Raw genomic sequence first — 55,175 nt, 5'->3', positions numbered from 1 at the left:
TTGATCAGCTTGCAGAACACCGCCGCGCCGAGCGCCTCGCCCGGATTGCAGACGCGGTCCTGGCGGGCGTAGGGCACGTAGGGCAGGTCCAGGTGCACGGGCGCGGCCGGGTTCAGGCGGCGCAAGGCGTCGGTCAGCAGCAGCAACTGCATGACGTCGTCGGCCGATTTCAGCAGGGCGTGGATGCGGAATTCGCTGGCCGCGTCGGCGCGGGCCTGCAAGGCAGCGGGCACGGTGACCTGGCTTTCGCCGCCGGGGAATACGAACGCGCTGGGCGTATCGGTGTGGCGTTGTCCTGCTACTACCGCGGTGAGGGTGAACATGATTTGGCCTTAGTGGCAAATTAAAACTAAGTGAGGCAAGTATAAGCCTACTTATTGTTTGTTTGCAACTAAGTGGAGTTCGGCGCGAGGTCAGCCGACGCTGCGGTCGAACAGGGCGAAGTCTTTCAGGCGGTACAGGCGGGCGGGACGCTGCGCGCCGAGCGCGTAGTCGTCGGTGGCTTCGAGCACATCCCAGGCTTCCATCTTGCGGCGGAAGTTCGATTTCTCGAGGGTGGTCTGGAGGATGGCTTCGTAGGTGCGCTGCAGCTCGGTCAGGGTGAAGCGTTCGGGCAGCAGGAAGAACGGCAGGGTGGAGTAGCTGGATTTGCCACGCAGGCGGGCCACGGCGGCGGCGACGATGTCGGCGTGGTCGAAGGCCAGCGGCGGCAGCGCGTCCACGCTGACGAAGCGGAAGCCCGCCGGGGCCGCCTCCAGTTCGGCGGCCGGCACCAGCGCCACGTAGGACACCGACAGCGACCACTTGCGCGGGTCGCGGTCGGGGCCGGAGAACACCTGCAACTGCTCCAGGTAGCGCGGCTCGAAGCCGGTCTTCTCGCGCAGCACGCGGCGGATGCTGGCTTCGGTGCTGGCGTCTTCATCCACGTGCACCACGCCGCCGGGCAAGGCCATGGCGCCCTTGAACGGCGCGCGGTCGCGCGGGTGCAGGGCGATTTCCAGGCCGGTCTCGCGCAGGGTGAGCAGGACGGCGTCGACGGTGACGAGGGGCTGTGGGTGGTCCAAGTGGGGTTCCGGGCGTGGCACTTCGGGGTAAGGTGCCACTATGCGGCGGATTGGTCAACCGCGCCCATTGAACTAGCCCGCGGCGCCGATCCCGTCCAGTTCGGCCACGGCCCGCGGCGGCAGCGCCAGGCTGGCCGCGGCGGCGTTCTGCCGCAGGTGTTCGATCGACGAGGTGCCCGGGATCAGCAGGATGTTGGGCGAGCGTTGCAGCAGCCAGGCCAGCGCGGTCTGCATCGGCGTGGCCTGGCAGTCGGCGGCCACGCGCTCCAGCGTGGCCGATTGCAGCGGCGAGAAGCCGCCCAGCGGGAAGAACGGCACGTAGGCGATGCCATCTTGCGCAAGCTGCCCGATCAGCGCGTCGTCGGCGCGGTGGGCGATGTTGTACTGGTTCTGCACGCAGACGATGTCGGCGATGCCGCGCGCCTGCGCCACTTGGCGCGCGGTGGCGTTGCTCAGGCCCAGGTGGCGTATCAGGCCCTTGCGCTGCAATTCGGCCAGGGTGGTGAAGGACTGTTCGATGTCGCCTTCGGCGGGGCCGGCCACGTCGAACATGAGGCGCAGGTTGACCACGTCCAGCACGTCCAGGCCCAGGTTGCGCAGGTTGTCGTGCACGGCCGATTCGAGTTCGGCGGGGGAATTGGCCAGCAGCCACGAGGCATCGTCGCCCCGGCGCGCGCCGACCTTGGTGACGATGACCAGGTCGTCGCGGTAGGGGTGCAGCGCTTCTCGGATCAGTTGGTTGGTGATGTGCGGGCCGTAGAAGTCGCTGGTGTCGATGTGGTTGATGCCGAGTTCGAGCGCTTCGCGCAGCACCGCCAGGGCTTGCGCCTTGTCCTTGGGCGGTCCGAATACGTGCGGGCCGGCCAGTTGCATGGCGCCGTAGCCCAGGCGGTTGACGGTCAGGTCGCCCAGCGCATAGGCGCGGGCTTGTTGAATCGAGGTCATGACGTGCTCCAGGGAGGGAATGACAGCGAGTCTAGGGCGGCGCGGGGCGTGCGACAATCCCTGGTAATCGCACAGCTTGTGCGGAATAGCGAACAATTGGGGCTTGCCGTGTCCAACCTTCAAGACATCAGCGCCTTTGTCGCGGTGGCCACGCATGGGGGCTTTCGTGGCGCGGCGCGCCAGACAGGGACCAGCGCGTCGCAGTTGAGCGAGGCGGTGCGCCGGCTGGAAGCCCGGCTGGGCCTGCGGCTGCTGAACCGCACCACGCGCAGCGTGGCGACCACGGCGGCCGGGCAGCGCCTGCTGGAGCAACTGGCGCCCGCGCTGGACGCGGTCGAGTCGGCACTGGACGTGGCCAACAGTTTCCGTGACCGGCCGGCGGGCCGGCTGCGGCTGAATGTGCCGCTGGCGGCGTCCCGGCTGGTGCTGCCGCGCATCGTGCCGCCGTTTCTGGCGCAGTATCCGGAGATCCGGCTGGAGGTCATCGTCGACGATCGTTTTGTCGAGCTGCTGCAGTCGGGCTGCGACGCGGGCATCCGCTACGAGGAAAGCATGGACCAGGACATGGTGGCCGTCCCGATCGGGCCGCGGCGCCAGCGGATGGCGGCGGCGGCCGCGCCGGGGTATCTGGCCCGGCATGGACGGCCGCAACATCCGCAAGACCTGCGCCAGCACCTGTGCCTGCGCGGCCGTTTCACCAGCGGCGCGATGCCGGCGTGGGCGTTTGAACGCGACGGCCAGTCCGTCACGGTGGAGGTGGATGGTCCGCTGATCGTCAGCCTGGGGGCGGCGGTGGACCTGGCGGTCGATGCGGCGGTGGCGGGCGCCGGAGTGGTCTATCTGTTCGAGGACTGGCTGCAGCCGTACCTGGATCGGGGCGAACTGGAGCCGGTGCTGGCGGACTGGTGGCCCAGCTTCACCGGCCCCTTGCTGTATTTTCCGGGCCGGCACTATCTGCCGGCGCCGTTGCGCGCCTTCGTGGATTTCGTCCAGGCGGCGCGCTGGTAGCGCGGTCGCGGCTGCGACTGTCACCGCGACGGCGACCGAGACCTCGACCTCGACCTCGACCGCGGCCTTGACCGCGACGACGACCTCGACCGTAACCGCGTCGGCGTCCGTGTCCGCGGACGCCGACGCCGCTTAGCGCGCCGCCGTCAATGCGCCCATGGCCTGGCGCATGAAAGCCAGCGTGGCGTCATCGGCCCAGGTGCCGGCGGTCAGTTCGGGCTCGGTCATCAGGGCGTGGCGGAATTTCGCGTGGGTCGCGGGATCGTTGCCGGCGTAGCTGCAAAACAGTTCCAGCCATTGCCGCGCGAGTTCGCGGCCGGCGGCCGAGTCGGGCGCCTGCCCGGCATCGATCGCGTCGCGCACCCGCGCCATCAGGGCCGGCCATTCGCCGGCGCGGTCGTGATAATGCGCCCGCATGAACCGGGCCTCGTCCGGCGTCAGGTGTTTTTCGTAGAGCCGCAGCTTGCTTTCGGAGAAGGCGCGCACCACGTAGTCGCGCATGGCCGGCGAGATACCGATGTGTTCCTGCATGGCCGGTTCCCGTTCGTGCATCTGGTTGAGCTTCACGAGCAGGCGCGGATCGCCGTTGGTGTCGCGCAGCAGCAGCGTCATCCAGCGCAGGGCCAGCGCCTGCGAACGCGGGTCCTCGGGCGGGGCGCCGTCGTCCATCTGCCGGCGCACGTCGGCGATCAGCGCAAGCCAGCCGGCGTCGTCGTTCGGGCCTCGGCGGTACATGGGCAGACGCGCCAGTTCTTCCTGGGAGAAATATTTGTCGTACATGTTCATCAGTTCCAGAGTGGTCAGCCAATCGGCCAGTTCCGGCTCCGTTCCCATCGCCAACTGGCCTTGCAACTGCGCGAGGCGTTCGCGCAGCCGGGTGGCGTGTTGGATCTGGCTGTCGAGCATCGCGATCTGTCTGGCGATGATCTCGTCCAGCGGCGTGCCGGGCTGGTCCAGGTAGGCGCCGATCTCGGCCAGCGGCAATCCGAAGCGACGCAATGCCTGTATCTGGTGCAGTCGGGCGATGTCGTCGCGGCCGTAGAGCCGGTAGCCGTTGTCGGCGCGCGCCGAAGGCGTCAGCAGGCCGATCGCGTGATAGTGGTGCAGCGTGCGGACGGTCAGTCCGCTGCGCTTGGCCAGTTCTCCTACTTTCAGTCGCATGGGGTTCCTTCGTGAATGGCGCAGGCCGAACTTTTGGGCATGACGTTACGTAAGGGTCAAGCGTTGGCGGATCGATTTGTGGATCGATTCGTGGGCCGGGCGTGCAGGGGGGCGGTCGCGCCGGCAAGCTTGCTGGCGCGCCGGCCCGGCCTGTGGGGCTGGCCGGTCATTCGCTTGGGGATGGTTGTCCGCGGGCGGCGCGGCTCCGGGGGAGATGTCCATGGACAACGCGGGCCGCCGCGCCGTCTGGAAGAAGCGGGCGCGGGCGAGTGTGCCCGTTGCGCCCGTCTTGCCGTGAATGCCGGGACGTCAGCCGCAGCGGATCGCCGTCATCACGTCCTTGTCGTCGACGATCAGGTTCAGGCGGGTGTCGTTGTATTCCATGGTGACCAATTGGCCCGGGCGCAGGATGCGGGCGGTGGCGGCGCCGCTGCGGGTGCGCAGGTCTTCCAGGACGGACTGGGTGGCTTTCTGGCCGATCTGCGATTGCAGCGCGGCGGCGTCGCAGGTCTTGCGGGCGCCGGCCTGGGCGGAGGGTGATCCGTACGATGCGCCGGAGGAGCTGTCGGACGCGGCGGGCGAGCTGGCGGAACTGGAGGCGGCGGATGAGGATGAGGAACGCGGGGCTCCGGTGTTGGCGCAGGCGCTCAGCGTGGCAACCAGCAGAACGGGAATCAGCTTGCGGATCATGATCACTCCTGAAATAGAAAACGTCTCCACGGCGCGGCCGGCGCGGGGCGGGCGGGCGGCGCGGAAAATCCATCATAGACCAGCCGCCCGCGCGGCGCTTGGCCGTGGCGTCCGGTCGATTCCCGGAGCGTCGCCGGCCGCCGCGCACTGCCGTCAGTGGAAATTGCGGCTGGGCGTGCTCAGGCCGCCCAGCAGCTCGGACAGGTCCACCAGCCGCTGCGCGATCAGGTGGCGCACGCCGTCCACGCTCTGCCACGAGCCATACACGCCCAGCAGGGTGGCGCCGAGCAGCTCGCGGCGCTGGCGTTCGATCAGTTCGGGGCGCACCACCACGTTGACCGGGCCGGTTTCGTCTTCCAGCGTGACGAAGATCACGCCCTTGGAGGTCTGCGGCCGCTGGCGCACGGTGACGATGCCGCAGGCGCGGGCCACGCGCTTGTCGGGGTAGCCGTTGAGCACGCTGGCCGGCTGGAAGTTGCGCGCCGCCAGTTGCGGCCGCAGCAGCTCGACGGGGTGGCGCCGCAGGGTCAGGCCGACGCTGCGATAGTCGGCCGCCACGGTCTGGTTTTCAGTCGGCGCGGTCAGTTGCGGCATCTCGGTTTCGTGGATGTCGGCGTCGCGCAGCAGGTCGCGGCTGTGGACGCTGGCGGCGGCTTCCCAACTGGCCTGGCGGCGGTGGCCGGCCAGGGTGCGCAGGGCGTCGCCGGCGGCCAGGGCGTTCAGGTCGTGGCGCGTCAGGGCGGCGCGGCGGGCCAGGTCGCCGGTGCTGGTGAAGGGGGCCTCGGCGCGGGCGGCCTCGATGCGGCGGGCGCTGTCTTGGTGCAGGCCCTGGATCAGGCTCAGGCCGAGGCGCACGGCGGGGCGGATTTCGTCCGGCGAGGGCGCGTGAGGATGCGGCCGGCGCGGCGGCGCGTCGGCGGGCGCGGTTTCCAGCGCCGCGTCCCAGCCGCTGACGGTCACGTCCACCGGCAGCACCCGCACGCCGTGGCGGCGCGCGTCCTGCACCAGTTGCGCCGGCGCGTAAAAGCCCATGGGCTGGGAGTTGAGCAGCGCGGCCAGAAAGGCCTCGGGTTCGTGGCGCTTGAGCCAGGAACTGGCGTAGGCCAGCAGCGCGAAGCTGGCGGCGTGGCTTTCGGGAAAGCCGTATTCGCCAAAGCCCTCGATCTGGCGGAATAGCGCCTGCGCGAAGTCCAGCGTGTAGCCGTGCGCCAGCAGGCCGCCCACCAGCTTGACGCGGTATTTGTCGACGCCGCCCTTGCGCCGCCAGGCGGCCATGGAGCGCCGCAACTGGTCGGCATCGCCGGGCGAGAAACCGGCCGCGACCACCGCGATCTGCATCACCTGTTCCTGGAAGATCGGCACGCCCATGGTGCGGCTGAGCACGCCGCGCACTTTCTCGCTGGGGTAGCTTTCCTTTTCCTTGCCCTGGCGGCGGCGCAGGTACGGATGCACCATGCCGCCCTGGATCGGGCCGGGCCGCACGATCGCCACCTGCACCACCAGGTCGTAGTATTCGCGCGGCCGCAGGCGCGGCAGCATGGTCATCTGGGCGCGCGATTCGATCTGGAACACGCCGATGGTGTCGGCCTCGCAAATCATGTCGTAGGTGGGGGCGTCGCCTTCGGGAATGTCCTGCAACCGCAGCGGCTGGCCGCGGCGCTGGCCGGCCAGTTCCAGGGTGCGGCGCAGCGCCGACAGCATGCCCAGCGCCAGCACGTCGACCTTGAGCAGCTTGAGCGCGTCCAGGTCGTCCTTGTCCCACTGCACCACGCTGCGGTCGGCCATGGCGGCGTTTTCGATCGGCACCAGCCGCGACAGCTTGCCGCGCGAGATGACGAAGCCGCCGGGGTGCTGCGACAGATGGCGCGGAAAGCCCATCAGCGTCTGGGCCAGCGCGGCCCACTGCCGCGCCACCTGCGATTCCGGGTCCAGGCCGCAGGCGCCCAGCGTGCGCAGCATTTCCTGCTTGCTGTCCCACCACTGGTGGGCGCGCGCTACCGCGTCGATCACGCCCGGGTCCACGCCCAGCGCGCGGCCGGTGTCGCGCAGCACGCTGCGCGGGCGGTACGAGATCACCACGGCGGTCAGGGCGGCGCGCTGGCGGCCGTACTTGCGGTAGATGTACTGGATCACTTCCTCGCGCCGCTGGTGTTCGAAGTCGACGTCGATGTCGGGCGGCTCGTTGCGTTCCTTGCTGATGAAGCGCTCGAACAGGTTGTTGCCGCGGCGCGGATCGACCTCGGTGATGCCCAGGCAGTAGCACACCGCCGAGTTGGCGGCCGAGCCGCGCCCCTGGCACAGGATGCCGTGGTCGCGGGCGTACTGCACGATGTCGTAGACCGTGAGGAAGTAGGCCTCGTATTGCAGGTCGGCGATCAGCGCCAGTTCCTTTTCGATCTGCTCGCTGACGTAGTCCGGCGTCCCGCCCGGAAAGCGCCGCGCGGCGCCGGCCAGGGTTTCCTGGCGCAGGTAGGTGGCGGGGGTGTGGCCACGCGGGATGATCTCGTCGGGATATTCGTAGCGCAGTTCGTCCAGCGAGAAGGCGCAGCGCCGCGCCACCACCAGCGTCTGCGCCAGCGCCTCGGGCGGATAGAGGTTGGCCAGCCGCATGCGGGTGCGCAGGTGCTGCTCGGCGTTGCCCGCCAGCGCGTAGCCGCATTGCGACACGCACTGGTGGGTGCGGATGCCGGTCAGGGTGTCGTGCAGCGGCTTGCGCGAGCGCACGTGCATCTGCACCTGGCCCAGCGCCACCACCGGCAGTTCGGCGGCGCGCGCGGCGCGGTCGACGGCGGCGCGGTGCAGGTCGTCGCGCGAGCGGTACAGCAGGGTCAGGCCGACCCAGGCGCGGCGCGGGAAGGTGGCGGCCAGCCAGCGCGCCTGCTGCGCCATGCGGTCGGGGTCGTCGCCGTAGACCGGCGACAGGATCGCCAGGCATTCGGGCAGGTGGCGCAGGTGTTCGTAGCCCGGCGGCGGGGCGGTGAAGTCCTCGGGCGCCAGCCGGTATTCGCCCTTGGGGGCGCGGGTGCGGGCCAGGGTGATGAGCTCGGACAGGTTGCCGTAGCCCTCGCGGGTCTGCGCCAGCAGGGTCAGGTCCAGCGGCGCGGCCTCGGGGCCGGCGCGCAGCCGGAAGGTGGCGCCGATGATGAGCGGCAGCTTCTGGGTCTTGGCCTCGACGTGGGCGCGCACCACGCCGGCCAGGCTGCATTCGTCGGTGATGGCCAGGGCGGCATAGCCCAGTTCGGCGGCGCGGGCGGTCAGTTCCTCGGGGTGCGAGGCGCCCTGCAGGAACGAGAAGTTCGACTGGCATTGCAGTTCGGCGTAGCCGGGCAGTCCGGCAGGCGGACCGGGGGCGTCGTCATGGGGATCGTCGGGCGCGTGCATGGCGGGGTCAGGCGTACAGCCCGTGCAGGTACCAGCGCGCGTGCGCGTCGTCGCGCTCGCGGTAGATCCAGTAGCGCGCGCTGGCGGCGTCCTCGGCCACGAAGTAGTCGCGCACGGTCAGGACCGGATCCCACCAGCCGCTTTCGATGCGCTCGGGGCCGCGCATCAGCCGCAGCGCCTGGCCGGCGTATTGCGGGCGGTGGCCGGCAAGCTTGAGCGGCAGCGGCGGATCGAGCAGCCAGAAGGGGCGGTCCAGGGGCTCGGGCAGCGGTTCGGGGCGTTGCGGCGGTTCCAGCGCGTCGCCCCAGGCGTTGGCGGCCTCGGGCCGGTGGTCGGGGAGGGGACAGGCGTGGCGCACCTGCTCGCGGCCCAGCCGCGCGGTCAGCAGGTCCAGCAGGCGGGCGTGGTCGGCGGCGGTGCCGCCGGGTTCGGGGAACAGCGTGGTGCTGGCGGCGGGCTGTTCGGTGGTGTCGGGCGCCAGCAGCGTCACCGCGATCACCGGCGCTTCGAGCGTCAGGCGGCCGAGTTTTTCGCGCAGCAGGTTGAGGATCTGCGGGGCCTGCCAGACGGGCTGGGCCAGCGCCAGTTCCAGCTCGGTGGGCGGGCGTGCGTGGCGGCCGCGCTCGTGGTCCAGGCGCAGCAGCACGCGCCGCACCGCCAGTTGCCGCGCCGCCAGCCAGCCGCCCAGTTGCTCGGCCAGGCGCCGCGCCACGGCCAGCACCGCGTCGGTGTGTTCGAGGTATTCCATCAGCTCGATGCGGCGCTCGAAGCGCGGCGGCGGCTCGATCCAGCGATGCAGTTCGGGCGACTGGCCGTAGGCCGCGTCCAGCGCTTGCAGCAGGTCGGGCGCGCTGCGCCGTTGCAGGCCGGCGCGCGGCAGGGCGCGCAGGTCGGCCAGGGTGTGGCAGCCGATGTCGTTGAGCCAGTCCAGGCGCGGCCGGGCCTGGGGCAGCAGGGCCACGGGCAGGGCGTCGAGCCGGCGCGCCAGGGTGCGCGGGGTGAGCACCCGGCGCGGCGGCCGGCGTCCGCCGCGATGCGCCAGCAGCCAGGCGCCGGCGGCGGTGGGCGCCATGCCCAGCGACACGCGCAGGTCCAGCGCGGCCAGCGTGGCGGCCACGCGCCGGTGCAGCGCGCGCGGCCCGCGGAAGAACAGCAGGCTGGCGCCGACGTTGAGCAGCACGGTGTCTGCGTCCGCCAGCGCGACCTCGGGGGTGTATTGCAGCAGCGCCAGCGCCGCGCCCTGCAGGGTGTCGGCCTCGGCCACCGGGTCGCGCGCCAGCAGTTCGACCTCGGGCGCGATGGCGGCCGCGCCGCCCCGACGCATGCCCGCGCGCACGCCGGCCTGGCGCGCGGCGGGCGTGAGGGCGGCGACGCGTTCCTGGTCGAGGACCGCGTAGGCCTGCGCCTCAAGCGGCCAGTGCGGGCGCAGTGCGTCCAGCGGCAGGCAGCGCAGGCAGGCGGCGATCCAGAGGCGCATGGCGGGTGGGCGCCAGGACGCCGGGCTCCAGGCCCACGTACAGCGGGGCCTCGCAGACCGGTCCGCGGCGCTTGAGGATATGGACGGACAGCCCGCCCGGCGCGGGCGCGAGCGCCAGGCGCAAGGGGGCGGGGGTGGCGTGCTGCGCGGCGCTGGCCGGGCGCAGGGCGACGAACAGCAGGTCGCTGGCCTGGGCCGCCAGGTGCAGCCGGCGCAGCGATTCGGGGCGCACGTGCGGCAGCCAGCAGAGCAGGGCGCCGCAACTGCCGTTCTTCAGGATCTGCTCGGCGGCCCAGAGGGCGTCCAGCGGTTTTTCGGGGGCGACCCAGAGCAGTTGGCGCGGGTCGAGCCGCCAGCTCATCCAACTGGCGATGTGCGGCGCGTGCGGCGGCTGCACCAGGGCGATGGCGCGGCGCGTCTCGAGTTGCGCCAGGGCCGGGCGCAGCAGGCGGATTTCACCGATGCCGGGTTGCGGCGCCAGCAGCTCGATCAGCGAGCCCAGCGGCCAGCCGCCGTCCGGCAGCTCGGCCGACAGGGCGGCGTGGCCGGTGGGCAGGCTGCGGGCGGCGCCGCGCGCCAACTGGGTGGCGCGCCACAACGCGGGATGGATCTGTTCTGGCGACGGCATGGCGGGCGGACGACCCGGTTTTCCTGGGTGAAGATTCGGTGGGTGGCGGCACGGCCGGGCGGAGAGGCGCCTGGCCGGAATCGCTTATTGCTGTATGAATATACAGTATTTTACCCGACCCGGAAGGCACCGGATGTATCTGTCGCTTGCACCGCATTGGTGCGCGCCGCAAGGCCCGCTTCGAGGCGCGATGCGCCGTCGCCATCCCCGCCACGCCCCTGGAAGGTGCCGGTCGTTAACCCGTGCAGGGCTTGGCACGCTTCCTGCTTCTGTCCCCAAGTCACCGTCTCCTCACGCAACAACGTCCAACAAAAGGAGTGCTGAACATGGCCCATCAACCGGAACGCATCGTCGAACTGTCGCGCCGCGTCGAGCGCATTTCGAACGAGAAGATCGAGAGCATCGTCGACATCAACCAGCAGGCCAAGTACCTGTCGCTGAACGCGCGCATCGAGGCCGCGCGCTCGGGCGAGGCGGGACGCGGGTTCGCGGTGGTGGCCAACCAGGTGCAGTACGTGTCCGAGCAGATCACCGGCATCGCCGACGCGCTCAAGGAAGAGTTGGCCGGGTCCATCGCCGACCTGATCCGCATCGGCGAAAACACCCTGCACGAGATCCGCGGCTACGAGGGCCGCCGCCTGGGCGATCTGGCGCTGAACATGATCGAGACCATGGACCGCAACCTGTACGAGCGTTCCTGCGACGTGCGCTGGTGGGCGACGGATTCCTCGGTGGTGCGCGCCTTGCAGGAACCCGGCGCCGACAGCGCCCGCCACGCTAGCGGGCGGCTGGGCGTGATCCTGGACAGCTACACGGTCTACCTGGACCTGTGGGTGGCCGACGCGCAGGGCCGGGTGGTGGCCAATGGCCGCCCGGACCGCTATCCGCAGGCGCGCGGCGCCAACGTCAGCCAGGCCGAGTGGTTCCGGCGCGGGATGGCCACGGCCGACGGCGGCGAGTACGTGGCGATGGACATCGACAGCGAGCGCCTGCTGGAGGGCGCCCACGTCGCCACCTACGCCACCGCGATCCGGCGCGACGCCGACAAGCAGGGCGAACCGCTGGGCGTGCTGGGGGTGTTCTTCGACTGGAGCCAGCAGGCCGACAGCATCGTCAGGTCGGTGGGATTGTCGGAAGAGGAGTGGGCGCGCACCCGCTGCCTGCTGGTCGACAGCCGCCAGCGCGTCATCGCCGCCTCGGACGGCGCGGTGTCGCTGAAGGAGCGCTACGTGCTGCGCCACGACGAGCGGCCGCGCGGCTACTACGAAAACGCCGATCGCGGCCTGGTGGGGTTCGCGCTGACGCCGGGCTATGAAACCTATGCCGGCCTGGGCTGGTACGGCGTCATCACGCAGCGTCCGCGCGACAGCTTCGAATAGGCGCGGCGCGGGCCGGGCGGCGTACGGGCGCGTGGTCCAGGATGCCTCCCGGCCCGCACGCGGCTCAGGTCCGCGCGGCCTGGCTGGCGGCTACCGGTTCGTCCTGCGGCACGCCCGCCGCGCGGTCGGCCTCGAAGCCGTAGAACTGCATGTCTTCGTAGCGGATCCAGCGCGACTTCTTCACCAGCCGGTGGCCGATCCAGAACGCCAGGAACAGCGGGATCGCCAGGTAGGTCGAGACCACGCCGATCCAGTCGATGCGCTCGTCCAGGAAGGCCTGGTAGTTCTGGCCCAGCGTGACGAGCAGGCACAGCACGAAGGCCAGCAGCGGTCCGAACGGGAACAGCCCGGCCTTGTAGGGCAGGTTGGCGGTGTCGTAGCCGTGCTTGATATAGCCCTGGCGGAAGCGGTAGTGGCTGACGGCGATGCTGAGCCAGACGATGAACTCGGTCATGCCGGCGAAATTCAGCAGCCAGATGTAGACCGCCTTGGGGCTGTAGACCACGCTGAACATGCACAGGCAGGCCAGCGCGGTGGTGGCCAGCAGCGCGCACAGCGGCACGCCGTTGCCGGTCAGGCGCTTGAACACGGCCGGGGCCTGGCCCTCGACCGCCATGTTGAACAGCATCCGCGTGGCGGCATACATGCCCGAATTGCCGGCCGACAGCACCGAGGTCAGGATCACCGCGTTCATCACGGTGGCCGCCGACAGCAGCCCGGCGTGCTGGAACACCAGCGTGAACGGGCTGACGGCGATGTCCTCGACCTCGTTGCGCAGCAGTTGCGGGTCGGTATAGGGGATCAGCAGGCCGATGATCAGGATCGCCAGCACGTAGAACAGCAGGATGCGCCAGAACACGTGGTTGATGGCGCGCGGCACGTTGCGGCGCGGGTTCTCTGATTCGCCGGCGGCCACGCCCACCAGTTCGGTGCCCTGGAACGAATAGGCCACCACCATGGCCACCCCGACCCAGGTGGCGGCGTTGCCGACGAACGGCGCGTCGCCCACGGTCCAGTTGCGCACGCCGACCGGCGCGTCGCTGTGGATGATGCCCACCAGCATCGCCAGGCCCAGCACGATGAAGCACAGCACGGCCACCACCTTGATGATGGCGAACCAGTACTCGGCCTCGCCAAAGCTGCGCGCCGAGAAGGCGTTCAGGCCGAAGGTCAGCGCCAGGAAGGCGACGCTCCAGATCCAGCCGGGGGTATCGGGGAACCAGTACGCCATCACCAGTTGGGCGGCCACCACGTCCACCGCCACCACCGTGGCCCAGCTCAGCCAGAAGTTCCAGCCCAGCGCGAAGCCGAAGCCGCCGTCCACGTAGCGCGAGGCGTAGGTGCAGAAGGAACCCGAGACGGGCATGAAGGTGGCCAGTTCGCCCAGGCTGGTCATGATGAAATAGACCATCAGGCCGATCAGCAGGTAGACCGTGAGCGCGCCGCCCGGGCCGGCCTGGGCGATGGCCGCGCCCGAGGCGATGAACAGGCCGGTGCCGATGGCGCCGCCCAGGGCGATCATGGTCAGGTGGCGCGCCTTGAGCACGCGATGCAACTGGTTCTTGCCGGCCGGCGGGGTTCCCGAGTCTGTCGTCGGTGTTTTCATGGAATGCACAGGTTGATGCAAAGCCCCGCGCCGACCGCGCACGCCCCTGGGCGCCTTGTGGACACCGGGGGCACGAGCCGGCCCGGGGGGCGCTTTGCCTAGGATTGCGTATGACGGGCATTTTACAATGGGGCCATCCAGTGCCTGTCCGGAGCCGTAGCATGGCCACTTCTTCCCCCGCGTCCCCCCACGAAATCGAATTCCTGCCCGAGCCCGGCACCGAGGTGCGGCAGCTTTTCATCCTGCTGCACGGCGTCGGCGGCGCGCCCGACAACCTGCTGCCGCTGGCCCAGGCCGTGCGCGCCGCGTTCCCCGCGGCGGCGATCCTGATCCCCGAGGGCTTCGAGCCCTTCGATGGCGGCGGCGCCGGCCGGCAATGGTTCTCGGTGCGCGGCGTCACCGAGGAAAACCGCCCCGAACGCGTGGCCCGGGCCCTGCCGCCGCTGGAGGCCTACGTGCAGCGGGCCCAGGCCCGCTTCGGCCTGTTGCAGTCCGACACCGCGCTGGCGGGTTTCTCGCAGGGCGCCATCATGGCGCTGGAGCTGGTGCAGGCGCATGACGGCATGGCCGGCCGCGTGATTGCCTTTTCGGGCCGCTATGCGCAATTGCCCAAGGCCGCGCCGCAGTACACCACGCTGCATCTCTTGCACGGCGCGGCCGACGCCGTCATGCCGGTGGCGCACATCCAGGCGGCGCAGGCGCGGCTGGACGAGCTGCATGGCGACGCCACCATCGACGTGGCCTCGCAGGTCGGCCACGAGCTGCATCCGGCGCTGATCCAGCGCGCCATCGAGCGGCTGCAGACCTGCGTGCCGCTGCGCAGTTGGGAAGCGGCGCTGGGCCTGAACCAGTCGCCGCCCGACGGCACCACGGTGCATTGAAGGCGCGCCGGTGAGCCCCGCCAAATCCTCCGCCGCCGCGCGCGACGCCGATCCGGTCGGCGGCGCGCAGAGCATCTTCCGCGTGCTGCGCATCCTCAAGTACGTGGGCGCCGCGCCCGCGCGCGGGGTCGGCCTGACCGACGTGGCGCGCGACCTGGGCCTGACGCCGCCCACCGCGCACCGCATGCTGTCGGCCCTGCTGCAAGAGGGCTTCCTGGCGCTCAATCCCAAGCTCAAGACCTACAGCCTGGGCCGCGAGTCGTACATCCTGGGCCTGGCGGCGGAAAGCCGCCACGGCATCAAGGCGATCGCCGAATCGGCGGTGCTGCGGCTGGCGCAATCGACCGGCGACACCAGCTTCCTGTCGGTGCGGTCGGGCCACGAGGCGGTCTGCGTCGACCGCAAGACGGGCGATTTTCCCATCAAGATCCTGACGCTTGAGGTCGGCCACCGCCGGCCGCTGGGCGTGGGGGCGGGCAGCCTGGCGCTGCTGGCGTTCCTGCCCAACGACGACATCGAGCGGGTGCTGGCGCGCTACGACGCCTCGGCCGCGCCCGACCTGCCGTCCACTGCGATGCTGCGCGAGGACATCGCCGCGGCCCGCAAGAATGGCTATGCGCTGAACCCGGGGCGCATCATCCCGGACATGCTGGGGGTGGGCGTGCCGGTGTACGACCGCGAGCAGCACGTGGTGGCCGCGCTCAGCGTGGCCGCGATCCGCTCGCGGCTGTCGGGGGCGCGGCTGCAGGAAGTGGTGGCGGCGCTGCGGCGCGCCGCCACGGAACTGGGCGCCGAGCTGGCGCCGCGCCCGGCCTGAAGCGCGGCACAGGCCGGCCCGCGCCGCCGGCTATCGCCCCGCGCAGGACTTGCCGCCGTCCACCGGCAGGCACACGCCGCTGATGTACTTCGCTTCATCGCTGGCCAGGAACAGCGCCGCGTGCGCCACGTCCCAGGCGTCGCCCATGCGGCCCATGGGGCTGGCGGCGTGGCGGCGCCGGCGCATTTCCTCCACGTCCTCGAACTGGCCCGCGATCTGGGTGTAGATCAGCGGCGTGTCCATCACGCCCGGCAGCACCGCGTTGACGCGGATGTTGTCGGGCGCGTAGCGCACCGCCAGGGCGCGGGTCAGATGGTTCAAGCCGGCCTTGGCGGCGTAGTACGAGGTGTACGGGTAGGTGTTGACCTGGATCGAGGCCAGCGACGAGATGTTGACGATGCTGCCGCCGCCCTGGGCCAGCATCACCGGCAGCACGTGCTTGCAGGTCAGGAACACGCCGGTCAGGTTGGTGTCCATGACGCGGTGCCAGCTCTCCTCGCTGGCTTCGATCGGGTCGCCCATCTCGGTGATGCCGACGTTGTTGTGCAGCACGTCGATGCGGCCAGCCTCGGCCAGCATGGCCCGCACCGCCGCCAGGATCTGCGCGCTGTCGGTCACGTCGGCCGCCAGCGCGGTGCAGCGGCCGCCTTCCTCGGCGATGATGCGGCGGGTTTCCTCGGCGGAATCGGCGCGCAGGTCGACCGCGAACACGTGGGCGCCTTCGCGGGCGTAGAGCGCGGCGGCGGCGCGGCCGTTGCTCCAGCCCGGGCCGGAAGAACCCGCGCCGAACACCAGCGCGGTCTTGCCTTGCATGCGCTGGCCCATGTCAGTCCACCGAGATGTGCGCGAACTCGGCCACCTTCTTCCACTTGGCCACGTCTTCCTTGATCATCGCGGCGAAGGCCTCCGGCTTGTCCGCCACCACGTAGGCGCCCACGCCGGCGTACTTGGCCTGCACCTCGGGGTCGGCCAGCGCGCGGCGCGAGGCCTCGCCCAGCTTGGCCAGGATCGGCGCGGGCAGCCCGGCCGGGGCCAGCAGGCCGTTCCACATTTCGGCGTCATACGTCGGCAGGCCGACCTCGGCGAAGGTGGGCACGTCGGGCAGTTGCGGCAGGCGCTTGCGCGCGGCCACCACGATGGCGCGCAGGCTGCCGGACTGGATGTGCGCCATCGACGAGGCCGCCGTGTCCCACAGGATCGGCACCTGGCCGGCGATGACGTCGTTGAGCGCCGGGCCGGTGCCGCGATACGGCACGTGCATCATGTCCAGCCCCGACAGCGATTTGTAGTATTCCATCGCCATGTGGGTGGCGCCGCCGTTGCCCGACGAGGCATACGAGTACTTGCCCGGCGCGCCCTTGATCAGCGCCACGAACGAGGCGTAGTCCTTGGCCGGGAAGTCCTTGTTGACCACGATCACGCCCGGCACGCGGATGATCTGCGTGACCGGGGTGAAGTCCTTGACCGCGTCGTACGGCAGGTTCTTGTAGACCGCCGAGTTGGTGCCGTTGGTGCTGGAGGTGCCCAGCAGCAGCGTGTAGCCGTCGGCCGGCGCGCTGGCCACCGCGCGCGAGCCGACCGTGCCGCCGGCGCCGCCGCGGTTTTCCACCACCACGGGCTGGCCGATCTGCTTGCCCAGCGCCTCGGCGAAGATGCGGCCGACCACGTCCGAGGTGCCGCCGGGCGGGAAGGGCACGATCAGGCGGATCGGACGGTCGGGATAGTTGCTCTGGGCGCCGGCGGACGGCGCCAGCACGGTGGCCAGGGCGGCGGCCGCCACGGTCAGCCAGGTACGGATCTTCATGGGTTGTCTCCTCGCTTGGGATGTCTGTGTTGTTATTCAGGCTCAGGCGATGCGGTCGCCCGGCTTGATCTTGGCGGCGCGGCTGTCCACGCCGGGCAGCATGTGCGCGGGGTCGCGCGTCACCACCACGTCCAGCACGGTGGGGCGGTCCTTGCAGGCGTAGGCGGCGGCCAGCGCGGCGGGAATCTCGGCCGGGTCCTCCACCCGGATGCCGTTGCAGCCCAGCGCCCGCGCCACGTTGGCGTAGTTGGTCTCGGCCAGGTCGGACGACTGGTAGCTGCCGCTGCCGTACATCAGGTGCTGCAAGGCCTTGATATAGCCCGAGGCGGCATTGTTGACCACCACCAGGGTGAAGGCCAGGCCCATGCGCACGGCGGTTTCCAGCTCGCCCAGCGACATGTTGCAGCCGCCGTCGCCGGTCAGGCTCACCACCTGCCGTCCGGGCGCGGCGGCGGCCGCGCCGATGGCGCCGGGGATGCCGTAGCCGATCGACGCGAAGCCCCGGTCCGGCACGAAGCCGCGCCCGGCGCGCTTGGTGTCGAACAGCAGGCCGCCCCAGTGCGCGGCGAAGCCGCCGTCGGCCACCAGCACGCCGTCTTCGGGCAGGCTGGCGTTGATCTCGTGCATCAGGCGCGCCATGCCGATGGGCCGGTCGGCCGAGGTCAGCTTGGCGCGCACCGATTCGCGCCAGGTGTGCATCGCCTGGCCGACTTCGGCGGCGTAGCCTTCCCGGCGGGCGCCGCCGTTGTCGGGCTGGGCGGCCAGGGCCTGGTCCAGCTCGGCCAGCGTGGCGCGGGCGTCGCCCCACAGCCGCAGCGCCGGCGTGGTGGTGCGGTCGAATTCCTCGGCCACGATGTCCAGGTGGATGATGGGCGCGCCGGTGGCCAGCAGGTCATAGCGGCGCGTGGCCACTTCGCCCAGCTTGCAGCCGACTACGAACAGGCAGTCGGACTTGGCGATCAGGTCGTTGGCGATGCGGCTGTAGCGGCCGAACAGGCCCGCGTTCAGCGGATCGTCGCAGGCGATGGCGCCCTTGCCGCTCATGGTGTGGGCGACCGGAATGTTGTAGCGCCGCGCGAAATCCTGCACCGCCTCGGCGGCCTCGCTGATGTGCACGCCGCCGCCGCACAGCATCAGCGGGCGGTCGGCGCCGGCCAGCATGGCGGCGGCCTGCGCCAGGGCGTCGGCATCCGGGCGGCAGCGCAGCGCGGGCGCGCGGCGGTAGGTCTCGCTGGCGTGGAAGGCGGCGGCGTCGAAGGCGTGGACTTCATGCGCGATGTCCTCGGGCACGTCCAGCACCACCGGGCCGGGCCGGCCGCTGGTGGCGACCGCGAAGGCGCGCCGCACCAGTTCGGGAATGCGCTCGATCTTCTCGACCCGCAGCACGTCCTTGACCACCGGGCGCAGCACTTCCAGTTGGCGCGCCTCCTGCGTCATGTTCTTCCACGAATGCATGCGGTGCGAGTCGCCCACCAGCGCCACCATGGCGGTGCCGGCGTTGTAGGCCTCGGCCAGACCGGTGACCAGGTTGGTGGCGCCGGGGCCGAGCGTGGCGTCGCACACGGCGGGACGGCCGCTGACCTTGGTGTAGGCGTCGGCGGCGAACACCGCGCAGCGTTCGTCGTTGATCAGGTTGTGGTTCAGCTTCAGGCGCCGCACGGCGTCGTAGAACGGCAGTAGCTGGAAGCCGCCCATGCCGAACATCAGGCCGACGTCATGCGCGGCGAACATGCGGGCGATGGCTTCGCCGCCGGTGATTTCAAGGGTTTCCGACATGCGGGGAATGCTCCAGGTGGGTTGCGCGCCCGGCCAGCAGGGCGTCAATAAAGGATTTCAGGGGGGCGCCGATGCGGCAGCCGAGTTCGCGGGCGCGGGCGTTGGCGCACGAGACCACGCCGTCCTCGTAGCAGGAGCGCGCGTCGCCGATGCGGGCGCTGTGGGCCGACACGGTCAGCGCGGCGATGCCGCGCTGCTGCAACAGGGGCAGGCGGCCGATGCCGGCGCTGTCCTTGCCGATGCCGGCGTCGTTGAAGGTCACCAGCCAGGGGCGGGGGCGCACGCCGTCGGTGGCCAGGCCCGCCAGCCGTTCGCCGTGCGAGGCGGTGACGGCGATCAGGCCGTCGTCGGCCGGCTCCAGCAGCGAGACCGAGTCGGCGCCGATCACGCGCGGCGTGCCGTCGGCAGCCGTGGCCAGGACGGCGCGGGCCTCGTGGCGCGGCGCCGGCCAGGTCGGCGCCATGTCGGCATCGGCCAGCCGCCGCGCGGCCTGCGCCACGGCCATGCCGGGCCGGCAGCCGAGGGCATGGGCCAGGCCGTTGACGTGGCTGATGATGCCGTGGCGCGCCATGTCGGCGCCGTCGCCGATACGGCAGCTACGGTAGTCGGCGGTGGCGGCGGCCACGCCCCACTGCTGCAGTTCGTCCAGCCCGGCGATGCCGGCCTGTTGCCAGCCGACACCGGCGTCGTTCAGCACCACCGCGCGAACCCGGCCGCGGGCGGCGCAATAGGCGGCGTAGCTGCCGCCATGGGAGCCGGCGATCACCACGCGCCCGGCGTCTTCGGCGCGCAGCTTGGTGATGCTGTCCATGACGCGGGCGGGTTCGGTGTTGTTTTGTTCTTCCATATTATGGATATTTGTTTTGATTCCTGGTGGCGCCACGGGAGGCCGCCAGGAAATCGATCTGTCTCTGCTTGAATTGGAATAATGATGTGAGACCGATTCTAAGAGGCCATAGGCGGCGCCAACAATCCTGTCTCCATATTGTGGAAGCTATTTGAAAATGAGGGGCGCCATCCATCGGGGAGGCAGGCGCGCCGACGCGGGGCAAAGGCGCGTGGTACGGCCGCGCATCGCGGGCGCGCGCGATCCATGCGAAGGAGGGAGGGGGAAGGGCGCGAAGCCCTGGAGAAGCGGGCGCGTCGGCCCGTTCGGGGAGGTCGGCGCCACGCGCCGGAGGGAAACAACAGGCGGGCGGCGACCTGGCCGCCCGGGTATCGCCTGCCGCGCCTACTTTTCCCAGCCGCCGCCCAGCGCCAGGAACACGGCGATCTGGTCGTTGCTGAGTTCGGCCTGGCCGGCGGCCAGCGCGCTTTCATTGCTGGCCAGCGTGCGTTCGGCGTCGAGCACCGTCAGGTAGTCGGTCTTGCCGTACTGGAACAACTGGCGTGCCTGCGACGCGGCCTGCGCCGCCTGGTCGCGCGCCGCTTGCAGCGCCGCCTGGCGGTCGAGCTGGCGCGCGTACACCACCAGCGCGCTCTCGGTTTCGCGCAGCGCATTCAGCACCGAGGCGTCAAAGCGCGCCACGGCGGCCTTGGTGTTGGCCTCGGCCTCGGCGATGCGCGCCTGCACCGCGCCGGTGTTGGGCAGGGTCCAGGAGATCAGCGGACCGACGCTCCAACTGAAGGTGCCGCGATCGCCGAACATGGCGGCCGGGCCGCCCGAGGCGCCGGACAGGCCCAGCGTGATCTTCGGGTACAGGTCGGCGGTGGCCACGCCGATGCGCGCGGTGGCGGCGGCCAGCGCGCGTTCGGCCTGGCGGATGTCGGGACGGCGGCGCAGCAGCGCGGCGCCATCGCCCACCGGGATCGTCTGGCTCAATTGCGGCGCGGCGGCGCATTGCAGCAGCGTGGTCGGAATCTCGGCCGGGGTCTGCCCGGTCAGCGCCGCCAGCCGGTACAGCGCGGTGCGTTGCTGCGCCTGGAACGGCGGCAGGCTGGCGCGCAATTGTTCCAACTGGCTGCGCGCGCGGGTTACGTCCAGCGCGGTGCCGCGGCCGGCGCGTTGCAGGCGGCTGACGGCGTCCAGCGATTCCTGCTGCACTTTCACCGAATGCTCGGCCGAGGCCAGTTGCATGCCGGCCGAACACAGGTTGGCGTAGGCGCGGGCGGTTTCGGCCGCCACCGTGACGCGGGTGGCGTCGTAGGCGGCCTGCGCCGCCTGCGCGTCGGCGCCGGCCGCTTCCACGGCGCGCCGGATCTGGCCGAACAGGTCCACCTGGTACGACATGCTGGCGCCGGCCGAGTACGACCAGCGGTTGGGCGGATCGATGCCGGGCGCCAGTTCCTGGATGCCGGAGACGTGGCCGAAGGTGGGCGAGGCGTTCACGCCCAGGCTGGGCTGCTGCTGCGCCTCGGTCTCGCGCACGGCGGCCTGGGCGCGTTCGAGGTTGGCGCTGGCCACGCGCAGGTCGGTGTTGGCCGCGAGGGCTTTCTCCACCAGGCCGTCCAGCACCGGATCGTTGTACAGCCGCCACCAGTGGCCGGGCACCTGGTCGCGCTGGAACACGCCCTCCCGCGCCTCGGCGAATGGCGCCTGCGCGCCTGGCCGGGCGGCGGCCGCGTCGGCGGGCACCTGGTAGTCAGGGCCCACGGCGGCGCAGCCGGCCAGCGCGGCGGACAGCATCAGCGGCAGGAGGAATCTGGTGTTCATGGCGGTTACGGCTTGGCGTTGTCTAAGTGGTTGACGAGTGGGTGAAAGCGCGCGCTCAAGAGGATTGGCGCGTGTCGGTCCGCGTCTGCGCGGGCGCGGCGGCGGCGCCGACCGCCACGGTGGCGGTCTGGCCGGCCACCAGGCGCACGCCGGCGGGGACTTCGTCGATCTTCACGCGCACCGGGATGCGTTGCGCCAGGCGCACCCAGTTGAAGGTCGGGTTGACGTTGGGCAGCAGGTTGGCGTCGGTGCTGCGGTCGCGGTCGGCAATGCCCAGCGCGATGCTCTCGACGTGGCCGCGGATCTGGCGGTTGTCGCCCATCAGCGTGACGGTGACGGGGTCGCCTTCGTGGATGCCGGGCAGCTTGGTTTCCTCGAAATAGCCTTCGACGTAGAACGAGCTGGCGTCGACCAGCGCCATCACGCCGCGCCCGGCGCTGGCGTACGAGCCGGCGCGCAGGTCGAGGTTGGTGACGCGGCCGTCGGTCACGGCCAGCACGCGGCTGCGTTCCAGGTTCAGGCGGGCGGTGTTCAGTTGCACCTCGGCCTGGGCCAGCGCGGCCTCGGTCTGCTGCAGCTTGGTCTGGCTCTGTTCCAGCGCCTCGGCGGCCACCAACTGGCCCAGAGAGCGGTTGCGCTTGGCGTCGCGCAGCGCCTGTTCGCGCGCCACCTGTTGCGAGCGCACGGACGCTTCGGCCTGGTCGTAGGCCAGTTGGAAGCGCGCGCGGTCGATCTCGAACAGCACGTCGCCGGCCTTGACGTCCTGGTTGTCGTGCACCGGCACGGCGGTCACCAGGCCGGACACGTCCGGCGCCACCTGCACCACGTAGGCCTTGACGCGGCCATCGCGGGTCCAGGGCTCGACTTCATAGTGCACCCACAGTTGCCAGCCGGCGTAGACGGCGGCCGCGACCACGGCGGCGGTCACTGCGAATTTGCCGATGGCGGCGGGGCGCAGGGCATTGGGGAGTTTCATACCTATCTCTGCAGAAAATAAGGGGAAATCAGGGAGACGCCATACAGCAGCACGATGAACAGCGCCAGGTCGAACAGCGCCGGGTGCCACACCAGGCGATACAGCCCGGCGCGCGCCAGCACGCGGCGCACGGCCCAGGCCACGCCCAGGGTGACCACGCCCAGCACCAGCAGCCAGGGGAAGTAGATACCGTAGAGATTGAATTCGCCGATCATGGTGTTTCCAGCGTGGGATGGGCGGGTTGGTAATCGGCCGCGTCGGGGAAGAAGGCGCGGCGCAGGCCGACCAGGGCCACCACGGCGCGGTCGCGCGCGGCGACGGTGCCGGGCGTGGCGCTGACGCTGGCAAGGGCCCGGTCGATCTGCGCCAGCATTTCCGGCGCCTTGTCGCCGCCGCGCCAGGCCGAGCGTTGGCGGAAGAAGCGCGCCAGGCTGTCGAGCACCGGCGCGATGGTGGCGTCGGCCATGGGCAGGTGGCGGCGGGCGCGTTGCAGTTCTGTGATGTCGCGGCCCACGCGCAGGTCCTTGAGCGCGTCGGCGGCGACCAGATCGTCGGGGCGCTTGGCCATGGCCAGGCGCGGCTGCAGCAGGCCGATGCGGTCGAGCATGCGGGCGGCATAAGTGTGGCGGGCCGGGGCGCGCGGCGAGCTGGCCAGCGTGGCCAGTTCGTTCCAGTTGGCGGCCTGGATGCGGCGCGCACTCCAGTCGGCGCTGACGGTGCGGAAGATGGCGGCGATGATGGCGGCGGTGGCCACGCCCATGCACTGCGCCACCTGCGTGTCGATGAACGACACCAGGTCGGCGGTGTGGGTGTCCTGCAGCGCCATGGTGCCCAGGAAGCCGAACAGCACCGCCATGGCCTTGCCGGTGGAGGCCGGCCGCGCGATGAAGATGCCCAGTACGAAGGCGGTGGGCAGCATCGCCAGCGCCAGCATCTCGAACGAATGGATGGCCGGCATGATGCCCAGCAGGTACAGCGCCGATAGCGGGATCGAATACACCGTGTAGGTCAGGAACTGCATGATGCCCGGCACCGGGTTGTCCTGCGAGGCGAAGAAGCAACTGAAGATGGCGGCCATCAGGGCGGCGGTGGCGCCGTTGCTCCAGGCCGTGCCGATCCAGAACAGGCAGACGACCGAGATGGCGACGCCGGCGGCGGCCGCCGACAGCAGCGCCATGCCGCGGTCGCGGTGCAGCGTGCGGCTGGGCGCGGTGCGGGCGGGGGCGCGCGTGCCGCGCAGCGGCGCCCCGGCCAGGCCGGCGCGGATCTCGCGGCGCAGCGCCAGGCATTCGTCGTAGGTGTCGATCAGCTCGCGCAGCCGCGTCATCAGGCTGGCCAGCAGCGCGTCGCGCCAGCCGGAATGGCTGTCGATGGCGGGCGTCAGGCGCGAGACGGCGGCGCGCAACTGCACGGCGGTTTCGTGGGTGGCCTTGGCGCCGGCGTTGATCCATTCGGAGATGTCGGCCAGCACTTGCGAGACCGGCTCCGGCAGCGTCTGGCCGTTGGCCTGCAGGGCGCGCATGCGGTCTTCGACCGCGGACACGGCGGGCGTGAGCGCGGCGATCTGGTCCTGCATGGCGCGCACCGCGCCGGCGGTCCAGCGCAGGTTGCCGGTGTCGAACGGCACGTGGGTCGACAGCAGGCGCAACTGGGTGATGTCGTTGGCCAGCTCGCGGCGGTCGCGGTCTTTCTGTTCGGCGGTCATGCCGCTCAGGGTGTCGTGGATCCAGAGCTTGGCGTCGCGCACCGCCTTGTCCAACTGCAAGGTCAGGGCGGGCGCCAGGCCGCGCGGCAGCACGATGCTGTGGACCAGCGTGGCGCAGACGATGCCCAGGCTGATTTCCTCGACCCGCGCCAGCGCGGTGTCGAACACCTGCGACGGGTCGGTGACGCTGGGAAAGCCGATCATGGCGGCGGTGTAGCCGGCCAGCATGAAGAGATACGAGCGTGGCGTGCGGTCCAGCACCGACAGGTACAGGCAGAAGCCGACCCAGGCCACCATGGCGGCGGTCATGACGACGGGCGAATTGGACAGGCGCGGCACCATGTAGACGGTCATGGCCGAGCCGCAGAAGGTGCCGACCAGGCGGTACAGCGCCTTCGAGCGCACCGCGCCGGACCAGGGCTGGGCCACGATGTAGGCGGTGGTCATGGCCCAGAACGGGCGCGGCAGGCCGATGCTGTACGAAAGATAGAGCGCCATGATGGCGCTCAGGTAGCTCTTGAGGGAGAAGATCGTCTCGCGGACGTTGGGCAGTTTCATGGCCGCGGGTCCTCCTGGGCCCCGGCGGCGCTGCGGCCCAGCGCGGCCTTGAGTGCGTCGAACACGCGCAGGCAGGCTTGCAGGTCGGCTTCGCTGACGCCGTCGAACAGGCGCCGGCGCAGTTCCACCAGCACGTCCTCGACCTGCTTGCGCAGGGCGTGGCCGGCGTCGGTCAGGTGCAGGGTCTTGGCGCGGCGGTCATGCGGGTCTTCGCGCCGTTCCATCAGGCCGGCGGCGACCAGTTGGTCGAGCACGCGCACCAGCGACGGACCCTCGACCCCCAGCGCCTCGGCCAGCGCGCCCTGGCGCACGCCGTCGCCCAGCCGGCCGGCCAGGATCACGGGCCAGGCGGTGGCTTGCGACAGGCCGTAGTCGGCCAGGGCCTTGTCGGCGGCGCCGCGGTAGGCGCGCGACAGCACCATCAGGTTGGCAGTGGTGGCCATGAGTTGGGAGTCGGTGGGGGTGTCCATGGAAATCGATTGTATCCTATCTATTAGCTTACTATTAATTGAAAATGGCGAAGATCTCCATTGATTTTTTCAATCGGGAAAATCAGGGGTGGGTTTTCCGTGGGTGGAAAGGCGGGGCGGCAAGGCCATGCTGTCGCATCGCCTTGCGGGGCGGCCACGCTGGCCGCCCTGGACGATCAACCGTTGCAGTCGGCCCAGCAGTTGGGCGTTTCGTACAGGCGCACGCGGGTCAGGCGCAGGTCGGCGCCGTAGTGGCCGTGATAGTGCGGCGCGAGGATCTCGAAGATGACGGCGGCCAGGTTCTCGGCGGTGGGGATGCGGTCCAGCACCACGGTCTTGTGGTCGGGCATCGAGTCGAGGAAGCCGCGCACGGCGGTGTCGCCTTCGTACACCAGGAAGGCGTGGTCCCAGACGTCGACGATATGCGTCTTGGCGATGCGCTTGATGTCGGCGAAGTCCATCAGCATGCCGTTGTCGGATTCGCCGGGGGCCTGGACGATGTCGCCGGTCAGCGTGATTTCGAGCACGTAGCGATGGCCGTGCAGGTTGCGGCACTGGCTGCGGTGGTCGGGAATGCGGTGGCCGGCGTCGAATTCAAGCCTGCGGGTCACGGAAATCATGGAATGCCTATGTATTTATGGGTCTGCAGGCTCAGGCGCCATTGCGGGTGCTGCATGCAGTACTGGACGGCCTGTTCGGTGTTGGCCAGGCGGGCGGGGCCGTCCATGGGTTGCAGGAAGAAGTGGTCGAAGTCCAGGTGCTCGAAGCGCGGGGGCAGGGCGTTGGCCTGGGGGTAGACCAGCTTGAGTTCGTTGCCGCGTTCGATGACGACGGGGGCGGTGCCTTTGGGGCTGACGCAGATCCAGTCGATGCCGGGGGGCGGCTGGACGGTGCCGTTGGTTTCGATGGCGACGGTGAAGCCGCGGGCGTGGACGACGGCCAGCAGGGCTTCGTCCAGTTGCAGCAGGGGCTCGCCGCCGGTGAAGACGATGTAGCGGTTGGCGGTGTCGGGGCCCCAGGCGGCTTCGATGGCGTCGGCGAGCAGCTCGGGGGTGGCGAATTTGCCGCCGCCGTCGCCGTCGGTGCCGATGAAGTCGGTGTCGCAGAAGGTGCAGGCGGCGCTGGCGCGGTCGCTTTCGCGGCCGCTCCAGAGATTACAGCCCGCGAACCGGCAGAAGACCGCCGCGCGGCCTGCGTGGGCGCCTTCGCCTTGCAGGGTTTTGAAGATTTCTTTGGCGGTGTAGGTCATGGGGGAGTGGCGCTGGGTGGCGCGCCAGGGAGGGGCAAAAGGGCGTTATTTTAGTCGGTCTTGGTTGCGGGGGGCTGGGATGTCCTTGATGTCGTGGGCTTTTTCTCGTTTGTTGGGGGGGTGCGTGACGTTGGCGGGGGCTTCGTAGGTCGCCCTGGGCGCGGGCGGGTCGGGAGGCGGGCGCCCACGATTGCGGTCCGGAGCGTTCGCTCCGGACTGCCCCGTTGTCATCTTCGTCACAGCCTACGGCTGTTCCTTCAGATTCCCTCGGGCGCATCGAGGTTGCCCGCCTCCCGACCCGCCCGCGCCCAGGGCTGCGAGCGTCTTGGGTCGTGGTGCTGCAAGGCCTCAGGGTTCTGGAAAGTCTTGCTGGGCCCGCCTGGAGTGGCCGCCCGGGCGGCCGCTCCAGGCATACGCGGTGTGGGATGTTGGGCGGGGTTCGCTGGCGCGCAGGCGTGGCGGATGCGCGAGGGGGGGATCCGGGTGGGACGGTGTTTGGGGGCTGTTGCCGGATGTGCTTGCGCCACAAGCGGGGTGGCGTCAGGGATTTTCACGCCATGGGGTGGGGGGAGCGGAGGGTTTATCGCCTGGCGAAGGCTTATATACTCTCGCGCTATGTTTCATGTTCAAGATTCTCTCTATATCGACGAGCGCGAGATTGAGTTCTCGATGATCCGGGCGCAGGGCGCGGGCGGGCAGAACGTCAACAAGGTGTCGAGCGCGGTGCATCTGCGGTTCGATGTGCGGGCGTCGTCGTTGCCGGCGGATATCAAGGATGCGTTGTGCGCGATGAGCGACCATCGCATTTCGAAGGAGGGGGTGATCGTCATCAAGTCGCAGTCGTTCCGCAGCCAGGACAAGAACCGGGCGGAGGCGATCGAGCGGCTGGTGAATATGGTGCGGGCGGCGGCGAAGGTGGAGAAGCCGCGGCGGGCGACGAAGCCGACGCGGGCGTCGCAGCGGCGGCGGGTGCAGCGCAAGGTGCTGCATGGCGAGGTGAAGCGGTTGCGGGGGCGGGTGCAGGGGGAGTGATGGTCCCTCGGATTCCGAAGAAGGCCCCTCGGTCGGCAGGGGTATAACGATATATCGGGATGTCTCGATATAAGATTCGATAAATTGCGATATTCCAATATGACGACCACTGCTGCCCCCGCCGCCGAGGCCACCACGGAGATCGATGTCGACGCCATTCTCAAGGCGTTGGCCAATCCCGTGCGCCGCGAGATTTTGGGGTGGTTGAAGACGCCGCAGGCGCACTTCGAGGAGCGTCCGGGGCATACCTTCGAACACGGGGTATGCGCGGGCCATATCGATGGGCGCTGCGGGCTGTCGCAGTCCACCGTGTCTTCGCACCTTGCGGTGCTGCAGCGCGCGGGGCTGATTTCGGCCACCAAGGTGGGGCAGTGGGTGTTCTTCCGTCGCAATGAACCCGTGATTGCCGCGTTCCTGCGGCAATTGAATCAAGACATGTAGCCTGCCGCCGCTACCCACGCCCGCTCGCCGGGCACGAGGATTGTTATGAGCCTGCTGTTCGAACCCTTGCAAGTGGGGGAACTGACCCTGCCCAACCGCATCATCATGGCCCCGTTGACGCGCCAGCGCGCCAGCGAGGGCCGGGTGCCGAACGACCTGATGGTCGAGTACTACGTCCAGCGCGCGTCCGCCGGCCTGATCCTGACCGAGGCCACCTCGGTGACGCCGCAGGGCGTGGGATATGCCGATACGCCGGGGCTGTGGTCGCAGGAGCAGGTCAAGGGCTGGCGCAAGGTGACGTCGGCGGTGCACGAGGCCGGCGGCCGTATCTTCGCGCAACTGTGGCACGTGGGCCGCATTTCGGATCCGGTGTTCCTCAATGGCGAACTGCCGGTGGCCCCGAGCGCGATCGCGGCCGGCGGCCATGTCAGCCATGTGCGTCCCAAGCGCGGTTATGTGGTGCCGCGCGCGCTCGAGACCGATGAGATCCCGGGCATCGTCGAGGCCTATCGCCGCGGCGCGCAACTGGCGCAGGAAGCCGGTTTCGACGGCGTCGAAGTCCACGGCGCCAATGGCTATCTGCTGGACCAGTTCCTGCAGGACAGCACCAACCATCGCACCGACGGCTATGGCGGTTCGCTCGAAGCACGCGCGCGCCTGATGCTGGAAGTGGTGGACGCGTGCGTCAGCGTGTGGGGCGGCGGCCGCGTCGGCCTGCACCTGTCGCCGCGTGGCGATGCCCACTCGATGGGGGATTCGGATCCGGCCACGACCTTCAACTACGTGGCGCGGGCGGCGCGCCGCCGTGGCCTGGCGTTCCTGTGCGCGCGCGAACATGAGGGCGCCGACAGCCTGGGGCCGCAGCTCAAGGAATCGTTCGGCGGCGTGTACATCGCCAACGAAGGCTTCACGCGCGAATCGGCCGAGGCGGCGATTGCCGCGGGCCGCGCCGACGCGGTGGCGTTCGGCGTGCAATTCATCGCCAATCCCGACCTGGTGCGCCGCTTTGCGCTGAACGCGCCGTTGAACGCGCCGGATTCGTCGACCTTCTACGCCTCGGGCGCGACGGGCTACACCGACTATCCGGCCCTGGCGACGGCCTGAAGCGCCGCGCCGTTGCCGGCCACGACGGGTCGGCAACGGCATGGGCGTTTCAATGCAGCGCGGCGCGCATCGGGTAGGTGAACAGACCGTAGTGCGCCGCGTTCAGGCCCAGGTGGGCCAGCACCGCGGCCGCCAGGCCGCCGTGGCGGTAGGCCATGCCATACCCAACGCCGGCGAGGCCGGCCAGCAGCATCCATTGCCAGCCGCCGGCATAATGCGCCAGCCCGAACAGCAGCGCGGCGACCAGCAGCGCGGCCGTGGCGCCCCAGGGGCGGCCGCGCCAGGCGCGCGTCAGCCGTTCCTGCACGTAGCCGCGGAACAGGGCTTCCTCGGCCAGCGTCACCAGCAGCGCATTGTTGATGAGCCATAGCCAGCCCGAGTCGGGCCACTTCGGCGCCCATCCCACCACCCCCAGCGCCAGGGCCAGCCCCAGGCAGGCCACGATCGCGCCGGCGCACGCGGCCGGCGCCGCCGTGAGCGTGGCGCGCGCGCTGGCGCCGGCCATGGCGGGCGCGGCGACCAGCACCACCCAGAACGCCACCAGCGGCTTGTCCAGGTTCAGGTACATGGCGAAGGGCACGGCATCGGGCGTCAGCGCGGCGCGCGGGATGACCAGCGGGTTGTGGTAGCCGGGCAGCCAGTGCAGGAACAGCAGCACCGCCAGGATCAGGAACAGCGCATGGCCAGTGGCGCGAGCGGGCGCCGCCATGGTCGGCCGCGCCAACACAGCGGCCAGCGCCAGCAACGCGGGCCAGGCCAGCGCCACGGGCTCGATGCCGCCCTGCGTCCAGGCCCAGGCATAGGCGAGCGCCAGTGGCAGCAGGGCCCAGCGGCGGGTGGCGGGTAGCCACAGCAGGGCGGCGGCCAGGAACATCAGGGAGCCGGGAGAGGCGAGAGGCATGGTTCTTCCTGCGAGACAACGGGCGGCGCGTCACCGGCATCGCGTGCGCGGGAGGCGCTCAAAGCCGCAAGTGTAAGCGCCGCATCGTGAGGCCGCCGTTTGCGGGCGGCCGATAGGCGTTTGCCGTTCGCGCCGGCGGCTTTTCATTTCCGCGCTTTCGGGCGACCATGCGGCAGCGGCGCGTCCCGCCCGGTGGCGGGAAGAGGCTCGTTCCGCGCAAGGAGCAGCAATGAAATTGATCGCATGGTTGATGTTGGCGGCGGCGATCCTGCCGTTCGTCTGCACGATCGTCGCCAAGGCGGGCGGCAGGAAGTTCGACAACAATGATCCGCGCGCCTGGCTGGCGCGGCAGGAAGGCTGGCGCGCGCGCGCCAACGCGGCGCAGGCCAACACGTTCGAAGCGCTGCCGTTCTTCTACGCGGCGGTGCTGTTCGCGCTGTACAACCAGGCGGCGCCCGCGCACGTGGCCACGTTGATGGCCTGCTGGCTGGGCGTGCGCCTGGGCTACCTGGCGATGTACCTGGCGGGCTGGGGCGCGCTGCGCTCGCTGGTCTGGACGATCAGCGTGGGCTTTGTCATCGCCATCCTGTTTGCGGGCGTCTAGCGCGCCCGCGCGGTCCCGGCCTGGCAGCGGGCGCCCCGCGCGCCTGGCCAGGCGGCATGGCCATCAGGGATCACTTCCATTCGAACACGGCGCGCGCCGTGCCGCTGTTCTGCACGCTGACTTCGCGTTCCTGCGCCTTGCCGTTGAAGGTGGCCGAGACCTTGTAGCTGCCGGCGGGCAGCTTGACCAGCATGTAGGGGCCCTGGGACTCGGCCTGCAGCACCTGCTTGCCGTGGCCGTCCTTGATGACGACGGCGACGTTGGCCACATAGTCGGCCTTGCCGTCGCGCTGCGCGGCGAAGGTCAGCGAGAGCGGGTAGTCCTTGGCGGCGGCCTTCATGGCTTCGGATTCGTCCAGGCCGATGCCGCCGCTGACGTATTCCACGCTGCCCTGGTGCTGCACCGCGGGCAGCGCCGCCTGCGCGGCGGTCAGGAAGCCGGCCAGGGCCATGGTGCCCACCGCCATCGCGGCGGCCAGGGTGCAACGTTCGATGCGCTTGTTCATGCAATTCTCCTTGAAGGGATGATCACGCAGGAAATTCGACCGGCATATGCGCGCCGAGTTCGCCGGCGCTGCCCGTTTTACCGGGGCGTGGACGATCCAAGCGTATCGCTCGCGCCGGGGGCGCGCCAGGCGAATGCCAGCACGCTCTCTCCGTTGGCGGCGCCGTCGGGCGCAAAGCGCTTTTCGACCAGTTGGCCGGTGCCGTCGTCGCGCAGCGCCAGCACGGTGGAACTGCGGGTGCCATAGTTCGGACTGACGATGAAGGGGCTGCTCAATAGTTTTTCGCGATCCGGCGGCAGGCCCGTGGCGGGCAGGTCGGCGTCGTCGGCCGGGTTGCGGTCGGCCAGCGCCTCGAACAACGCCGGCAGGTCGGGCTGGGGAGCGTGCGCCAGCACCCGCTCGAAGGCGGCCTTGGTGCGCGCCAGCTTGGGCCAGGGCGTATCCAGCAGGTGGTTCGACAGGGCATAGACGCCAGCCGCCAGCGGCCGCGGCGCGCCGTCGCGGTTGCTGGCGTACCAGGCGCCCTGCGCGTCACCGACGATCAGGTTAAAGCCGTTGTAGGCCTGGCCGGCGGCATGGGCGGCGGCGATGTAGTCGGCGGCCGGCGCGCGGCCGCGCAGGAAGTTCTCGACCAGGGCGCCGCGCGAGGGGGCGTCGGCGACCACGCGGCCGGGCTCGCGGAAATTGGTGACCAGCGCATAGCGCCCGCCAGCGGTGGCGCCCATCCAGGTGCCGCCGGCCAGCGCGTCGCGGCCGCCGTACACGTGGGCGGCGTCGGCCCACTGCGCCGCCGGCAGCGTCGGCCGGGCGTGGAATTCATCGCGATTGGCGGCGATCAGGACGGGAATGCCCGGCACGGTATGCAGGGCGAGGACGGCAAGGCACATGTTTCAGTCCGGATGGGGGAGAGGGGCGGGCGGCGCGGGCCGGCCCGGTTCGGCCGCGAAGCCTGGCCCCGCGAGCGTGGCGCGCAGGGATTCGATCGCGGCGGCGGCATCGCGCAGCGCGGGGGCATCGGTCGTCACCGGCGTGGCGCCGACCGGCGCGCTTTGGATCACCGCCTGGGCCATGGCGCGCAGCGCGTCGGCCAGGCGCGCCAGTTGCGCCGGTTCGGGCGGCGGCTGTCCGGCCGGCAGCGACCAGGCAGTGTCGGAAATGGCGTTGGCGACTCGTTCCAGGGCCACTTCGACCGGCCACCAGGCCAGCGCCCGGCGGCTCACCAGGCGCGGCTCCGACAGGCCGCGCTGCAGGGCGATGCGCAGGTCCGACAGGCGCGCATAAGCCTGGGTGCGCAGGCCGTGGCGGGTGGCCGGGTCGGCCTGGAACACGGTGTTGAGATACGCGGCCAGGGTCTCGATGGCGGTGGCCACGGCCTGGTCCAGGTTGTGGCGCTCGATCCGCATCCACGGCAGGTAGCCCACCGCCAGCACGATGGCGGCGGCCACCGCGACGTCCTCCAGCCGCGCCAGCGCGATCGGCCAACTGCCGGGTTGCAGCGCGCCGATCAGCAGCATCAGGATCGGCAGCAGGATGGCGGAGAACAGGCCGTAGTTGCGGCGGATCGACCAGGGCAGCAAGGCGGCCAGCGCGGTCACGGCGACGAGGCTGGTGACGCCGCTGCGGTCCAGCGCCATCACGGTGGCGCTGATCGCCACGCCCGCCACGCTGCCGGCGCAGCTTTGCAGCGCGCGGGCGAAGACCGAGCCGAAATTGGGCTTGAACACCACCACCACGATCAGCGGCACCCAGTATGAGCGCGGCAAGGCCAGGGTGTGAGCCACCGCCTCGGCGACGACCAGGCACAGGCCGAGCCGCGCCAGGTAGCGCAGCGTGGTCGGACCGGGCCGGTAGGTGCGCGCCAGCACTCGCCATGGCGTGCGCGGGCGGGCCGGCGGCAGGGCCGGGAAAGCGTCGGGCCGCGCCGGGCCGCTGCCTTCCAGCAACGGCCGCGCCTGCTCCAGCGCGTCGGCCAGCGCGGTCGCGCCGGCCCGGCGCACGGCCGCGATGTCGTCGCCCGGCGCCAGCGGCGTGGCGTTCTCGACGTGGTCGGCCAGCCGGTTCATGGCCCGCGCGCACTCGGGCGGCAGTACCCGGCCGGCCCGCGCCAGCGCCAGCGCCGCGTCCGACAGCGGCGTGCAGGCCTGCAACTGCGCGGCCAGCCGGGCCAGCCGCGGCGAGGGGCCGGCGGCGCGGCGCCGGGCCGCCAGCACCGTGTCGTAGGCGCCGGCCATGGCGGCTTCCATGTCGCGCCGCGCCGTCATGATGCGCGAGGTGCCAATGGCGGCGAACATGGCCGCCAGCTTGCGATAGGCCAGCGCCACCGCCGCCCGTTCCGGCGCGATCGGGTTCACCACCCAGCCCAGCAGGGTCAGCGCCAGGCCGAACAGCCCGCCCGCGCCCACCAGCGCCGGCGGCAGCCAGGGCGGCAGCGGCGACGTCAGGCTGGCGCCGACGATCACGTAGGTGGCGAATTGCAGCGTGGCGACGGCGGCGATGTTATTGAAGGTGCCGACCAGGCTGGCCAGCAGCACCAGCAGCGTCATGCCGGCGACGCTGAACAGGCCGTGGCCGGCCAGCAGCGTGCCCAGGAAGTAACCCAGCGCGCCGCCGAACACGGTGCTGCCGATGGATAGCGCGCGGTTGCGGTAGGGGCCGCCGTTGTCGCCGGTGATGGCGGGCAGCGCGCCCAGCGCCACCAGCGCGGCCGCCGCGCTCTGGTCGAGCAGCAGGCCGGCGGCGGTCGGCAGGCCGATGGCCAGCGCGGCGCGCAGCGCCACCCAGCGGCTGACCGGCGACGGTTCCATGTGCGCCAGGCTCATGAGCCAGCGCATGTTGGAGGCGCGCGCGCGGCGGTTTTCGCGGGAGGCGGCTGAGTGCGGCACGGCGGTCCCGGGCCGGTTAACCCTGGCCCTTGATCAGCGGCGCTTCCTGCGGCGCGGCCAGGCGGAAATAATCGGCGGTGGCCATCAGGATGGACGCGTCGAGACGGCCGGCGTTGAACACGATTTCATCGTGACGCTGGCGCAGGGTGGGATCCACCAGCAGGTGCAGGTCGGGGTTGAAGCTGAAGGGCGGGATCGCGCCGATCTCGCAGCCGGTCAGCTCGCGCGCCAGGTCCTGCGAGGCCAGCGAGGCCTTCTTGCCGCCCGCGGCGCGGGCGATGGCGTCCAGGTCGGCCTGCTGGTCGGCGGGGAACACCGCCAGCACGTTCCGGCGCTGGTTGGATGAGATCTTGACGCGGCAGACCAGCGCCTTGGCGCCCTGGCTGACGGCGGTGCCGCGCACGGCGGCGACTTCCACGGAGCGGCCGGCGGCGGGGTGGGAGATGAGGCGGTAGCGGGCCTGGTGCTCGGTCAGCAGGGCCTGCAGGCGGTCGTAGACTTCCATGGCGGGAAATGGTGGGTTGGCAAGGCCGGCGCCGGGGATCCGGCGGGCCATGCCGCATGATACGCCGCCACCGGGCCGGCGGCGCGGGCTAGATGTCGCCAGTGAAGGCGTAGCCCCAGCCCCAGACGGTACGAATCGGCAATTCCATGTCGGTCTCCTGCGCCTTGCGGCGCAGCCGGCTGACCACGACGTCCGTGCGGCGCACGGATTCGCGGCCGGCCTGCGGATCGCCGGGCGGCACGTCGCCGCGCGGCAGGCGCTTGTCGGGGCTGGTGGTCAGCTTGAGCAGGAAGTCGCGTTCGGCCTGGGTCAGCGGCAGGCGCGTGCCGCGCGGGCTGACCAGGGTCCAGGCGGCATCCTGGAACTGCCATTTGCCGGTGGCCTCGGCGGGGGCGGCGGCGGCCGGGCGCGCCTCGGCGTCGGCCGGCCGGCGACCGCTCACGGGCACGCGGCGCACCAGCGCCTGCAGCGCGGCGGCGATCTCGGCGGTGGCCACGTCGGGCGGAAAGCAGGCGTCGGCGCCGCAGTGCAGGCCGAGGATGCGGTTTTCAGGCGAATCGAAGGTCGAGACGGCGACGATGCCGGCGGTGGTGTCCATGGCGCGCAGGCCGGCGACGGCCATGCACAGATCGGTCAGCTCGGCTTCCATCACAAGCAGCGGCGTGCGGCGCGCCTGGAACAGGCGGAACAGGCCATTGGAGTCCTCGCATCCGCGCGGCGAGAAGCCCATGCCCGCCAGCGCGTCGCAGCGGCGTGCGCGTTGGTGGGCATCGGGTGAGAAGACGATCAGGTCTAGTAAGTCATTCATGAATCGTTGTCGGGATCAGTGCAGCTTCAGCGCATGCATGATGCATCGGATACAACGGATTCCTAAACGTCGCACAACGCCACTTTCTGACCCGAATTCTCGGACATGACCGGGCAATGTATGTATTGGCGCGGGTTTGCGGGCTAGCGGGCGGGAGTGGCCAGACTGTCCGGCGGCTCGTTCCACCAGCCGCCGCCCAGCGCCTGCAGCAAGGCGGCGGTGTCCGCGTAGCGCGCCGCGTCGGCTGCGCCGCGGGCGATGCGCGTCTGCAGCAACTGGCGCTGGCTGTCCAGCAGGGCCAGGTGGCTGATGCCGCCGGCCTGGTAGCGCGCGTCAGCGATGCGCGCGGCGTCGTCGGCGCGACGCCAGGCGGTGTCGTAGGCGTCATACGCCCGGGCGTCGGCCTGCACCGCGCGCAGCGCGTCGGCCACCTGGCGGAAACCATCTAGCACGGTCTGCCGATAACCGGCCGCCGCCGCCTCGTAGGCGGCCTCGGCCGAACGCTTGCGGGCGCGCAGTTCGCCGCCATGGAACAGCGGTTGCGCCAGGCCCAGGCCCAGGTTCCAGACATTGACGCCATCGGTGATATCGCCGGCCCGGGTGCGTTGCGAACCGAAGCTGGCGGTCAGGGTGAAGCGCGGGTATTGGTTGGCGGTGGCCACGCCGACGTTGGCCGAGGCCTGGTGCAGCAGGGCCTCGGCGGCCAGGATGTCGGGCCGCTGGCGGGTCAGCGCCGACGGCACCCCGGTGGGAATCTCGGCCGGCAGCGCCAGGTCGGCCAGGCGCAGCGGCGGCGCCTGCCAGGCGGCGGGCGGCTGGCCCAGGTAGGTGGCCAACTGGTGCGTGGCCTGGGCCAGTTGGTATTCCAGCGGCGGCACGGTCGCGGCGGTCTGCGCCAGCAGCAGTTCCTGGTTGCGCAGGTCGGCCTCGGCGATGCCGCCGGCCCGCAGGCGCTGCGCCATGATGTCGCGCTGGCGCTGCTGGGCCGCCAGCAGCTCGCGGGTGTCGGCCAGGCGCGCGGCCAGGTCGGCCTGGCGGATGGCGGTGGTCACGACGTTGGCGGCCAGCGTCATGCGCGCGGCCTGCAGTTCGTGCGACTGGTAGTCGACCTGCGCCGCCAGCCCCTCCAGCGCGCGGTGGTTGCCGCCGAACACATCGAGCGTGTAGGACACGTCAATCGATGCGTTGTAGAGCGTGAACGGCGCGGGCTGCTCGGTCACCGGCACGCCGTAGGCGGAAGGATCGACCTTCTGCCGGGTGGCCGACAGGTTGGCGTCGACGGCCGGCAGCAGGCGGCCGCCGGTTTCCGCGTTCAGATCCTCGCCGGCCTGGCGCAGCCGGGCGCGGGCCTGTTCCAGGGTCGGGCTGGCCTCCAGCGCCTGCCGCACCAGCGTGTCCAGCGCATTGGAGCGGAACAGGCGCCACCATTGGGCCGGGATGTCGGCGCCGGTGAGGCGCGGTTGGGCGCCGCTGGCGGGGGCGGCGCTGTCGGTCGGCGACGTGTAGGCGGCGACCGGCGGCGTGGCGGGTCGCTCGAAGTCCGGTCCGACGGCGCAGCCGGGCAACAGGGCGCAGGCGGCCACGAGCGCGGCGCGGCGGGCGAAGGGCAGGTGGGGGCGGGGCATGGCGGCCTTCAATCCAGGGTGCGGCGGTAGAACTTCACGGCGGCGGTCATGACGACCACGGTGAACAGCAGCATGGGCCAGATGGAGGGCCACAGGTCCCACCAGCCGTTGCCCTTGAGCAGGATGCCGCGGATCAGCCGGTTGAAGTGCGTCAGCGGCAGCAGGTTGCCCAGGTACTGCGCCCATTTGGGCATGCCCAGGAACGGGAACATGAAACCGGACAACAGCATGTTGGGCAGGAAATAGAACATCGTCAGTTGCATCGCCTGCAACTGGTTCTGCGCCAGCGACGACAGCGTGATGCCGACGGTCAGGTTGGCGGCCACGAAGATCAGCGCGCCCAGGTACACCGTCACCAAACTGCCCAGGAACGGCACGTGGAACACGAAATACGCCGCCAGCAGGATGATGGTGGACTGGATCAGGCCGATGGCGATGTAGGGCACGATCTTGCCCGTCATCACCTCCAGCGGCCGCACCGGCATGGCCAGCAGGTTTTCCATGGTGCCGCGCTCGCGTTCGCGCGTCATGGCCAGGCCGGTCATCATCACCAGCGTCATGGTCAGGATCACGCCCATCAGGCCGGGCACGGTGTTGTATTGCGAGATCTGTTCTTCGTTGTAGAGCTGGTGCACGCGCACGTCGAACGGCGGTTGGCCGCCGGCCAGGTGCGCCAGCGGGCCGGTCAGGTCCTTGCGCGCCACCGCCTGCGCCAGTTGGGTGGCCGAGCCGATCGCCAGCCCCGTGGCCATCGGGTCGGTGGCGTCGGCCTCGATCAGCAGCGCCGGCCGCTCGCCGCGCAGCAACTGGCGCGAGAAGTCCGGTGGAATGGTCAGCACGAACAGCACCCGGCCCTGCGCCAGCGCGGCGCGGCCGGCCTCTTCGTCGGGCAGGGTCTCGACGATGTCAAAGTAGTCGGACGCGGTCATCGCCGCCACGAAGCTGCGGGTGAACGGACTGTGGTCGGCCACGATGACGGCGGTCGGCAGTTGCTTGGGGTTGGTGTTGATGGCGTAGCCGAACAGCGCCAGTTGCATGATCGGGATGCCGACGATCATGCCGAAGGTGATGCGGTCGCGCCGCAGTTGCAGGAATTCCTTGAGCACCATGCTCCACCAGCGCGACCACGAGAAACCCTCCAGGTGGCGTCTCATGCCGCGCTCGCGTAGTTGTCGTCGGAGTGGTTCATCAGGTAGATGAAGACATCCTCCAGGCTGGTGTCGATGCGTTCCAGGCGCAGGTCCTGGCCGGCCACGACGTCTCGCAAGGTGCGTTCGAGCACGGCGGCGTCGCGGCCGCTGATGTGCAGCGCGGTGCCGAAGGCCACGGTCTGGTCCACCCCCGGCGCGCCCCGCAGCCGCTGCGCCAGCGGCACCAGGTCATGGCCATGGATGGCCCAGGTGGTCAGGCGCTGCTGGGCGATGACTTCGTCGGCGGTGCCCTGGATCAGCAGCTTGCCGTACGAGATGTAGGCCAGCTTGTGGCAGCGCTCGGCCTCGTCCATGTAGTGGGTGCTGACCAGCACCGAAATGCCGCGCGCGGCCAGCTCGTGCAACTGTTCCCAGAAGTCGCGCCGCGCGGTCGGGTCGACGCCGGCGGTGGGCTCGTCCAGCAGCAGCAGGCGCGGCTCGTGCAGCAGGCAGGCGGCCAGCGCCAGGCGCTGCTTCCAGCCGCCGGACAGCGCGCCGGTGAGCTGGTTGGCGCGGGTCTGCAGGCCCAGGTCCTCGAGCGCGCGGTCAACGGTCTCGCGGCGGTTCGGCATGCCGTACATGCGGGCCACGAAGTCCAGGTTCTCGCGGATGGTCAGGTCGTCCCAGTACGAGAACTTCTGCGTCATGTAGCCGACGTGGCGCTTGATCTCGGCGCTGTCCTGGAGGATGTCGTAGCCCAGGCAGGTGCCGCTGCCCGAGTCGGGCGTGAGCAGGCCGCACATCAGGCGGATGCTGGTGGTCTTGCCGCTGCCGTTGGGGCCGAGAAAGCCGAAGATCTCGCCTTCGCGCACTTGCAGCGAAACGTCGTTGACCACGTGCTTGTTGCCGAAGTGCTTGTTCAGGCCGTGCACGTCGATGACGTAGCCGGGCTCGGCGGCGGGGCGGGCGGGGGCGCCGTTCATTGCAGCGCGGCCTCGACCGGCTGGCCCGGATGCAGCCGCGTGGCCGCATCCGGCGCGGGGCGGGCCTCGACCATGTAGACCAGCTTGCCGCGCGTTTCGCGGCTGTAGATCACCGGCGGCGTGTACTCGGCCTGCGGCGAGACGTAGTCGATGCGCACCGGCACGGGGTCGCCGCAGCCGTCGCAGCGCACGGTGGCCTGCTGCCCGGGTTTGAGCGCGCCGACCACGGTTTCGGGCACGAAGAAGCGCACCTTGATGTTGCCGGGCGGCAGCAGGCTGACCACCGGGCTGCCGGCCGGCACCCATTCGCCCACGCGGTACAGCGTGTCGAAAACGAGGGCGGCGGTGGGCGCCGCCAGGCGTTTCTGCGCCAGGGTCCAGTCGGCCTGCGCCAGCGTCGCGCGCGCCGCCTCGACCTGGGCGGCCTGGGCGCGGCGCTGGTCCTGGCGGCCGGGCAGGTTGGCCACTTCCAGTTGGGCGCGCAGCTCGCGCACCCGGGCCGCGTCCGACCGGGCCTGCTCGCGGCTGTCGTCCAGTTGCGCCCGCGCCACGCCACCGGCGCGGAACTGCGCGGTGTCGCGCGCCAGTTGCGCCGCCGAGCGCCGGCTGGCGGCCTCGGCCTGGGCCAGTTGGGCGCGGGCGACATCGACCTCGGGCGGCCGCTTGCCGGTGGCGATGTCTTCCAACTGCGCGCTGGCCGCCGCCAACTGCGCGCCGGCTTGGTCGCGCGCCGCGATTTCGCGCGTCGCCTCCAGCGCGAACAGCGGCGCGGCGGCGGCGACTTGCTGACCGCGCTGCACCGACAGCGTGTCGAGCCGGCCGGCCTCGGACGAGGCGATGTAGAGATACTCGCCCTCGACGTAGCCCTGGTAGACGGCATCGTCGCGCTTGCCGCAGGCGGCCAGCAGCGACAGGCCGAGCGCGGCGGCGACGGGCAGGGCATAGCGCGGGAGGGAAGGGGTGCGCATGGTCAGCGTCCTGTGGCGGGCGGTTCGGTGGTGGCGGCCGGCTTGGCGCGCCGGGTCCGCTGTGCCGGCGCGGCGGGCGTGCCGGGGGCCTCGGGCGCCGGGGCCGGCGGGGAAAACAGCCCGCCAGTGAGCATGGCGATGGCGTGCGCGGCAATGGCGTCGTGGTCGATGGCCTGGACCTGCGGATCGTTCTGCCAGATGCGGCGCCACAGGCTGGACGTGGCCAGCGGCAGCAGCGTCAGGCCCAGGATCGACAGGAACACCAGCCGCGGCTCCACGCCCGGGGTGATGGCGCCGGCGCGCTGGCTGTCGGCGATCAGGCCGGCGAACACCTGCAGGCGCTGGGCCGGCAGGTGGCGCAGCACGCGCTCGCGCAACTGGCCGCCTTCGTTGACGACCTCGTGCATCCACAAGGACGGCAGCCAGGGGCGGTCGGTGCCGCAGCGCACGATGCGCGAGACGATCTCGGTGATGACGATGCGCGCCGTGTCGGCCGAACCGTCCAGGCGCCGCGCCGTCTGCGGCACCGGGCTCCAGACGTAGCCGATGACCGGCACCACGCGTTCCAGCACCACCGCGTCCAGCAACTGGTCGCGGCTCTTGAAGTAGTAGTGCAGCATGGCCGAGGTGAACCCGGCGCGTTCGGCGATGTGGGCCAGGCGGGTGGCGGCCACGCCCTGGGTGGCGAACAGGCCGGTGGCGATGTCCAGCAACCGGTCGCGCACGGCGGCGCTGTCGGGGCGGACGGGGCGGCCGGGACGGCGCGCGGGGGATGGCTTGGCAGGCATGAGGCAGATTCTAATTAAATACTTAATTAATTAAAAGGGCAGCGGCTGGCAGGGTTGGCGGGCGGGCCGGCCGGCGGAGGTGGTGTAATGAGCTGATCGGAACAGAAGGAGTCAGCACGCCATGCCGCAATCGTCCTCCCTCAACCGCCGCATCGTCCTGGCCTCGCGGCCAAGCGGCGAACCCGCCGACAGCGATTTCCGCCTGGAAACCGGCGCGGTCCCCGAACCCGGGCCGGGCCAACTGCTGCTGCGCACGGTCTATCTTTCCCTCGATCCCTACATGCGCGGCCGCATGAGCGACGCGCCTTCGTACGCCGAGCCGGTGCAGGTCGGCCAGCCCATGGTGGGCGGCACCGTGGCCCGGGTGGTGGCCTCGCGCCACGCCGACTATCCGGTGGGCGAGTGGGTGCTGTCCCAGTCCGGCTGGCAGGACTACGCCGTCTCCGACGGCAGCGGCCTGCTCAAGCTGGGTTCGGCGCCCGAGCGTCCGTCGTATTCGCTGGGCGTGCTGGGCATGCCGGGCTTCACCGGCTACATGGGCCTGCTGGACATCGGCCAGCCCAAGGCCGGCGAAACCGTGGTGGTGGCCGCCGCCAGCGGCGCGGTCGGCGCGGTGGTGGGCCAGTTGGCCAAGATCCACGGCTGCAAGGCGGTGGGCATCGCCGGCGGCCCCGACAAGTGCCGCTACGTGGTCGAGGAACTGGGCTTTGACGCCTGCATCGACCACCGCGATCCGGCCATGGCCAACCTGCTGGCCAAGGCGGTGCCGCAGGGCATCGACGTGTATTTCGAGAACGTCGGCGGCGCGGTGTTCGACGCCGTGCTGCCGCTGCTCAATCCGCGCGCGCGGGTGCCGGTGTGCGGCCTGATCTCGGCCTACAACGCCACCAGCCTGCCCGACGGCCCCGACCGCCTGCCGCTGCTGATGCGCACCATCCTGACCAAGCGCATCAAGATGCAGGGCTTCATCATCTTCAACGAATACGCGCCGCGTTTCGGCGAGTTCCGCGCGGCCATGCAGGAGCTGCTGCGCGACGGCCGCATCAAGTACCGCGAAGACGTGGTCGATGGCCTGGAGAACGCGCCGCGCGGGCTGATGGGCCTGCTCAAGGGCGAGAACGCCGGCAAGCGCATCGTGCGCGTCGGGCCGGATGAATAGGAACGCAACATGAGGAGCGCAACATGAATATCCTGATCGTGCTGACTTCCCACGACACGCTGGGCGACACCGGCCGCAAGACCGGCTTCTGGCTGGAGGAGTTCGCCGCGCCGTACTACGCCTTCCTGGACGCGGGCGCCACGCTGACGCTGGCCTCGCCGCAGGGCGGGCAGCCGCCGCTCGATCCCAAGAGTGACGATCCCGACGCCCAGACCGATGACACGCGCCGCTTCCGCCAGGATGCCGAGGCGCAGCGGCGCCTGGCCAGCACACGCCGGCTGGCCGAGGTGCAGGCCGCCGATTACGACGCGGTGTTCTATCCCGGCGGCCACGGCCCGCTATGGGACCTGGCCGAAGACCCCAAGTCGGTGGCGTTGATCGAGACCATGCTGGCGGCGGGCAAGCCCGTGGCGGCGGTCTGCCACGCGCCGGGCGTGCTGCGCCACGCCAAGACCGCCGACGGCAAGCCGCTGGTGCAGGGCCGCCAGGTGACCGGCTTTTCCAACACGGAAGAGGCGGCGGTACAGTTGACCGCCGTCGTGCCATTCCTGGTGGAAGACGAGCTGGCGCTGTTGGGCGGCCTCTACAGCAAGGGCGCCGACTGGCAACCGCACATCGTCTCCGATGGCCTCTTGATCACCGGGCAGAATCCGGCATCGTCGGTCGGCGTGGCGCAGGCGCTGCTGGAACGCCTGCGGGCCTGAACGCAAGGCGGGGCATGGTTACGGGCGTTCACGTCCAGGGGCGCGGCGTGTTGTCGGAACGGTACGTGCTTGTGTCAGAATTGATACTTTCTGACACAGGCGCGCGGTTCCGTTGCAATCGCGCGCGCCAAGACCGATGCCTCCAGATGTCCCCCCAAGCGCGCCCGCCGCGCAGGCCGCAGGATCCTGTGAAGCGGCGCTGTTCGCCGCGATGCAGGCCCGCGACGCCGCCACCGGCCGCCATTGCCACCGCGTCGTCGCGCTGAGCGTGGCGCTGGCGCGGGCCTGCGGCCTGAACGAAGATGACCAACACGCCGTGGCCGTGGCCGCCCGCCTGCATGACGTGGGCAAGATCGGCACCCCCGATCGCGTGCTGTTCTCGCCCAAGCGCCTCGAAAAAGAGGATTGGGAAATCATGAAGTCGCACGCCGCCGTGGGCGCGGACATCATCCTGCACAGCAACATGCCCCAGCGCGAGCGCATCGCGCTGGCGGTGCGCCATCATCACGAGCATTTCGACGGCTCGGGCTATCCCGACGGACTCGCGGGGCACGACATCCCGCTGCACGCGCGCATCATTTCGCTGGCCGATTCCTACGATGCGCTGGGCGACGCGCGGCCCTATCATCCGGCGCGCACGCACGCCGAGATCATGCGCATCCTCAACCGCGAGGCCGGGGCCAAGTGCGATCCGGACCTGCTGCGCGTGTTCGAGACCATGATCCAGTCCAGTCCGCTGCGCGTGCCCTAGGGCCTGTTTTCCCTGCAAGGCGCCTTGCACAGGCTCCGGCGCCATGCGACAACGCCGCGCCATGCCGGCGCGGCGTTGCGGGTGCGGACAATCACGGCGCGCCCCGGGCGCGCGGCTTCAGCGCGTCGATTGTCGGCGCGTCACTTTTCAGCGCGTCATTTCAGGCGGTAGTGCGCGGCGACGCCGGCCAGTTCCTGCAGCGTGCGCTGCTGCCAGGCGGCGTCGTGGCCCAGTTCCTCGGCCAGGATGCGGGCCACTTCGGGCGCGGCCAGCATGGCGGCCTCTGCGTCCAGGAACAGCGCGCGGTTGCGGCGCGCCAGCACGTCCTCGGCGCTGCGCGCCAGTTCGAAGCGCGCGGCGAAGCGCACGTGGGCTTCGGACAGGCCGCTGCTCTTGACCAGCATGCGCTCGGCGCCGGGCAGGGCCTTGAGCGTGGCCAGGTCGCTGCCGTAGTAGCTGTCCGGCGTGCCGGCGTGTTCCTGCGACGGCGCCAGGCCGTTGGCGCCATGCAGCGCCAGCGACTCGGTGCGGCAACTGGCCTGCGTCAGCAACTGGTGCTGGATGGCGGTGTCGACCACGTCCTGCGCCATGCGGCGGTAGGTGGTCCACTTGCCGCCCGTGACCGTCACCAGCCCGGCCTGCGACACCAGGATGGTGTGCTCGCGCGACAGCGATTTGGTGGCGGCGTCGCCGGTGGCCTTGACCAGCGGCCGCAGGCCCGCCCAGACACTGGTGACGTCGTCGCGGGTCGGCTTGCGGCTGAGATAGCGCGCGGCGGTGCTCAGGATGAAATCGACGTCCTGGGCGCCGGCTTCCGGATCCAGCGGCAGGTCGTTGCGCGGCGAGTCGGTGGTGCCGACGATGGTGTGGCCGTTCCATGGCACCACGAACAGCACGCGGCCGTCGTCGGTCTTGGGGATCAGGATGGCGCGCTTGCCGGGCAGGAAGTCGTGCGGCAGCGTCAGGTGCACGCCCTGGCTGGGCGCCACCATGGTGGGCGCGTTCTTGTCTTCCATGCGGCGCACGCTGTCGACCCAGACGCCGGTGGCGTTGATGACGCAGCGAGCGCGCAAGGTGAAGCTGGCGCCGCCCAGCGCGTCCTGCGCCGTGACGCCGTCGACCTTGCCGCCGGTGGTGGTCAGGCCGGTGGCGCGCACGTAGTTGACCGCCGTGCCGCCCAGGTCGAACAGGGTGCGCATCAGGCTCAGCGCCAGGCGCGCGTCGTCGAATTGGCCGTCGTAGTACAGCACGCCGCCCTTCAGGCCGCGGCCGTTGACGTTCTCGGCCAGCGTCGGCGCGTTGGCCAGCGTGTCGCGGCGCGACAGCCAGCGGCTGGGCGACAGGTTGAGCTTGCCGGCCAGCATGTCGTACATCTTCAGGCCGATGCCGTAGAAGGGCTGGTCCAGCAGGTTGTAGGCCGGCACCACGAAGCCCAGGGGCCACACCAGGTGCGGCGCGTTGCGGTTGAGCAGGCCGCGTTCGTGCAGCGCTTCGCGCACCAGGCTGATGTTGCCCTGCGCCAGGTAGCGCACGCCGCCGTGCACCAGCTTGGTGGCCTTGCTGGAGGTGCCCTTGGCGAAGTCGGCGGCCTCGATCAGCAGGGTGCGGTAGCCGCGGCTGGCGGCGTCGACGGCGGTGCCCAGGCCGGTGGCGCCGCCGCCGATGACGATCACGTCCCAGGCGGGCGTGTTGTCCAGTTGCGCCAGCAGGCGGTTGCGGTCGGGCGGGGTGACGGTGGCGAGCGGTTGGTTCATATGCGTGGGGCGGCGGGGCCGCTAGGGTTCGGTGCGGTGTTCGTTTCTTTTCGTGCCGGCCGGGCGCGGCGCTAGCGCCGTGCCGCGGGCCGGGTCAAGCCGGTCAGGCGGGTACCTTGGCCGCGTTCGGCGCGGCGGCCACTTCGCAGCGCACGCCGGCGTCCAGCAGCACTTGCGCCAGCGGTTCCTGCGGATGCGCGTCGGTGAAGAAGCGGTCGATCTGCGAGATGTGCGCCAGTTCCACCATGGCCTGGCGCTTGAATTTGCTGCTGTCGGCCGCCAGCCATACTTCGCGCGACTGTTCGATGATGGTGCGGGACACGCGCACTTCGCGGAAGTCGTAGTCGCGCAGCGTGCCGTCGGACTCGATGCCGGAAATGCCGATCAGGCCGATGTCGACCCGGAACTGGCGGATGAAGTCCATGGTGGCCTCGCCGACGATGCCGCGGTCGCGCGAACGCACCACGCCGCCGGCGACGATGACTTCGCAATCCGGGTTGTCGGAAAGGATGTCGGCCACGTGCAGGTTGTTGGTGATGACGCGCAGGCCGCGATGGCGCAGCAGGGCGCGGGCGATGGCCTCGGTGGTGGTGCCGATGTTCAGGATCAGCGAGCAGCCGTCGGGCACGGCGCGGGCCACGGCCTCGGCGATGCGTTGCTTGCCGGCCGCGTGCAGCCCCTGGCGCTTGCGGTAGGCGATGTTCTCGATGGTCGACGCTTCGATGCGCACGCCGCCGTGGAAGCGCGACAGCAGGCCGGCTTCGGACAGGATGTTGACGTCGCGCCGCACGGTCTGCAGCGTGACGTCGAAGCGTTTGGCCAGCTCTTCGATCGTGGCCGAGCCCTGGGCCCGCACCATTTCGATCAAGGCGCTTTGTCTGGGATTGAGTGTCATGTTGGCGTATGGAGTGTCACAGTCGCATCATAAAACAACAAAAGCGAAAAATAATGACGCGCTGCAAGATTGTATTTTTTTCGCTTCTTGAGTAAAACGCACAAAAAACGAAAGCGATCTGAAAGAAAAACCCGAACCGGCGCGTTCTTGCGCGCTCGCAGGGCCGCTGTACCCGATGTACCGAAGTCCGGTTGATAAACCGGGGACGTATTAAAGGCAGAGGAGACCAGATGCAGCTGACCCTGGACAGGATTGCGTTGCGAGCCGGCTCGCAGACGCACCTGTATCCCATGAGCCTGGCCCCGGTGCCAGGCGCCATGACCGTGTTGCTGGGGGTGACCCTGGCAGGCAAGACATCGCTGATGCGCATCATGGCCGGGCTCGACCGGCCCACCGAGGGCCGGGTGCTGGCCGACGGCGCCGACGTGACCGGGGTGCCGGTGCGCCAGCGCAACGTCGCCATGGTGTACCAGCAATTCATCAACTATCCGTCCATGACGGTGTTCGACAACATCGCCTCGCCGCTCAAGCTGCGCGGCGCGTCGGGTATCGCCGACAAGGTCGGGGCCATGGCCGCGCGCCTGCACATCGACCACCTGCTGGCCCGTCATCCGTCCGAACTGTCCGGCGGGCAGCAGCAGCGGGTGGCGCTGGCGCGGGCCCTGGTCAAGGACGCGCCGCTGATCCTGCTGGACGAACCGCTGGTCAACCTGGACTACAAGCTGCGCGAGGAACTGCGCGACGAGCTCTCGGCCCTGTTCGCCGAGGGCCGCTCGACCGTGGTCTACGCCACCACCGAGCCGGGCGAAGCGTTGCTGCTGGGCGGCCACACCGCCGTGCTGGACGCGGGCGAACTGCTGCAGTACGGCCCGACCGCCGAGGTCTTTCACCGGCCCAATTCGATCCGGGTGGCGCGCGCCTTCAGCGATCCGCCCATGAACCTGTTCGCCGCGCAACGCGACGCCGCCGGCTTCACGCTGCAGGGCGGCATCGCGGTCGCGCGGCCACTGCCGCCCGGCGCGGGCGGGGCGCTCACCGCCGGCTTGCGGGCGGGCGCGTTGGACATTGCGCCGCGCCCTGGCCACATCGGCCTGGATGGCGTGGTCAAGCTGGCCGAGATCTCCGGGTCCGACACCTTCGTGCACGCCGAAACGGCCGCCGGCGACGTGGTCGCGCAATTGCCGGGCGTGCATCGCTACACGCTGGAGCAGCGCCTGACGCTGTACTTCGACCCGGCCCAGGCCTACGCCTTCGGCGCCGACGGCGCCTTGCTGGCGGCCCCCGCGCGGCCCCACGCCAGCGGAGGGATCGCCTGATGGCGCAGATCGAGCTGGACCTCTCCCATTCCTACGTCGCCAATCCCCAGGCCGACGAGGACTATGCGCTGCTGCCGCTCAAGTTCACCTTCCGCGACGGCGGCGCCTACGCCTTGCTGGGTCCCTCGGGCTGCGGCAAGACCACCTTGCTCAATTGCGTCTCGGGCCTGCTGCGTCCCTCGCACGGCCGCATCCTGTTCGACGGCCAGGATGTCACCCACAAGACGCCGCAGGCGCGCAACATCGCCCAGGTGTTCCAGTTCCCGGTGGTGTACGACACCATGACCGTGGCCGAGAACCTGGCGTTCCCGCTACGCAACCGCGGCGTGCCCGCCAAGCAGATCCGCGAGCGCGTCGGCCGCATCGCCGAGATGCTGGAGATGTCGCACGTGCTGGAGCGCCGCGCCAGCGGCCTGACGGCCGACGCCAAGCAGAAGATCTCGCTAGGGCGCGGCCTGGTGCGCAACGACGTGTCGGCGGTGCTGTTCGACGAACCGCTGACCGTGATCGACCCGCAACTGAAGTGGGAATTGCGCCGCAAGCTCAAGGAAATCCACCACGAGTTCAAGCTGACGCTGATCTACGTCACCCACGACCAGACCGAGGCGCTGACCTTCGCCGACCAGGTGATGGTGATGGCGCGCGGCCGCGCGGTGCAGGTGGGCAGCGCCGACGACCTGTTCGAGCGGCCGGCGCATACCTTCGTCGGCCATTTCATCGGCTCGCCCGGCATGAACTTCCTGCCGGCGCAATGGCGCGACGGCGGCCTGATGGTGGGCCAGCGCCGCGTCGACGGCCTGCCGGATGCGATGGCGACCCGGCTGGCCGACGCCGGCCCGGTCAAGCTGGGCGTGCGCCCGGAATACCTGCGCCTGGCCGACGCCAACGCGCCTGGCGCCATCCCGGCCACGGTCCAGCGGGTGCAGGACGTGGGCACCTACACCTTGCTGCTGGCCGACTTCGAGGGCACGCCGCTGCGCGCCCGCCTGGGCACCGACGCGGCATCCATCGCGCCCGGCGCCACGGTCTGGCTGTCGGCGCTCAATCCGCATACCTGCTTCTACCGCGACGAGGAGCTGATCCGATGAAACCGATCGATCACCGGGCCTGGTTCCTGGTCCTGCCCGTGGTGCTGTGCGTGGCGTTCTCGGCCATCCTGCCGCTGATGACCATCGTCAACTACTCGGTGCAGGACATCATTTCGCCCGAGCGCCGCGTGTTCGTCGGCACCGAATGGTTCGCCGCCGTGCTGCAGGACGAGGAACTGCACGGCGCGCTGCTGCGCCAGATCGGCTTCTCGCTGGCGGTGCTGGCCATCGAGATCCCGCTGGGCATCCTGCTGGCGCTGTCGATGCCGGCCAGCGGCTGGCGCGCCTCGGCGGTGCTGGTCATCATCGCGCTGTCGCTGCTGATCCCGTGGAACGTGGTGGGCACCATCTGGCAGGTGTTCGGCCGCACCGACATCGGCCTGCTGGGGGCGACGCTGTCGTGGCTGGGGGTGGACTACAACTACACCGGCAACGACCTCGACGCCTGGGTCACGGTGCTGGTGATGGACGTCTGGCACTGGACACCGCTGGTGGCGCTGCTGTGCTATGCCGGCCTGCGCGCCATTCCCGACGCCTATTACCAGGCCGCGCGTATCGATGGCGCCTCGCGCCTGGCGGTGTTCCGCTACATCCAGTTGCCCAAGATGCGCGGCGTGCTGATGATCGCGGTGCTGCTGCGCTTCATGGACAGCTTCATGATCTACACCGAGCCGTTCGTGCTGACCGGCGGCGGGCCGGGCAACGCCACCACCTTCCTGTCGCAGTACCTGACGCAGAAGGCCGTGGGCCAGTTCGACCTGGGTCCGGCGGCGGCGTTCTCGATCATCTACTTCCTGATCATCCTGCTGCTCTGCTTCATTCTGTACAACTGGATGCAGCGCGCCGGCACCACCGGCGGTTTCGACGAGGAGCGCGCCAATGCGTGAGCAATCGACCTGGTGGCGCGGCGCCTTCCTGGCGCTGTACCTGGTGTTCGCCATCCTGCCGCTGTACTGGATGCTGAACATGTCGTTCAAGACCAATACCGAGATCGTCAGCACCCTGACGCTGTGGCCGCGCGAGTTCACGCTGGAGCACTACCGAACCATCTTCACCGATCCGGCCTGGTATTCGGGCTACATCAACTCGCTGATCTACGTGGTCATCAACACGGTCATCTCGCTGGCGGTGGCGCTGCCGGCGGCGTACGCGTTCTCGCGCTACCGCTTCATCGGCGACAAGCACGTGTTCTTCTGGCTGCTGACCAACCGCATGACGCCGCCGGCGGTGTTCCTGCTGCCGTTCTTCCAGTTGTACAGCTCGTTCGGGCTGATGGACACGCACCTGGCGGTGGCGCTGGCGCACCTGGTGTTCAACGTGCCGCTGGCGGTGTGGATCCTGGAAGGCTTCATGTCCGGCGTGCCGCGCGAGATCGACGAGACGGCCTACGTGGACGGCTATTCGTTCCCGCGCTTCTTCCTGACGATCTTCCTGCCGCTGATCAAGTCGGGCGTGGGCGTGGCGGCGTTCTTCTGCTTCATGTTCAGTTGGGTCGAGCTGCTGCTGGCGCGCACGCTGACCTCGGTCAACGCCAAGCCCATCGTCGCCACCATGACGCGCACGGTCTCGGCCTCGGGCATGGACTGGGGCGTGCTGGCGGCGGCCGGGGTGCTGACCATCGTGCCCGGCGGCATCGTCATCTGGTTCGTGCGGCACTACATCGCGAAGGGCTTCGCGATGGGCCGGGTCTGAGGGGGGAGGGCGCCACATGTTGAGCTGGATGGTATGGACCACCCCCGTCGCCGTGTTCTTCTCCTGCATCGTGCTGATGCTGGTCGGCATGACGATCTGGGAACTGAAATCGCCCACGGTCGAGCGCAAGGGCTTCCTGCCGCTGCGCACGACCCGGGGCGACCGCCTCTTCATCGGCCTGATGGCGGCGGCCTGGCTCAACCTGGCGTTCCTGGGGTTCGGGCAGAAGGCGGTGGAATGGTTTTCGCTGGATGAGCCGCCATCGGTGTGGATCAGCTTCGTGCTGTCCATGCTGCTGCTGGCCTTCATCATGAGGAAAGGCTGACGGGGCGCAGACCCCGCGCGATATCAGCGGTTTGGAAGGACGATCGGCCAGTGTCTTCCCCGGCCAGAAGTCCGCAGCACCCCAGGGGAGGACTTATCGAGGAGACAGGTCATGAAATTGCGCATGCACGCCATGGCGGCCGCCATCGCCCTGATCGGTACGTCAGGGGCCTGGGCCGGCGAGCCGGAAGCGAAGAAGTGGGTCGATTCGGAATTCCAGCCGTCGACCCTGTCCAAGGATCAGCAGATGGCCGAGATGAAGTGGTTCATCGAGACCGCCGCCAAGCTCAAGGCCAAGGGCGTCAATGAAATCAACGTGGTGTCGGAAACCATCACCACCCACGAGTACGAGTCCAAGGTGCTGGCCAAGGCCTTCACCGAGATCACCGGCATCAAGGTCAACCACGACCTGATCCAGGAAGGCGACGTGGTCGAGAAGCTGCAGACCTCGATGCAGTCGGGCAAGTCGATCTACGACGGCTGGATCTCCGACTCCGACCTGATCGGCACCCACTATCGCTACGGCGCCATCCTGCCGCTGTCCGACTACATGGCTGGCGCGGGCAAGGAATGGACCAATCCGGGCCTGGACCTGAAGGACTTCATCGGCACCAAGTTCACCACCGCGCCGGACGGCAAGCTCTACCAGTTGCCCGACCAGCAGTTCGCCAACGTCTACTGGTTCCGCGCCGACTGGTTCGCGCGCCAGGACCTGAAGGACAAGTTCAAGGCCAAGTACGGCTACGAGCTGGGCGTGCCGACGAACTGGTCCGCCTACGAGGACATCGCCGACTTCTTCTCCAACGACGTCAAGGAGATCGACGGCAAGAAGGTCTATGGCCACATGGACTACGGCAAGAAGGATCCGTCGCTGGGCTGGCGCTTCACCGACGCGTGGCTGTCGATGGCCGGCGCCGCCGACAAGGGCCTGCCCAACGGCATGCCGGTGGACGAGTGGGGCATCCGCGTGGCCGACGACAAGTGCACGCCGGTGGGCGCCTCGGTGGCGCGCGGCGGCGCCACCAACAGCCCGGCCGCGGTCTATGCGTTGACCAAGTACGTAGACTGGATGAAGAAGTACGCGCCGCAGCAGGCCATGGGCATGACGTTCTCGGAATCCGGCCCGGTGCCGGCCCAGGGCCAGATCGCCCAGCAGATCTTCTGGTACACGGCCTTCACCGCCGACATGACCAAGAAGGGTCTGCCGGTGGTCAACGAGGACGGCACGCCCAAGTGGCGCATGGCGCCGTCGCCGTACGGTCCGTACTGGAAGGACGGCATGCAGAACGGCTACCAGGACGTGGGCTCGTGGACCTTCTTCAAGTCCACCAACCCCGACAAGATGGCCGCCGCCTGGCTCTACGCCCAGTTCGTTACGGCCAAGACGGTGTCGTTGAAGAAGTCGATCACCGGCCTGACCTTCATCCGCGACAGCGACATCCACAGCGACTACTTCAGCAAGAACGCGGCCAACTACGGCGGCCTGATCGAGTTCTACCGCAGCCCGGCGCGGGTGGCCTGGACGCCGACCGGCAACAACGTGCCCGACTATCCCAAGCTGGCGCAACTGTGGTGGAAGAACGTCGCCACCGCCGTCACCGGCGAAAAGACGCCGCAGGCCGCGATGGACAACCTTGCCAACGAAATGGACCAGGTCATGGCGCGGCTGGAGCGGGCCGGCATGGCGCAATGCGCGCCCAAGCTGAACGCCAAGGGCGATCCGAACAAGTGGCTGTCGGACCAGCACGCGCCGTGGAAGAAGCTGGCCAATGAAAAGCCCAAGGGCGAAACGGTGGCGTACGAGAAGCTGCTGGAAGCCTGGAAGGAAGGGAAGGTGCGGTAAGGCTCCGGGCGTCTGCCTGGCGCGGTTCGAAGCGCCACGGGTCGCCCGTGGCGCTTTTTCATTGCAGAAGCGTAATCCCCTCATCCGCGTTCTGTCCGCATCGCCTGGCCACCCGCTGCTGTTGGCCGAAGGCGTTCGGCCTGCCGGCCCTGTTGATGGGCAGCCCGGGCGCGGCATTCACCGGCGGGCCGCTGGCGGAATGGCTCTGGAAGGCCACGGCCCCGGCCGCCGCCCTCGATGGCTGCACGTGATCCGCGGCGGCGGCTTCATGCCGGCCGCGGCGCCGTTGTGACGCCGTCGCGCCAATACCGGTGCAGGCCCTTGATATCGCCCGAGCACAGCAGGGGCATGGCGCCGGCCAGCCTGTCCTCGGGCCAGTCCCACCACTGCATTTCCAATAGCAAGGCGATATCGTCATCGGCAAAGCGCTTCCTGATCGGCTTGGCGGGATTGCCGCCGACGATCGTGTAGGGCTCCACGTCCCGGGTGACGAGGGCGCGGCTGCCGATCACGGCGCCGTGCCCGATCGTGATGCCGGGCATGATCATGGCTTCGGAACCGATCCAGACGTCGTTGCCGATGACGGTGTCGCCGGCCTTCTGGAACGCGTCGCGTGCTTGCGCGAACGCCGGCACTTCGCTCATGTAGAAGAACGGGAACGACGACGCCCAGTCGTACCGATGGCCCTGGTTGCCCGCCATGATGAAGGCGGCGCCCGAGCCGATGGAGCAGAAGCTGCCGATGATCAGTTGATCCACATCGTCGCGGTCCGGCATGAGGTAGCGCGCGCAGTCGTCGAACGAATGGCCGTGGTAGTAGCCGGAATAGTAGCTGTAGCGGCCGACCTTGATGTTCCTGTTGGTGACGTCGTCGGAGAGCAGCTTGCCTTTGAAGGGGCTTTCGAAGTGATTGGTCATGGCGGTCTCGGTGGCCGGCTCCGGCCCGCGTGGTGTCGCGGCGGCTGGCGGAGCGGCTCGCAACCGTCGATGATCGCACATTCCCGAGCCCGCCGCGGCTTGCGGTATGCTGGGCGCTTTCCAACATTGGCCGCCCGCGTTGCGGCCCGTCAGCGCGCATGTCCAGACGCACGAACACGGTGGCCGCAACGGTCGAAGGCCGCATCGACGCGATGCGGGTCGCGGTGCCTTTCGTCCGCGGCCAGGTGTGGTTCCGGGTCAACGGCGTGGCGGTCAACGGCACCTTCGACGACCCGGCCGATATCCGCACGCTGCAGGGTTTGCGGCAACAGGCCACGCCGGTGCGCGTCGGCGTGCTCGAAAGCGGCCCTCGGGGATTGCGTCATTTTTCCTGGTTGAACGCGGGGCAGGGCCGGGGCATCCCGCCGCGCTATTACGTCGATCAGCGCCGCCGGGGATGGCGCGGCATCGGCATCAGCCTGGCCGTGGCCGCGGTGGCCGGCGCCGGCGCCAGCCTGCTGGACCTGTCGTCGTTCGCGCAGGTGCTGTTGCTTGTGCTGGCCCTGACGGTGGCGCTGGTTGCCGTGCTGCTGGCTGGCTACTCGCTCTACGGCCTGTGGGACAACCGCCGGCATCGGGCGGCGATCCTGCGCAGCGAAGCGTTGTACCGCGACTTGCTGCAGACCCCCGTGCGGCACGTCGCGCCGACGGCGCAGGCGTCCGTCTCGCACCCGCAAGGCGAGGGCGAGACGCTGATCGCCGACGCGTCGCCCGAGATCCTGCTGATACGCGGCGTCCTGGCGTCGCTGACGCACGAGTCCAGGCCGTCGGTCCGCACCGCGCCCAGTTATGGCGTCTATCGCTTCCAGGTGGGCGCGCGCCGCTTCATCATGTACGTCGCCGAGAATTTCGGCGATGCGCTGCCGTTCCTGGCCGAAGGCGACCAGGTGGAGGTGGCCGCCTATGCCGGCCAGATCGCCGGCGCGGGGCCCGAGCAACTGGTCTACGGCCTGCGCAACCTGGAAGACGGCCGCGTCTATGTCTGCCACCACTATTTTCGAGCCGCCTTCACCGACATCGCGCCCGTGGGCGTGGGCCTGAGGCAGCGCGTGCCGATGCTGTCTTTGCTGGCGATCCTGCTCCTGGTGAGCTGGCTGGTGGTGGTGGCGGTGCTGTCCTCCTCCGATTCGCCGTCGAGTCGCGAGACGGCGCCCGAACTGGCCGCGGTGGCGTTCGTGTTTCTGCTGGTGGCCTGGCTTTGCGTCGCCTTGCCGCTGCTGATCCTGGACACGCGCTGGCGCATGGGCAGGCCGACGCGGCGCCAGCGCATCCTGGAGCGCATCTATCGCGCGCTGGGGCTGGGCACGCCGTTCGCGCCCACGGCGGTGATCGAGGAGGTTTAGGATGAAATTCTTTTCGGGCGGCCGGCGCGGCGGCGCGAAGCCGCCATTTCCTTGCGATTCCAAGTTCAAGAACTTCCTGCGCTGCTGCCTCGTCCTGTCGTTCGCCTTCGGGGGCGGCGTTCACGCCGCGGGGTTCCAGCGCCTGAACCTGCCGATGGACATGAACGGCCCGGCCCTGCAGGGCGGCATCTGGTATCCGTGCGCCGCGCCGCCAAGGGAAGTGGCCATCGGCCGCGTCACCCTCGCGGCGACGCCGGACTGTCCGATGACCGACGGGCGCAAGCCGCTCATCGTCATGTCGCACGGATCGGCCGGCTCGTACCTGGGCCATCACGACACCGCCGCGGCGCTGGCGGACGCCGGCTTCGTGGTGGCGGCGATCAACCATGTCGGCGACAACGCGGTGGACCGCTCGCGCCAGGGCTATCTGTCGATCTTCTCGACCCGGCCGCGCGAGATCAAGCGGCTGATCGACTACCTGGCCGGCGCCTGGCCGCAGCGGGCGCAACTGGACGGCGCGGTGGGTTTCTTCGGCTTTTCGCGCGGCGGCTACACCGGCCTGGTGCTGGCCGGCGCGACGCCCGATTTCACGCGCGGCCTGGCGCTCTGCGGCGGCGAACCGTCACTGCCGATGTGCCGCGACATCCGCGACGGCAAGGTGCCGGCGCAACCCTATGTGAAGGATGCGCGCATCAGGGCGCTGGTCATCGCCGACCCGCTCAACGCGTTCGGCGCGGATGCGCTCAAGGCGGTGTCGATGCCGGTGCAGTTGTGGGCCTCGGAGCGGGGCGGCGACGGCGTCACGCCGGCCAGTGTCGAGGCGGT

Annotated in this window: 53 protein-coding genes (2 of these 53 only partly in view); 19 read left to right on the top strand and 34 right to left on the bottom strand. The window is 69.9% G+C overall.

Annotated features, from left to right (window positions below; genetic code table 11):
* From prs to SB816_RS14105, 3 genes are all read right to left on the bottom strand, one after another.
* Positions 1–323, bottom strand: the 5' portion of a protein-coding gene (gene prs, locus SB816_RS14115) for a ribose-phosphate diphosphokinase (protein ID WP_144658096.1). The gene continues 520 nt to the left of window position 1, outside the view; only the first 323 of its 843 coding nucleotides appear in the window; the start codon lies at positions 321–323; the stop codon falls past the left edge of the window.
* A 90-nt stretch (positions 324–413) separates the two neighbouring features.
* A complete protein-coding gene (locus tag SB816_RS14110; RefSeq protein ID WP_049073378.1) occupies positions 414–1,064 on the bottom strand; it encodes an NUDIX hydrolase in 651 nt (216 codons plus the stop codon).
* A gap of 72 nt (positions 1,065–1,136) precedes the next feature.
* Entirely contained in the window at positions 1,137–2,009 is an 873-nt protein-coding gene (locus SB816_RS14105) for an aldo/keto reductase family oxidoreductase (RefSeq protein ID WP_410547176.1), read from the bottom strand.
* Between the two features lie 108 nt (positions 2,010–2,117).
* Here SB816_RS14105 and SB816_RS14100 point away from each other — a divergent pair, with 108 nt between their 5' ends.
* Positions 2,118–3,017, top strand: coding sequence for a LysR family transcriptional regulator (locus SB816_RS14100; RefSeq protein WP_410547175.1), 900 nt, complete (start codon positions 2,118–2,120; stop codon positions 3,015–3,017).
* A 132-nt stretch (positions 3,018–3,149) separates the two neighbouring features.
* On the opposite strand, the gene SB816_RS14095 is transcribed toward SB816_RS14100, so the two are convergent.
* The 5 genes from SB816_RS14095 to imuA form a co-directional block, all read right to left on the bottom strand.
* Positions 3,150–4,178 (bottom strand): MerR family transcriptional regulator, encoded by a 1,029-nt coding sequence (locus SB816_RS14095; RefSeq protein WP_054484293.1) that lies wholly within the window; start codon positions 4,176–4,178, stop codon positions 3,150–3,152.
* A 309-nt stretch (positions 4,179–4,487) separates the two neighbouring features.
* Positions 4,488–4,868, bottom strand: coding sequence for an I78 family peptidase inhibitor (locus SB816_RS14090; protein ID WP_049073382.1), 381 nt, complete (start codon positions 4,866–4,868; stop codon positions 4,488–4,490).
* 153 nt (positions 4,869–5,021) lie between these two features.
* Positions 5,022–8,249 (bottom strand): error-prone DNA polymerase, encoded by a 3,228-nt coding sequence (locus tag SB816_RS14085; RefSeq protein WP_410547174.1) that lies wholly within the window; start codon positions 8,247–8,249, stop codon positions 5,022–5,024.
* Between the two features lie 7 nt (positions 8,250–8,256).
* Positions 8,257–9,726, bottom strand: a complete 1,470-nt coding sequence (locus tag SB816_RS14080) for a Y-family DNA polymerase (protein WP_049073384.1) — start codon at positions 9,724–9,726, stop codon at positions 8,257–8,259.
* Positions 9,656–10,354, bottom strand: coding sequence for a translesion DNA synthesis-associated protein ImuA (gene imuA, locus SB816_RS14075; protein ID WP_054502749.1), 699 nt, complete (start codon positions 10,352–10,354; stop codon positions 9,656–9,658). Before imuA ends, SB816_RS14080 begins: the two co-directional genes overlap by 71 nt.
* 317 nt (positions 10,355–10,671) lie before the next feature.
* Here imuA and SB816_RS14070 point away from each other — a divergent pair, with 317 nt between their 5' ends.
* Complete coding sequence (locus SB816_RS14070; protein WP_410547173.1) at positions 10,672–11,733, top strand: methyl-accepting chemotaxis protein; 1,062 nt, start codon at positions 10,672–10,674, stop codon at positions 11,731–11,733.
* Positions 11,734–11,797: 64 nt separating this feature from the next.
* Here SB816_RS14070 and SB816_RS14065 read toward each other — a convergent pair whose 3' ends face one another.
* On the bottom strand, positions 11,798–13,339 hold the full coding sequence (locus SB816_RS14065) for an amino acid permease (RefSeq protein WP_410547172.1): 1,542 nt from the start codon (positions 13,337–13,339) through the stop codon (positions 11,798–11,800).
* A 161-nt stretch (positions 13,340–13,500) separates the two neighbouring features.
* On the opposite strand from SB816_RS14065, the gene ypfH reads away from it, so the two are divergent.
* Both ypfH and SB816_RS14055 read left to right on the top strand, forming a co-directional pair.
* On the top strand, positions 13,501–14,220 hold the full coding sequence (gene ypfH, locus SB816_RS14060) for an esterase (protein WP_054502746.1): 720 nt from the start codon (positions 13,501–13,503) through the stop codon (positions 14,218–14,220).
* 10 nt (positions 14,221–14,230) lie between these two features.
* The gene (locus SB816_RS14055) at positions 14,231–15,037 is read left to right on the top strand and encodes an IclR family transcriptional regulator (protein ID WP_175142432.1); all 807 of its coding nucleotides are present in this window, start codon (positions 14,231–14,233) and stop codon (positions 15,035–15,037) included.
* A 30-nt stretch (positions 15,038–15,067) separates the two neighbouring features.
* Here the strand turns inward: SB816_RS14055 and SB816_RS14050 are convergent, their stop codons facing one another.
* From SB816_RS14050 to queE, 11 genes are all read right to left on the bottom strand, one after another.
* Positions 15,068–15,862 (bottom strand): SDR family NAD(P)-dependent oxidoreductase, encoded by a 795-nt coding sequence (locus tag SB816_RS14050; protein WP_410547171.1) that lies wholly within the window; start codon positions 15,860–15,862, stop codon positions 15,068–15,070.
* Between the two features lies 1 nt (position 15,863).
* Positions 15,864–16,841 (bottom strand): Bug family tripartite tricarboxylate transporter substrate binding protein, encoded by a 978-nt coding sequence (locus tag SB816_RS14045; RefSeq protein WP_047990922.1) that lies wholly within the window; start codon positions 16,839–16,841, stop codon positions 15,864–15,866.
* A 42-nt stretch (positions 16,842–16,883) separates the two neighbouring features.
* Entirely contained in the window at positions 16,884–18,617 is a 1,734-nt protein-coding gene (locus SB816_RS14040) for a thiamine pyrophosphate-binding protein (protein ID WP_410547170.1), read from the bottom strand.
* Positions 18,601–19,464 (bottom strand): hypothetical protein, encoded by an 864-nt coding sequence (locus tag SB816_RS14035; protein ID WP_054502742.1) that lies wholly within the window; start codon positions 19,462–19,464, stop codon positions 18,601–18,603. Before SB816_RS14035 ends, SB816_RS14040 begins: the two co-directional genes overlap by 17 nt.
* A 384-nt stretch (positions 19,465–19,848) precedes the next feature.
* Complete coding sequence (locus tag SB816_RS14030; RefSeq protein ID WP_054502741.1) at positions 19,849–21,270, bottom strand: efflux transporter outer membrane subunit; 1,422 nt, start codon at positions 21,268–21,270, stop codon at positions 19,849–19,851.
* 55 nt (positions 21,271–21,325) lie between these two features.
* On the bottom strand, positions 21,326–22,246 hold the full coding sequence (locus SB816_RS14025) for an efflux RND transporter periplasmic adaptor subunit (RefSeq protein WP_410547169.1): 921 nt from the start codon (positions 22,244–22,246) through the stop codon (positions 21,326–21,328).
* 2 nt (positions 22,247–22,248) lie between these two features.
* Positions 22,249–22,461 (bottom strand): DUF1656 domain-containing protein, encoded by a 213-nt coding sequence (locus SB816_RS14020; RefSeq protein WP_020927916.1) that lies wholly within the window; start codon positions 22,459–22,461, stop codon positions 22,249–22,251.
* Positions 22,458–24,509 (bottom strand): FUSC family protein, encoded by a 2,052-nt coding sequence (locus SB816_RS14015; protein WP_410547168.1) that lies wholly within the window; start codon positions 24,507–24,509, stop codon positions 22,458–22,460. Before SB816_RS14015 ends, SB816_RS14020 begins: the two co-directional genes overlap by 4 nt.
* Positions 24,506–24,979, bottom strand: coding sequence for a MarR family winged helix-turn-helix transcriptional regulator (locus SB816_RS14010; RefSeq protein ID WP_006387237.1), 474 nt, complete (start codon positions 24,977–24,979; stop codon positions 24,506–24,508). The genes SB816_RS14015 and SB816_RS14010 overlap by 4 nt, the downstream gene beginning before the upstream one ends.
* Before the next feature lie 176 nt (positions 24,980–25,155).
* Positions 25,156–25,599, bottom strand: a complete 444-nt coding sequence (queD, locus tag SB816_RS14005; protein ID WP_054502738.1) for a 6-carboxytetrahydropterin synthase QueD — start codon at positions 25,597–25,599, stop codon at positions 25,156–25,158.
* Complete coding sequence (gene queE, locus SB816_RS14000) at positions 25,596–26,228, bottom strand: 7-carboxy-7-deazaguanine synthase (protein WP_049073396.1); 633 nt, start codon at positions 26,226–26,228, stop codon at positions 25,596–25,598. The genes queD and queE overlap by 4 nt, the downstream gene beginning before the upstream one ends.
* 615 nt (positions 26,229–26,843) lie before the next feature.
* On the opposite strand from queE, the gene arfB reads away from it, so the two are divergent.
* The 3 genes from arfB to SB816_RS13985 all read left to right on the top strand — a co-directional run bounded on the left by arfB (position 26,844) and on the right by SB816_RS13985 (position 28,805).
* Positions 26,844–27,260, top strand: a complete 417-nt coding sequence (arfB, locus tag SB816_RS13995; RefSeq protein ID WP_049073397.1) for an alternative ribosome rescue aminoacyl-tRNA hydrolase ArfB — start codon at positions 26,844–26,846, stop codon at positions 27,258–27,260.
* Positions 27,261–27,359: 99 nt separating this feature from the next.
* Entirely contained in the window at positions 27,360–27,701 is a 342-nt protein-coding gene (locus SB816_RS13990) for an ArsR/SmtB family transcription factor (RefSeq protein WP_054502736.1), read from the top strand.
* A gap of 45 nt (positions 27,702–27,746) precedes the next feature.
* Complete coding sequence (locus SB816_RS13985) at positions 27,747–28,805, top strand: alkene reductase (RefSeq protein ID WP_054502735.1); 1,059 nt, start codon at positions 27,747–27,749, stop codon at positions 28,803–28,805.
* 49 nt (positions 28,806–28,854) lie between these two features.
* On the opposite strand, the gene SB816_RS13980 is transcribed toward SB816_RS13985, so the two are convergent.
* On the bottom strand, positions 28,855–29,706 hold the full coding sequence (locus tag SB816_RS13980) for a CPBP family intramembrane glutamic endopeptidase (RefSeq protein ID WP_410547167.1): 852 nt from the start codon (positions 29,704–29,706) through the stop codon (positions 28,855–28,857).
* A 229-nt stretch (positions 29,707–29,935) separates the two neighbouring features.
* Between SB816_RS13980 and SB816_RS13975 the strand changes: the two genes are divergently transcribed.
* On the top strand, positions 29,936–30,310 hold the full coding sequence (locus SB816_RS13975; protein WP_054502733.1) for an MAPEG family protein: 375 nt from the start codon (positions 29,936–29,938) through the stop codon (positions 30,308–30,310).
* Positions 30,311–30,380: 70 nt separating this feature from the next.
* Here SB816_RS13975 and SB816_RS13970 read toward each other — a convergent pair whose 3' ends face one another.
* From SB816_RS13970 to SB816_RS13925, 10 genes are all read right to left on the bottom strand, one after another.
* Positions 30,381–30,815 (bottom strand): carboxypeptidase-like regulatory domain-containing protein, encoded by a 435-nt coding sequence (locus SB816_RS13970; protein ID WP_064523924.1) that lies wholly within the window; start codon positions 30,813–30,815, stop codon positions 30,381–30,383.
* Positions 30,816–30,892: 77 nt separating this feature from the next.
* Positions 30,893–31,702 (bottom strand): NRDE family protein, encoded by an 810-nt coding sequence (locus tag SB816_RS13965; protein ID WP_410547166.1) that lies wholly within the window; start codon positions 31,700–31,702, stop codon positions 30,893–30,895.
* A gap of 3 nt (positions 31,703–31,705) precedes the next feature.
* The gene (locus SB816_RS13960) at positions 31,706–33,697 is read right to left on the bottom strand and encodes an FUSC family protein (protein ID WP_410547165.1); all 1,992 of its coding nucleotides are present in this window, start codon (positions 33,695–33,697) and stop codon (positions 31,706–31,708) included.
* A 16-nt stretch (positions 33,698–33,713) separates the two neighbouring features.
* Positions 33,714–34,202: a YbaK/prolyl-tRNA synthetase associated domain-containing protein gene (locus tag SB816_RS13955; RefSeq protein ID WP_054502731.1), complete on the bottom strand. Its 489-nt coding sequence runs from the start codon at positions 34,200–34,202 to the stop codon at positions 33,714–33,716.
* 88 nt (positions 34,203–34,290) lie between these two features.
* Positions 34,291–35,010, bottom strand: a complete 720-nt coding sequence (locus tag SB816_RS13950) for a response regulator transcription factor (RefSeq protein ID WP_054502730.1) — start codon at positions 35,008–35,010, stop codon at positions 34,291–34,293.
* Positions 35,011–35,153: 143 nt separating this feature from the next.
* Positions 35,154–36,635 (bottom strand): efflux transporter outer membrane subunit, encoded by a 1,482-nt coding sequence (locus SB816_RS13945; RefSeq protein ID WP_410547164.1) that lies wholly within the window; start codon positions 36,633–36,635, stop codon positions 35,154–35,156.
* A gap of 8 nt (positions 36,636–36,643) precedes the next feature.
* The gene (locus tag SB816_RS13940) at positions 36,644–37,789 is read right to left on the bottom strand and encodes an ABC transporter permease (RefSeq protein ID WP_410547163.1); all 1,146 of its coding nucleotides are present in this window, start codon (positions 37,787–37,789) and stop codon (positions 36,644–36,646) included.
* On the bottom strand, positions 37,786–38,748 hold the full coding sequence (locus SB816_RS13935) for an ABC transporter ATP-binding protein (RefSeq protein WP_410547162.1): 963 nt from the start codon (positions 38,746–38,748) through the stop codon (positions 37,786–37,788). The genes SB816_RS13940 and SB816_RS13935 overlap by 4 nt, the downstream gene beginning before the upstream one ends.
* Entirely contained in the window at positions 38,745–39,716 is a 972-nt protein-coding gene (locus SB816_RS13930) for an HlyD family secretion protein (protein WP_064523332.1), read from the bottom strand. Before SB816_RS13930 ends, SB816_RS13935 begins: the two co-directional genes overlap by 4 nt.
* Positions 39,717–39,718: 2 nt before the next feature.
* Positions 39,719–40,504: a TetR/AcrR family transcriptional regulator gene (locus SB816_RS13925; protein WP_410547161.1), complete on the bottom strand. Its 786-nt coding sequence runs from the start codon at positions 40,502–40,504 to the stop codon at positions 39,719–39,721.
* Positions 40,505–40,625: 121 nt separating this feature from the next.
* On the opposite strand from SB816_RS13925, the gene SB816_RS13920 reads away from it, so the two are divergent.
* From SB816_RS13920 to SB816_RS13910, 3 genes are all read left to right on the top strand, one after another.
* Positions 40,626–41,663 (top strand): NADP-dependent oxidoreductase, encoded by a 1,038-nt coding sequence (locus SB816_RS13920; RefSeq protein WP_064528071.1) that lies wholly within the window; start codon positions 40,626–40,628, stop codon positions 41,661–41,663.
* A 23-nt stretch (positions 41,664–41,686) separates the two neighbouring features.
* On the top strand, positions 41,687–42,367 hold the full coding sequence (locus SB816_RS13915) for a type 1 glutamine amidotransferase domain-containing protein (RefSeq protein ID WP_054502723.1): 681 nt from the start codon (positions 41,687–41,689) through the stop codon (positions 42,365–42,367).
* A 136-nt stretch (positions 42,368–42,503) separates the two neighbouring features.
* Positions 42,504–43,118, top strand: coding sequence for an HD-GYP domain-containing protein (locus tag SB816_RS13910; RefSeq protein WP_054502722.1), 615 nt, complete (start codon positions 42,504–42,506; stop codon positions 43,116–43,118).
* A gap of 155 nt (positions 43,119–43,273) precedes the next feature.
* Here the strand turns inward: SB816_RS13910 and SB816_RS13905 are convergent, their stop codons facing one another.
* Positions 43,274–44,872: a glycerol-3-phosphate dehydrogenase/oxidase gene (locus tag SB816_RS13905; RefSeq protein WP_054502721.1), complete on the bottom strand. Its 1,599-nt coding sequence runs from the start codon at positions 44,870–44,872 to the stop codon at positions 43,274–43,276.
* A gap of 103 nt (positions 44,873–44,975) precedes the next feature.
* Positions 44,976–45,767 carry a DeoR/GlpR family DNA-binding transcription regulator gene (locus tag SB816_RS13900; protein WP_049073416.1) on the bottom strand — a complete coding sequence of 264 codons (792 nt, stop codon included), beginning with the start codon at positions 45,765–45,767 and terminating at the stop codon, positions 44,976–44,978.
* Between the two features lie 230 nt (positions 45,768–45,997).
* On the opposite strand from SB816_RS13900, the gene SB816_RS13895 reads away from it, so the two are divergent.
* From SB816_RS13895 to SB816_RS13870, 6 genes are all read left to right on the top strand, one after another.
* Positions 45,998–47,083, top strand: a complete 1,086-nt coding sequence (locus SB816_RS13895) for an ABC transporter ATP-binding protein (RefSeq protein ID WP_410547160.1) — start codon at positions 45,998–46,000, stop codon at positions 47,081–47,083.
* The gene (locus SB816_RS13890) at positions 47,083–48,171 is read left to right on the top strand and encodes an ABC transporter ATP-binding protein (protein WP_116793180.1); all 1,089 of its coding nucleotides are present in this window, start codon (positions 47,083–47,085) and stop codon (positions 48,169–48,171) included. The genes SB816_RS13895 and SB816_RS13890 overlap by 1 nt, the downstream gene beginning before the upstream one ends.
* Positions 48,168–49,058 carry a carbohydrate ABC transporter permease gene (locus SB816_RS13885; protein WP_006385278.1) on the top strand — a complete coding sequence of 297 codons (891 nt, stop codon included), beginning with the start codon at positions 48,168–48,170 and terminating at the stop codon, positions 49,056–49,058. The genes SB816_RS13890 and SB816_RS13885 overlap by 4 nt, the downstream gene beginning before the upstream one ends.
* Positions 49,051–49,863 (top strand): carbohydrate ABC transporter permease, encoded by an 813-nt coding sequence (locus tag SB816_RS13880; protein WP_020927431.1) that lies wholly within the window; start codon positions 49,051–49,053, stop codon positions 49,861–49,863. The genes SB816_RS13885 and SB816_RS13880 overlap by 8 nt, the downstream gene beginning before the upstream one ends.
* Positions 49,864–49,879: 16 nt before the next feature.
* A complete protein-coding gene (locus SB816_RS13875; RefSeq protein ID WP_064528077.1) occupies positions 49,880–50,188 on the top strand; it encodes a DUF2160 domain-containing protein in 309 nt (102 codons plus the stop codon).
* A gap of 111 nt (positions 50,189–50,299) precedes the next feature.
* Positions 50,300–52,030 (top strand): ABC transporter substrate-binding protein, encoded by a 1,731-nt coding sequence (locus tag SB816_RS13870; protein ID WP_054502716.1) that lies wholly within the window; start codon positions 50,300–50,302, stop codon positions 52,028–52,030.
* Positions 52,031–52,296: 266 nt separating this feature from the next.
* On the opposite strand, the gene catB is transcribed toward SB816_RS13870, so the two are convergent.
* Positions 52,297–52,947: a type B chloramphenicol O-acetyltransferase gene (gene catB, locus SB816_RS13865; RefSeq protein ID WP_064528087.1), complete on the bottom strand. Its 651-nt coding sequence runs from the start codon at positions 52,945–52,947 to the stop codon at positions 52,297–52,299.
* 158 nt (positions 52,948–53,105) lie between these two features.
* Here catB and SB816_RS13860 point away from each other — a divergent pair, with 158 nt between their 5' ends.
* Entirely contained in the window at positions 53,106–54,350 is a 1,245-nt protein-coding gene (locus tag SB816_RS13860) for a hypothetical protein (protein WP_410547159.1), read from the top strand.
* Between the two features lie 154 nt (positions 54,351–54,504).
* Positions 54,505–55,175, top strand: partial view of an alpha/beta hydrolase family protein gene (locus tag SB816_RS13855; protein WP_410547265.1) — the 5' portion only. The gene runs 196 nt beyond the window's last position; 671 of the gene's 867 nt are visible here — the first part of the coding sequence; it begins with the start codon at positions 54,505–54,507; the stop codon falls past the right edge of the window.

The sequence above is a fragment of the Achromobacter sp. SIMBA_011 genome, assembly GCF_046535435.1.
Lineage (GTDB): Bacteria > Pseudomonadota > Gammaproteobacteria > Burkholderiales > Burkholderiaceae_B > Achromobacter > Achromobacter dolens.
This window is presented reverse-complemented; position numbering and strand designations above follow the sequence as displayed.

Excerpts from the sequence above, each read along its gene's own strand:
- SB816_RS14105 (WP_410547176.1), bottom strand. The coding sequence starts at position 2,009 with ATGACCTCGATTCAACAAGCCCGCGCCTATGCGCTGGGCGACCTGACC.
- SB816_RS14095 (WP_054484293.1), bottom strand. The coding sequence starts at position 4,178 with ATGCGACTGAAAGTAGGAGAACTGGCCAAGCGCAGCGGACTGACCGTC.
- SB816_RS14090 (WP_049073382.1), bottom strand. The coding sequence starts at position 4,868 with ATGATCCGCAAGCTGATTCCCGTTCTGCTGGTTGCCACGCTGAGCGCC.
- SB816_RS14085 (WP_410547174.1), bottom strand. The coding sequence starts at position 8,249 with ATGCACGCGCCCGACGATCCCCATGACGACGCCCCCGGTCCGCCTGCC.
- SB816_RS14080 (WP_049073384.1), bottom strand. The coding sequence starts at position 9,726 with ATGCGCCTCTGGATCGCCGCCTGCCTGCGCTGCCTGCCGCTGGACGCA.
- imuA (WP_054502749.1), bottom strand. The coding sequence starts at position 10,354 with ATGCCGTCGCCAGAACAGATCCATCCCGCGTTGTGGCGCGCCACCCAG.
- SB816_RS14065 (WP_410547172.1), bottom strand. The coding sequence starts at position 13,339 with ATGAAAACACCGACGACAGACTCGGGAACCCCGCCGGCCGGCAAGAAC.
- ypfH (WP_054502746.1), top strand. The coding sequence starts at position 13,501 with ATGGCCACTTCTTCCCCCGCGTCCCCCCACGAAATCGAATTCCTGCCC.
- SB816_RS14050 (WP_410547171.1), bottom strand. The coding sequence starts at position 15,862 with ATGGGCCAGCGCATGCAAGGCAAGACCGCGCTGGTGTTCGGCGCGGGT.
- SB816_RS14045 (WP_047990922.1), bottom strand. The coding sequence starts at position 16,841 with ATGAAGATCCGTACCTGGCTGACCGTGGCGGCCGCCGCCCTGGCCACC.
- SB816_RS14040 (WP_410547170.1), bottom strand. The coding sequence starts at position 18,617 with ATGTCGGAAACCCTTGAAATCACCGGCGGCGAAGCCATCGCCCGCATG.
- SB816_RS14035 (WP_054502742.1), bottom strand. The coding sequence starts at position 19,464 with ATGGAAGAACAAAACAACACCGAACCCGCCCGCGTCATGGACAGCATC.
- SB816_RS14030 (WP_054502741.1), bottom strand. The coding sequence starts at position 21,270 with ATGAACACCAGATTCCTCCTGCCGCTGATGCTGTCCGCCGCGCTGGCC.
- SB816_RS14025 (WP_410547169.1), bottom strand. The coding sequence starts at position 22,246 with ATGAAACTCCCCAATGCCCTGCGCCCCGCCGCCATCGGCAAATTCGCA.
- SB816_RS14020 (WP_020927916.1), bottom strand. The coding sequence starts at position 22,461 with ATGATCGGCGAATTCAATCTCTACGGTATCTACTTCCCCTGGCTGCTG.
- SB816_RS14015 (WP_410547168.1), bottom strand. The coding sequence starts at position 24,509 with ATGAAACTGCCCAACGTCCGCGAGACGATCTTCTCCCTCAAGAGCTAC.
- SB816_RS14010 (WP_006387237.1), bottom strand. The coding sequence starts at position 24,979 with ATGGACACCCCCACCGACTCCCAACTCATGGCCACCACTGCCAACCTG.
- queD (WP_054502738.1), bottom strand. The coding sequence starts at position 25,599 with ATGATTTCCGTGACCCGCAGGCTTGAATTCGACGCCGGCCACCGCATT.
- queE (WP_049073396.1), bottom strand. The coding sequence starts at position 26,228 with ATGACCTACACCGCCAAAGAAATCTTCAAAACCCTGCAAGGCGAAGGC.
- arfB (WP_049073397.1), top strand. The coding sequence starts at position 26,844 with ATGTTTCATGTTCAAGATTCTCTCTATATCGACGAGCGCGAGATTGAG.
- SB816_RS13990 (WP_054502736.1), top strand. The coding sequence starts at position 27,360 with ATGACGACCACTGCTGCCCCCGCCGCCGAGGCCACCACGGAGATCGAT.
- SB816_RS13985 (WP_054502735.1), top strand. The coding sequence starts at position 27,747 with ATGAGCCTGCTGTTCGAACCCTTGCAAGTGGGGGAACTGACCCTGCCC.
- SB816_RS13980 (WP_410547167.1), bottom strand. The coding sequence starts at position 29,706 with ATGCCTCTCGCCTCTCCCGGCTCCCTGATGTTCCTGGCCGCCGCCCTG.
- SB816_RS13975 (WP_054502733.1), top strand. The coding sequence starts at position 29,936 with ATGAAATTGATCGCATGGTTGATGTTGGCGGCGGCGATCCTGCCGTTC.
- SB816_RS13970 (WP_064523924.1), bottom strand. The coding sequence starts at position 30,815 with ATGAACAAGCGCATCGAACGTTGCACCCTGGCCGCCGCGATGGCGGTG.
- SB816_RS13965 (WP_410547166.1), bottom strand. The coding sequence starts at position 31,702 with ATGTGCCTTGCCGTCCTCGCCCTGCATACCGTGCCGGGCATTCCCGTC.
- SB816_RS13955 (WP_054502731.1), bottom strand. The coding sequence starts at position 34,202 with ATGGAAGTCTACGACCGCCTGCAGGCCCTGCTGACCGAGCACCAGGCC.
- SB816_RS13950 (WP_054502730.1), bottom strand. The coding sequence starts at position 35,010 with ATGAATGACTTACTAGACCTGATCGTCTTCTCACCCGATGCCCACCAA.
- SB816_RS13945 (WP_410547164.1), bottom strand. The coding sequence starts at position 36,635 with ATGCCCCGCCCCCACCTGCCCTTCGCCCGCCGCGCCGCGCTCGTGGCC.
- SB816_RS13940 (WP_410547163.1), bottom strand. The coding sequence starts at position 37,789 with ATGAGACGCCACCTGGAGGGTTTCTCGTGGTCGCGCTGGTGGAGCATG.
- SB816_RS13935 (WP_410547162.1), bottom strand. The coding sequence starts at position 38,748 with ATGAACGGCGCCCCCGCCCGCCCCGCCGCCGAGCCCGGCTACGTCATC.
- SB816_RS13930 (WP_064523332.1), bottom strand. The coding sequence starts at position 39,716 with ATGCGCACCCCTTCCCTCCCGCGCTATGCCCTGCCCGTCGCCGCCGCG.
- SB816_RS13925 (WP_410547161.1), bottom strand. The coding sequence starts at position 40,504 with ATGCCTGCCAAGCCATCCCCCGCGCGCCGTCCCGGCCGCCCCGTCCGC.
- SB816_RS13920 (WP_064528071.1), top strand. The coding sequence starts at position 40,626 with ATGCCGCAATCGTCCTCCCTCAACCGCCGCATCGTCCTGGCCTCGCGG.
- SB816_RS13915 (WP_054502723.1), top strand. The coding sequence starts at position 41,687 with ATGAATATCCTGATCGTGCTGACTTCCCACGACACGCTGGGCGACACC.
- SB816_RS13910 (WP_054502722.1), top strand. The coding sequence starts at position 42,504 with ATGCCTCCAGATGTCCCCCCAAGCGCGCCCGCCGCGCAGGCCGCAGGA.
- SB816_RS13905 (WP_054502721.1), bottom strand. The coding sequence starts at position 44,872 with ATGAACCAACCGCTCGCCACCGTCACCCCGCCCGACCGCAACCGCCTG.
- SB816_RS13900 (WP_049073416.1), bottom strand. The coding sequence starts at position 45,767 with ATGACACTCAATCCCAGACAAAGCGCCTTGATCGAAATGGTGCGGGCC.
- SB816_RS13895 (WP_410547160.1), top strand. The coding sequence starts at position 45,998 with ATGCAGCTGACCCTGGACAGGATTGCGTTGCGAGCCGGCTCGCAGACG.
- SB816_RS13890 (WP_116793180.1), top strand. The coding sequence starts at position 47,083 with ATGGCGCAGATCGAGCTGGACCTCTCCCATTCCTACGTCGCCAATCCC.
- SB816_RS13885 (WP_006385278.1), top strand. The coding sequence starts at position 48,168 with ATGAAACCGATCGATCACCGGGCCTGGTTCCTGGTCCTGCCCGTGGTG.
- SB816_RS13880 (WP_020927431.1), top strand. The coding sequence starts at position 49,051 with ATGCGTGAGCAATCGACCTGGTGGCGCGGCGCCTTCCTGGCGCTGTAC.
- SB816_RS13875 (WP_064528077.1), top strand. The coding sequence starts at position 49,880 with ATGTTGAGCTGGATGGTATGGACCACCCCCGTCGCCGTGTTCTTCTCC.
- SB816_RS13870 (WP_054502716.1), top strand. The coding sequence starts at position 50,300 with ATGAAATTGCGCATGCACGCCATGGCGGCCGCCATCGCCCTGATCGGT.
- catB (WP_064528087.1), bottom strand. The coding sequence starts at position 52,947 with ATGACCAATCACTTCGAAAGCCCCTTCAAAGGCAAGCTGCTCTCCGAC.
- SB816_RS13860 (WP_410547159.1), top strand. The coding sequence starts at position 53,106 with ATGTCCAGACGCACGAACACGGTGGCCGCAACGGTCGAAGGCCGCATC.